This is a genomic window from Soonwooa purpurea, assembly GCF_053891095.1.
Genome location: NZ_JBSSMA010000002.1, coordinates 1 through 57,671 on the forward strand (window position 1 = coordinate 1; position 57,671 = coordinate 57,671).

Consider the following 57,671-nt stretch of genomic DNA (forward strand, 5'->3'; position numbering starts at 1 on the left):
ATGATATTGATAAATTTAATGTAGATTTGAATACAAGAAAGATTTTGGTCAAACAAACCGTAAAGGTCTATAATGAGTTAAGACCGCATTTGTCAAACTATTATTTAACACCGATGCAAATGCACCAGCAACAAGAATTAATACCAAAATCGTACAAAAAGAAAAACAGTACAAATACGAATATATGTACTGTTTAAAATAAAATTTTATTGGTCTAATCCTGTATCATTTTTTCAGGACGTTACACTTACGAAAAGAATCTAAAATTAGCTTCTGGAAGGGTGTTGTTTTTGAGGAAGTGTTCATAGGCTTCTGACATGATTTTTCTGCCATAGGTATTTTCGCCAGTCATGCTTCCAAGACGTATTTTGTCCTTGCCATATTTTCGGTTTAGCTTGTCCATGGCGCGCATTATTGGAAGGTGTTTGTTTTGGACATCATCTTCAAACAGGCTAGTAATCCTAGCGTTTTCAGGAACGAAGTTTGATACGAAAACGCCAGCTTTTTTATAAGAAAAGCCTTCTACGAAAACCTGCTCAAAAAGTTGAGAAGCCGCCCTTGCCAAAACGATAGACGAGTTGGTCGGGTTATCAAGATTGATAGACAAAAAGCCATTGTATGCTGGCAAATCTTTTCGGAATCTGTTGGTGCCAATATAGATGCTTAGACTTTTACAACAAGAATTTTGTTTACGAAGTTTTTCAGCGCAATACAAAGCGAAAGTTTCGATGCGTTCGCGCAAAGCGTCTTTTTCTGTAATCATTTCCATAAAGCTACGAGATACCGTAATTGATTTTTTATCAGATGCTTTTTCGAGGTCAAGTTGTGGAATACCTTTTAATTCATTCAGCATTCTTGCGCCGTGAATGCCCATGATTTTCCGAACCCAGATTTCCGGTTTTTGTAAAAGGTCGTAAGCTTTATAGACGCCAGCATCTTTCATTTTGTTAGCATAACGCCGCCCAATTCCCCAAACATCTTCGATAGAAAGCCACTTCAGCGCTTTTTCTATTTTTTCTTTTGAATCTAAAATATAAACGCCATCTGGAAATTGATTTGGAAATTTTTTAACAATTCGGTTAGCGACCTTACAAAGTGTTTTTGTAGGAGCAATGCCGATACTTACAGGAATGTCCATTTCTCGTTGTACACGATTTCGGATTTCTGTAGCATAAGTTTGAAGCTTAACATATTTAAAACCATGAAAATCCAAAAATAACTCATCGATACTATAGACTTCGTGCTCTGGCGCATAAGATTTAGAAATATCGATAACGCCCTGACTTTTGTAATTGTACAATTCAAATTTTGCGGATAAAACCACAACATTATGCTGACGAAAAAAGGCTTTGAATTGGTAGGCTGGTGCACCCATCGGTATGCCCAAGGCTTTGGCCTCGTTGCTTCTGGAAATAACACATCCATCGTTGTTGGAAAGTACTACAACAGGCTTTTCTTGCAAAGTCGCATCCAAAGAGCGCTCGCAACTAACGAAGAAATTATTACAGTCAATAAGCGCAAACATCACCAAATTTTTATCAAAGCTAGAAAGAATTTTGATCTAAAAAAAGAGAGTCTTCTTAAAGTTTTTAACAAGTTAATCACAAACGAAATTTATGAAGTTGCAATTAGTTTTATCAAATTTTAAATTTCGTGTTATATTAACTTTCGATTCTGTATTTTTACAATATTAGAATTTGTGTGATGTACAAAATTATCTTTTTTGTCGTGTTTTCTTTCAGCGCTTTATTGATGAAAAGTCAGGTAAATCCTGAATTTAGACAAATGAAAGAAAAATTCCAACAACATCGATTGATGCTGGAAACTGAGTTTAATAAAAGACAAAGCGAATTTGCGAAAAATGGTTTGGCTGATTTTGTGGATCAACAAAAAAGCTATTTCATGAAAAAACTAGATAGCGTTGAGAATGCTGCCTTGGTTGGTGTTTTGGTAAAGGTTAAAAATCTTGAAGATCTTTCTAAAGTTTTACCTAGAAATAGTATAGACTCCAAAATAGGTACATCAATAGGTGATGCAGAAGCGAAATATCCTGGTGGAATTACAGCGATTAGAAATTTTATTTCAGAAAACATTTATACTGAAAATATCAATACAGAAGAGTTGGCTAACTTGACAACAAAAGTTAGGTTCGTTGTAGAACGCGATGGAAGTGTTAGTCAAGTCAAAGCCAGTGGCGACAGCGCTAGTCTCAATCGTCAAAGCGAAATTGTTTTGTATCTTCTACCAGAAAAATTTTCTCCAGCGCAGATTAACGGCACGCCCGTTCGATCGTATTATTCCATTCCTATTACAATTGCTAAAAACTAAATATGTTCACAGACGAATATTTTATGAAGATAGCTTATCAAGAGGCGCAAAATGCTCTGGACAGAGATGAGGTGCCTATTGGCTGTATCATTGTTTCCAACGACAGAATTATCGCGCGTTCGCATAATTTGACAGAAGCACTGAATGATGTTACGGCGCATGCCGAGATGCAGGCGATAACATCGTCAGCGAGTTTTCTTGGTGGAAAATACCTTCAAAACTGTACACTTTATGTGACGATAGAGCCTTGTGTGATGTGTGCTGGCGCGTTGACTTGGGCTCAGATTTCCAAAGTTGTTATCGGCGCACGCGATGAGCGTCGCGGTTATATCAACAAAGGTTTATCCTTACATCCCAAAACGGAGGTTGTAACAGGTGTTTTAGAACAAGAGTGTTCGCAGATTGTCAAAGATTTTTTTAAATCGAAACGATGAATTTTAGAAAATTAAATAAAAAACCACTTCAAAAAAGAAGTGGTTTTGTTTTATAAATCTTTTCCGAGGAAATATAAACCTTTAAGTGTATGAAGTCGATCAGCAATATGTATTTTTTCCGTCAGAGGTTTGTAGATGTGGCTCACGCCGCCTGTGGCTACCACAAAACAATCGTCGTTAACTTCGTCATTGATACGGTCAATAAAACCTTCTACCATTCCTAAAAAGCCATACACCATGCCACTTTGCATACAAGTAACTGTATCGAGTCCAAGAACAGATTTTGGTTTTTTAAGTTCTATTTCTGGAAGTTGAGCGGTTTGATTAATTAAAGAATTGAGTGAGGTTATAATGCCGGGCGCAATGATAACACCAATGGTTTCTCCGTTTTCGGCAACGCAACTCGCTGTCAAAGCTGTACCAAAATCCAAAACGATTTTTTTTCTGTTAGGATAAAGATTATGCGCTGCAACAAGGTTGGCGTAGATGTCTGTTCCCATTTGTTTTGATTTTGCCTGCACGCCAGAAGGCGTTTTGCGATCTACCAAAATAGGCTTCTTTCCGTGTATTTTTTCAACAGCACTAGAAATGTCCAAAGTCAATTGTGGAACCACAGAGCCAATGATGATTTTGTCAATCTTTTCAGGTTCAATTTTATAAGTCTGATACAACATCAAAAATTGGGCGTACATCTCATCTCTGGTGCGATAAGGCTTGGTATTAATTACCCAAGAAATATCGCAGTTATCATCATCAAATAATCCAAATCGGATGTTGGTATTTCCAATATTTATTACAATTGAATTCATTTTTTTGGCTATTCGTTTTGTCTTAAATTTTGATTTAAATTATTTAACCTCCAGATAATTGTCTTCTGGATTGATGTCTGCCAAACGTTGACTGAAATCTATACCTAAAGCAGCAATTTGAGATTTTCCAAAAGGAATTGTGAAAGTATATTCCTGCTGTGTCCAAGGCCAATAGTTCAAACTTTGGATAGGTCCGTAGATATCAGCTTTTTTCCAAGTATGCGTCATATTCAACGGAATGTTATAATTAACAATTTTTTTATCCTTTGTTAAAATACTGAAATCGATAGGCATTGGCATCGTCCCTTTGTTAACCAAAGTAATCGTTGTGCTGTTTGTATCGTATTTTACGTTTTTAATGGCGTAATCTATTGTTTTAGTTGTGTTGATCCAATAGTTGTAAAACCATTTAAGATCCATACCAGAAACTTGTTGAGCAATATGCATAAAATCACGCTCTGTAGGATGTTTCATTGCCCACTCGTCATAATAGCGAAGCATCACTTTGTTAAGATTATCTTCTCCCATGATGTATCCTAATTGTACCAAAAATAATTCACCTTTTACATAAGATGCGTAGGAGTAAGCTGTGCCATTGTCATGATGGTCTGCGAACCAAACGGCAGGTTCTTCCTTTCCTGTTTTTACAAAGTCAGCATAACGCGAAATACTTTCAACGAAAGGATTAGGCTGAGGCGATTTTGGAGGGAATAATTGGTTCATTACAAAATTCTCGGCATAACTTGTAAAACCTTCGTCTAGCCAAGGTTTTTCGCTTTCGTTAGTTGCTAACATCTGTTGGAACCAAGAGTGTGCGCCCTCATGAAACATCAGCCCACAAAGACCTTGCAGAGATTTAGCCTCGCCCAAAATCATGGTAGTCATCCCATATTCCATGCCGCCATCGCCGCCTTGTACGAAGGAATAAGAAGGCCATTTGTAGCGACCAAATTTGTTGTTCATAATTTGGAAAAATTTGGTAATGTAAGGTTTTGATTCCTCCCAGTATTTAGTTTTTTCAGATTTTTGATACACCAAATATATTTTTGGACCATCCAAAATCGGGAAACTGTCAACAATATAATCTCTGTCCGCTGCCCACGCGAAATCCAACATGTTTTTCGCAGTCCATCGCCACGTCACTTTGTTGTTGGTATCTGGTTTTAAAGAAGGATTGCTCACATAAGCTTTAACCTCATTAGGGTTTTCTAAGGTTCCTCCCGCGCCGATAATGTAGTCTTTATCAATTTTAATATTAATATCAAAATCAGAAAACGGTGCATGGAATTCTCTTCCTATATAATCAAAAGTTGCCCAACCGTCATAGTCGTATTCTGCGATTTTTGGGTACCATTGTGTCATGGTCATGTCCACACCTTCACGGTTGTTGCGCCCAGCTCTACGAATTTGCATTGGGATATTCGCATCCCATTCCATCGTGAAAGTCGCAGTTGTTTTAGATTTAATCTTTTCAGGAAGATAAACTTTCATAATCGTTTCCTGAATTTCGAATTTCAAATCTTTGCCATTTAGTTTAATCCAATGGATATTTTGACGACCTTCTTCATTTTGCGGAATACCCGCCAAACGGCTTACAACGCCATTAGCCGTTTTTGCAGAAAGTCTGCCATCGGCATTTGATCCTTGATTTTGGACACGTTGGTCCATCATCGATCCAGGTTTGAAGGCATTCCAATATAAGTGAAAATACACCACATCCAGATCATCTGGCGAATTGTTGGTGTATTGTAAAGTTTGTTTTCCTTGGTATGTGAAGTTGGTGACGTCCACATCGATGTCCATTTTGTACTTCGCATATTGCTGATAATAAGCTTCTTTTTGTGCCGAAAGCAGAAGCGAACAAAGGATAAAAAAGAATGTTAGATTCAGTTTTTTCATAACTTAAAGTTTTGGGCGTGTCCCTTCGCTCGGTAACTTCCGCTGGCGCTACAGTTCCTCACTCGGGTCGCTACGTCCGTTTCAATCTTTTTTTGTTGGGCATTTCGGCTCCGCTCAATGCCCAACAAAAAAGGATTTCCACTTCCATCGCTCACGCGAAAATTGTATTAGATCAAATTTTCTCAAAAATACTTAATTAATCCTAAAAATAGGGTATAGGCGATGGCTTTTCTCATAATAAGGCGAGTTTTTGTAAATCCAATCCAATTGCGCACTTCCATCTTCAACGAATTTTGGGTCCTTAGCTTTTTCTAGTTCGAAAGCCGTTTTCAAGGCTTTGTCATTTTTCAAAAGATCTGCGGCGGTGTCTTCAAAAACATAGGCCGAATAATATTCTTTTTGTCCAAGAATCGCATCAAAGAAATTCCAGTTGAAATAGGAATCCACAGCTTCAGGTTCTAAAGTTTCCAACAAAAACTTCATCGCGTCTTGGTTAAGATGTACCAATACATCGCCCGCGCAGAAAAGATGTTGCTCCTGCGCCCGACCGACAACAGTTTCGTAATGCAGATAATGGCCTTCGTAAGGATTTTTTGCCGTTTGAAAATCCAAAATGTGGTAAGATTCTACATTAATTACAGGATCTTTTTTAATACTTGAGATTTTGACGTCGTTTAATTTTAATAATTCAATAACACGGTATTCGGATTGCGGAATAACATACTATGTCGGGATTTTCACAAATTTGCTAGGTTCGTAAGTGTCGTAATATAATATCGATTTTGAAAATCTTTTGCAAGTTGTTGGTAATAAGCTCGCATGGCGTGAAAAGTAGTGGTCTGGTTGCCATTGCCTTGTTCAAAAGGTGTTTTGTAGGATTGGGAAAAATACAAGTTCGATATTAAAAATACAACTGAAAGAATATGTTTCATTGAGGCCTGATTTGGGGTTTTAAAACCGATTAAACATCAAATTTAAAAAGTATTTTAAAACTTTATTTTATTAAATTTCATATTTAAAAATTTAAATAAATTTACGATTGCGAAATAGCATACTTAAATTTGCTTTTCGAAAACACAAATAAACATTAAGAATTATGAGAAGTTTGACATTAATAGGTTTGGTATTATTGGGGCTCGCAATTTTATTATTTTATGCAACCACCAATTTTTCTATGGAAGAAATGAAGCTTTCACACTTTATGGGCATCATGGCTGGCATTGGGATAGGATTGATTATCGGGGGGATTGTTGGCTATGTGAGTAAAGGCAGTGCGATGAAAGATGAAGAACGCCGCAAAGCCTTCAAACAATTACAAAAAGAAAAACTTGAATTTGAAAAACAACAACAAATTTTAGCAAAACAGCAAGAGAATCCACAACAGGCTTCTACAGAAAACAAAGAGCAGAATTTTATGTAATTCTGCTCTTAATATTTTAAAGAAAATGTCTTTCTTAGAAATTGTAACCTAAACCTAGAATAAAGAAGCTAGGTCTGTTATCGTAATTGATTTCTGCCTCGCTACCAGCAACAGTGTTGATGAATTTTCTTTCATCTTTCGAGAAAGCACCTTCGTATCTTGCATTGATAACGAATTTCTTAAGCGTTACATTTGCTCCAAATTGATAACCAACACCGAAATCTTTAGTTTCAGATTCTGTAAAGTTTTGGAACTTGTTGTCTTTTGACATATTGTAAGTGAAAACGGGGCCTACAAAAGCACTCAAAGTTTCGCCCATTAGGTTATAACCTAGCAAAACAGGAATGTCGATTCTTTCGTTTTTCGCTTCTAATTCTACATTTTTTCCAGCATCTGTAAATTCTACCGTATTTTTGATTGTCGTGTAATAGATCTCTGGCATAACATACAAAGATGTTACTGGAAGATTGATTTTTGCTGACAAACCGAAGTTAAAACCAGTATTGCTTTTACCTTTTGATTCTGCTAAGTCTGAAACCGTGTTTTTAAAATCTGACCATTTTGCAGATGATGTGTTGAATAATAGGTTAGCTCTTGCTCCGAATGTGATTTGCGAGAATGCTGCTACACTTGCAAACATTGCCATCGCGGTGATTAATTTTTTCATGTTATATAAATTTACGTTAAGCTTGTTTGGTCACTTTCCAACATAAACTGTCTTAATTGCTTGAATAGTTCTGATGAATAAACGAAGTCAATAAGGTTTTTATTTTTTGCCGTCGAGAGTTGGTCTTTGTTACCTTCCCACTCTTTGACACCTAGGCGAAGATACAATATTTTTTCGCCTATTGTCATTACCGAGTTCATGTCGTGGGTGTTAATGATGGTTGTCGTGTTATATTCTTTTGTAATTTCCATTAAAAGATCATCAATAACATTTGATGTATAAGGATCGAGTCCTGAGTTAGGCTCATCACAAAAAAGATACTTAGGATTGTTAACGATAGCTCTGGCGATGGCAACACGTTTTTGCATACCACCAGAAATTTCGGAAGGGAATTTTCTGTTGGCATTTTGCAAATTAACACGACCAATAACTTCTATTACTTTTCTCTTTTTCTCTCGGAATGTCATGTTGGTAAACATATCCAAAGGAAACTGAATGTTTTCTTCAACCGTCATCGAGTCGAATAGTGCACTTCCCTGGAAAACAGTTCCGATTTCTGCACGCAAAGTTTGTCTGTCGTCGCGTGTCATTTCGGCAATATCTCTACCATCGAATAATATAGATCCGCTTGTTGGTTGATAAACATTGAGCAGACTTTTTAGAAAAACAGTTTTTCCAGAACCACTTTGTCCAATGATTAAGTTAACTTTTCCTGTTTCAAAATTTGCTGAAATGCCTTTCAGAACTTCTGTCCCATCGAAGCTCTTTTTTAAATCTTTAACTTCTATCATTAGCTTAAGAGCATTTGGGTTAATAATAAATCGGCGATAATAATGGATACAATCGTCCAGACTACAGCCTGCGTACTGGCGCGCCCAACTTCCAAAGAGCCGCCTTTTACATTATAGCCAAAGTATGCGGGAATGGTCGCGATAAGGAATGCAAAAACTGCGGTTTTCAGAAAAGCATACCAAATGAAAAATGAAGGCATATACATCTGGATTCCTGTAATATAATCTGCTTCTGTCCAGTTTTTCGTAGCGATACCAGCAATATGACCACCCCAAATACCCACAACTATACTAATTGCAATAAGAAGTGGATTGAAAATAACACTTGCAAAAATTTTTGGAAGAATTAAAAAATTAGGAGAATTAACGCCCATAATATCCAAAGCATCAATTTGTTCGGTAACACGCATGGTTCCTATACTTGATGCGATGTAAGAACCTACTTTTCCGGCAAGGATTACCGAGATAATAGTTGGGGAAAATTCTAAAATTAAAACGACTTTTGTTGCGTATCCAATAAAAGATAAAGGAATAGGAAAGCTGGAAGCCGAGAAGTTGTTGAACATCTGTATAGCAACTACCGCTCCTACAAAGAACGAAGTGAACAGTACCAATCCAAACGAATTAACGCCTAGGTCGTAGATCTCTCTCATGAGTAGCTTCATGAAAACCTGCGTTTTTTGCGGTTTGCTAATTACTTTTCCTAATAAGAGAACATATTCGCCTATTGCCTTAAATAATCTTTTAAACATTTTGTAAAATTAATCTTTTTGTAGAGATTATCGTGCATTTTTATCGCCAACAATTACCAAGTATATGGTTTTGAGAATGATTACAAAATCCAAACTAAAACTCCAATTTTTGACATAAAATGCGTCGGCAAGCGCTCTTTTCTTCATTTGGATATTCATATCGCCGTCGTCACCACGCAGACCATTTACCTGCGCAAGCCCCGTAATACCTGGTTTTACCTGACTTCTTATCGCATAGCGGCTGATTTTTGGTTTATAAAATTCATCGACCAAAAGCATATGTGGACGCGGTCCGATGACAGACATTTCCCCTTTAAAAACATTGATAAACTGAGGCAACTCGTCTATGCTGGATTTTCTTAGAAATTTTCCGAGTTTGGTGATTCTTTTATCCCCAACTTCTGTGGTTTTTGTCGTAGAATCACTATTGTTAACCATGGTTCGGAATTTCCAACAATTGAAAACCTGCTCGTGAAAACCATATCTTTTTTGCTTAAAAAAGACAGGGCCTTTGCTGTCGATTTTAATTAAAATGGCAATGATTGGAAATAACCATGAACAAATTCCAACCAAGATAACAACGGAAAATAACAAGTCAAAAGCGCGTTTTAATATCGCATTTGTGAAATAATCCAGAGGATATTTAGTAGGTGTTAAAACTGGAAGGGTAACAATATAATTAATATCGTATTCGAAAAAATTATTCTGAACGATGTTGGGGACTAAAGAAATGATGACTTTATTAGCTTCTGCTTCATGGAAAATTTTACGCTCCAGCTCTGGATTTATGCAATTTTCTGATGGGATAAAAATAGTATGGATTCCTTCCTTTTTCCAAAAAGTAATCAGTTTTTCAACATCTATCTCTAAGGTTGGATATTCATAAATTTTATAACCATAATCTGGACGTGTTTTGATGATTTCTCTAAGGATTTCTGTTGAAGCATTTTCGCCGATGAACATTATGTTACGGTGGTTTTTTCCTAAGGTTCGGATGTATTTTAAAAGTGAAAAAATCAAACTTTTAAAAGGAATCATCACCAACAACATGAATCCTGCAAGGTAGAATCGTTCGGTTTTTAAGAAATCGTTGTTACTAACTTTTCCCAGAAGTATGACGCCCAAAAAGAAAATGAAAATATGGACAATGATGCGCTCCAGATAATTGGTGAAAGTTAAGCTTCTTGGGACATGGTACAGTTTGGTTCTGCCGCTTAATAAAATCCAAAAAAAGCACAACAAAGCTATTGAAAGCAGATTCTGCTCAATTTCATTAGAGTCGTATTTCCACTCAAAATTCCGATAATAAAAGATTACAAAAATAGATCCTACAAGAATCATATCCAGCAGAATCATTATGCTTTTGAAGTATCGAGAGTATCGAAGTTTTTGCATCTACATTAATTTCAGACAGCTAATATAAATATTTTAAGGAATATTTAAGTATTTATGTGTTTGAATTGATGAGCGCCAATTTGGATTTTTTAGAATAAAGTCTGTGATTTTCTGATAATTAGTATCTCTTTTGCTCCATTCGCTTTGTAAGAATAATTCACAATTATTGTTAACTTTTGCAGCTTGTTCTTCCGCAAATTTGAAATCATTATTATTAAAAATAATCACTTTAAGTTCGTGAGCGACTTTGTAAATTTCGTCTAATGGTAAGCCTGTTTTCTTTGGGGAAAGTGTAATCCAATCCAATTGTCCAGACATTGGATATGCGCCTGATGTTTCGATATGGATTGTGCAGCCTAGCGATTTTAGTTTTGATGTTAAAATTTCTAAATTCCACATAAGCGGTTCGCCACCAGTTAATACAATTGTGTTACAATATTTGGCGGCAGTTTTAGCAATTTCTTCTGTCGACATCAATGGATGCAGCGTCGGGTCCCAACTTTCTTTAACATCGCACCAATGGCAGCCTACGTCGCAACCTCCTAGCCTTATAAAATATGCAGCTTTTCCAGCATGAAATCCTTCACCCTGAATGGTGTAAAAATGCTCCATCACAGGGAGCATTTTTCCTTCTTTTAGTAATAAATCTTCTTGTTCTTTAGTCATTATAAACTGAAGTTTTGTAAGCGATAATCGTGTTTTTCATTAACATCGCTCTTGTCATTGGGCCAACGCCGCCTGGCACGGGAGTTATCCAGCTTGCTTTTTCGGCACAACTTTCAAAATCAACATCACCGGCAAGGTGGTAACCTTTTTCTGAGTTGTCATCCACTCGAGTGATACCTACGTCAATGATAACTGCACCATCTTTGATCATGTCGCCTTTCAAAAAGTTAGGATCTCCCAAAGCGGTGATGACGATGTCTGCTTTTTTTGTATATTCTTCGATATGTTCTGTATAGGAATGTGTTAATGTAACTGTTGAGTTGCCAGGGAAATCCTTGCGCCCCATCAAGATACTCATGGGTTTTCCTACGATACGGCTTCTGCCGATAATTACACAGTTTTTTGCTTTTGTTTCAATATTGTAACGTTCCAACAGAGTCAAAATTCCGAAAGGGGTCGCGGGCAAAAAGGTGTCCATTTCTAAAGCCATTTTGCCGAAGTTTTCAGGATGAAAACCATCTACATCCTTTCTGGGGTCAATCGCCATGATAATTTTTTCTTGGTCGATTTGTTTAGGAAGAGGCAGTTGTACGATGAAGCCATCTACTTTTTTTGATTTGTTAAGCTCGTCTATTTTTTCTAGTAGTTCTGCTTCCGAAACTGTGCTTGGAAATTTGATTAAACCAGAAGTAAAGCCAACTTCCTCACAATCTTTAACTTTGCTGTTAACATAAGCTTTGCTCGCTCCGTTGTTCCCCACAAGAATTGCAACCAAATGTGGTGGACGTCTGTTGTTCGCAAGGATTCTTTCAACTTCCTCACGAATTTCATTTTTGATTTCTTTCGAGACTTTTAGTCCATCTAGGATTTGTGCCATTTTCTTTCTTTTTACTTTTTATTACTATTTGATTTATTTCTTTCTTAAGACAATCACATCTTGGAAGTCTCTTTCTTTTCTATCTAGGTTAAAATCTCTCCAGAAGCCCATAATATAATGTTCTAATTCTAAACCGGCATCTGTAATTATTTTTTCTAAAAAAGAGTATTCTAATGCAATATTCGCCCCTTGTACTTTTTCATCTAAAAGTCTATATCCGTCTTTTTCATATGGGAATTTGAAGCCAGGAAAATTCCTTAAATCATCTTTTTTATCATAAATGAAAAATGTTGCTAAACATCTACCGCCAGAAGTCAAGACACGCTCAATTTCGAAGATGTAGTTTTTAATTTCTTCAACACGCATGTGGGTGAAAACTGAGAATAAAAATGCTTTTTCAAATGAGTTATTATCATAAGGGAAAACAAATTTGTCTGCAGTGTCTTTGTGCTCGTTGTACAAATCATTGTTTAATGGGATGAATTTAAAATTAAAATTCGGGAAATCCGATTTTATTGTTTTATTACACCAATTCACATCTTTTTCGACCACATCAAAACCCTCGTATTTTGCACCCTTTGCAAGAAATTTTGTTAAAGGAACAGCCGTTCGTCCCATACCACTGCCAATGTCCAAAATTCTGTCCGTAGGTTGCAACTGTGCATATTTTTGCAATAAATATAAATGTTGTTCGCCTATTTTTTTAAAATCGCCGGGTCCGGTATAGATATCGCCTTTTTTAGGGATGTATTTTTCACGTTTACCAGAAATACCTTCCAAGAAGTCTATAGGAGCATAATAAAGCTTCCATGCGATAAATCTATATCGTGGCGAAAGTTTGTAAAAAAGATTTCGTTTAATCATTTATTAGTTTTATAGTAATTAATCAAAGCATTCGTTGACGAATCGTGGCTTGTGATGAGCTTGTTGTCTTTAAGTTTTGGTAAAATTTTATTAGCTAAAACTTTTCCTAATTCTACCCCAAACTGGTCAAAACTGAAAATGTTCCAAATAATACCTTGCACAAAAATTTTGTGTTCATAAAGCGCGATAAGCTGGCCAAGAGTTCTTGGGTTTAACTCTTTGATGAGTATAGAATTAGTTGGTGTATTTCCAACGAATATTTTATAATTTAATAACAAATCTATTTCTTCTTCCGATTTGCCTTCTTGTTCTAATTCTGCTAAAACTTCTTCCTCTGTTTTCCCAAAAGCTAAAGCTTCTGTTTGTGCAAAAAAATTCGCCAATAGTTTATCTTGATGGTCTGACATTGGATTACAAGATTTTGCGAATGCAATAAAATCCGAAGGGACTAATTCTGTACCTTGGTGAATAAGTTGATAAAAGGCGTGTTGCCCATTGGTACCTGGTTCTCCCCAAATAATCGGGCCAGTTTCATATTCCACAAAATTGCCGTTTCGGTCAACAGATTTTCCGTTGCTTTCCATGTCGCCTTGTTGCAAATAAGCAGGAAAACGATCTAAATATTGAGAGTAAGGCAAAATGGCATAAGTGCTAGCGGCAAAAAAATTGCGATACCAAATCCCTAAAAGTCCCATCAAAACAGGGATGTTTTCGTTAAAGTTTTTAGTTTTGAAATGGATGTCTGTCGCTTCCGCACCTTTCAATAATTCTTCAAAATTGTCATAACCAACTGCTAAAACAATGCTAAGTCCAATAGCGCTCCATAAAGAATAACGGCCACCAACCCAATCCCAAAATTCAAAAGTATTTTCTTCTAAAATTCCGAAATCTCTAACTTTTTCAGCATTTGTGGACAGCGCGACAAAATGTTTTGCAACGTCGTTTTGATTGGCGCCAGATTTCAAAAACCAATCCTTTGCAGATTCCGCATTGGTCATCGTTTCCTGAGTTGTAAAGGTTTTGGAAGCAATGATAAAAAGCGTTGTTTCAGGATTAAGATTTTTAACAACTTCCGTTAAATGATTGCCATCGACATTCGATACAAAATGAACATCCAGACGTGTTTTGTAATGTTTTAAAGCTGAGCAAACCATAACCGGTCCAAGGTCTGACCCGCCAATGCCAATGTTAACAATATCTGTAATTTCTTGACCTGTAAAACCTTTGTGCTCACCAGAAATAACCGATTCTGAAAAAACTTTCATTTGTTTTAAAGACTCTTGGATATCAGGTTTGATATTCTTGCCATCTAGCCAAATTGGCGTTTCGGAAAAGTCGCGTAACGCGGTATGGAGAACGGCTCTGTTTTCGGTTTCATTAATTTTTTGACCAGAAAACATTTGATGAATAGCTTCTTTTAATTTCGTTTCTTCAGCAAGATTTAATAACAATTCTAAAGTTTTAGAATCAATCAAGTTTTTGGAAAAATCGAAAAGTAAATCGTCAGTTTCAATAGAAAAATCCTTGAAACGATTGGGATTGTACCGAAACAATGTTCTCAGGTCGAAATCATTATTTGCAAAATGCTCATCTAGAGCTTTCCAAGCCAATGTTTGTGACGGATTAATTTTTGGAAGCATAATTCACCAATGTTTAATCTGCAAATTTACTGAAAATTCGTGGGATGGAGGTCTTGGTTTTTCATGTTTATTTTAATTAAAGTATCCATCATAATAGGCGGATATTTTTTAATATTTTTCAGTTTTAGAAAGCTTTGTAAACCAATTTTTTCTTTTATTTAAATAAAATATTGCGGCAATAATTGATAAAAATGACCAAATAGAAACTAAGAATACAATGATCTTTTGTATCCTATAAAAACCCTCTACAAGAGCGTTTTTTAGTTCGAATCCAAAATTGTTTTTGTATTGATTGTCAGTGTTTTTGGCATTAGAAATTGGGATTTGGGCAATGCTAACATTAGGCTATTTAAGATAAATGTTAAGGCTGCTATATTTAAGTTAGTTTGCGATATTTATTTTTGTAATTTAACAATAGAAATCTAATTAGATTGTGTTTTAGGAATAAAATTTGTTCCAATTTTAGCAAAATCATACTTATGTCTTTTAGTTTTTCAAAAATCAAAAATATCATCCAACTTTTTAGTCATTTGGATTTTGATAAGATTGCAGCGATTTCTTCCAAAGTAGATCTTCCAAAATTGGTTGCTGATGTTTCTCAGCTTAATGAAAAACAACTTCAGTCTATGATGAAAATGATGGATTCTAATAGAAAAGAACGTCAACTTCCCGAAATAGATGGTGATTTTTATGACGTCAATCATACTTTGAGTCCAGAGCATCGTGCGATTCAATTGAAAGTTCGAGCTTTTATGAACGAAGAGGTGAAACCCATTGTTAATGATTATTGGCTGCATGACGAATTTCCGTTTCAGTTGATAGAGAAATTTCGACAACTTAATATTTGTGGCGTAACTTATGATGCTTATGGTTGCCCCAATTTGCCGTTTGTGATGGAAGGCGTTTTGGCTATGGAAATGGCGAGAGTAGATGCTTCTATTGCTACATTTTTTGGCGTGCAGTCGGGTTTGTCAATGGGGTCGATCTATATGTGTGGATCCGAAGCTCAAAAAGAAAAATGGCTTCCTGCCATGCAGAATTTTGATAAAATTGGAGCTTTTGGATTGACCGAACCAGAGGTTGGCTCTGGTGCTGCGGGCGGTTTGACGACGACTTGTAAAAAAGTAGAAGGCGGCTGGATTCTTAATGGACAAAAAAAATGGATTGGCAATGCCACTTTTGCGGATGTTATCATCATTTGGGCACGCGATCTTGATGATGATGAGGTCAAAGGTTTTATCGTTGAAAAAGATAATCCTGGATTTTCTGTTGAAAAAATTAAAGGAAAAATGGCACTACGCATCGTTCAGAATGGATTAATCACGATGAAAGATTGTTTTGTTACAGATGATAATAAATTAGAACATGCCAATTCTTTCAAAGACACGGCAAAGGTTTTGCAAATGACAAGAGCGGGCGTTGCCTGGATGGCTGTAGGCTTGTCACGTGGCGCTTACGAAAACGCACTCCAATATACGCGAGAACGAAAACAATTTGGTAAACCCATTGCAAGTTTTCAAATGATACAAGGGCATCTTGTTGAAATGTTATCGAATTTGACCGCAATGCAAACGATGGTTTTTAGACTTTCCGAAATGCAAGATGAAGGAATTTTAAAAGACGAACACGCATCCTTGGCAAAAGTTTTTTGTACGATGAGGATGCGCGATATTGTAAGTCGCGCTCGTGAAGTGATGGGTGGCAACGGTATACTTCTCGAACATAATGTCGCCCGTTTTGTAGCGGATGCCGAAGCGATCTATTCTTATGAAGGAACAAAAGAGATTAATTCGTTAATTGTTGGACGCGCTATTACAGGCTTTAGCGCTTTTGTGTAAATTTGTATTATGAAAAGTCTATTCGTACTTTTGATAATGATGACTTTGGGAAATTGTTCTCAAACGCAACAACCTATAAAAACAACTAAAATGGAACAACATAATCCTTACTTTTCTCGAACCGATCGTGCAAAACTTAATGTTTCTAATGAAGAATGGAAAAACATACTTCCTTCAGATTTGTATGCTGTAGCAAGAGAAGCAGCAACCGAACGTCCTTTCACTGGGAAGTATAACGATTTTGACACGATGGGCGACTATTACTGCGCCGTTTGTGGTAATCATCTGTTTCGTTCGACTTCCAAATTTGCAAGTTCTTGTGGATGGCCAAGTTTTTTTGAAGCCGATAAAGAAGGTGTTGTGTACAAACGCGACTCTTCTCATGGTATGGAGAGAATCGAGGTTTTGTGCAAGCGTTGCGACTCACATCTTGGTCATGTTTTTAACGATGGTCCAGAACCCACGGGAATGCGTTATTGCATGAATTCTATAAGTTTGGATTTTGAAAAAGATTAAAGTTAAAAAATAAAAGCTGCTCCGAAAAGAAGCAGCTTTTTTATTAGGTTTTAATGAAATTAAAATTTAAAATCAACGCCGACATACATGTTGATTCCCATGATTGGTGCATATACCATTCCGCCGTCAAAATTATTTCCAAAAGGATTTTGAGCATCAAGAATAGCATTGTGTTGTTTGTAGTTGGTTAAGTTTTCGCCACCTACATACAGTCTAATTTTGTCCGTGAAATTCTTAGAAATCTGCGCATTTAGCGTAGAGTAAGAATCAGAATAATCACCCAAATGATGTGCTGCATGATTCGTTCTCATATTTGGAAGTCTTTGTTTTCCTACATAATTAAATGTCGCATCAAAATTCCAAAAGTCACCTTTGTCGGTTTTGTTGGTAGAATAGCCCGCATTGAAAAATCCTCTATGTTTGGCCATGAAAGGCACTTTTTTCAAACCACTGAGATAATCTGTCGCCACATCATAATATTTGTATGCTAGACGAAAATCGAGATTTTTGGCTGGGCTAAAATCCCATTGCGTTTGGAAGCTGTTGGCAAACGATTTCCCGTCGAGATTATAAAACAAAATTTTGTTGCTGGATTGGTCAAGGTCGACGACAACTTGGTCTTGAAAATCGGTTTTGAAGAAATCTGCGATGATGGTAGATTTTCTGTTAAACAAACGGAACTCTTGTTGTAAGCTTACGCCATAATTCCAAGCGATCTCAGGTTTTAGACCATAAATTTTTCCGCCGTTGTCAAGAATTTCGATTTGACGGTTTGATGCAAAATATTGTTGGTTTTCTGCAAAGACATTCGCTGTGCGAAAACCTCTTCCTGCCGATAATCTCAAAATAGTTTTTGGTGCGATATCGTATTTAAAATTAAGTCTTGGTGTAAATTGTGTTCCAACCAAATTATGAAAATCCACGCGGGCACCAGCAACCAAAGTATATTTAGCACCAGTCAAAGTGTATTCTGCAAAAAGTCCTGGTACAGACTCTTGACGCTCTATATTTTGGTTTAAATAATCTTCGTTGTAATTATCGAGTAAGAAGCTTGCGCCCACTTTGTATTTATGGTTGGTATTTCCAAGAATACTTTCAAAAATTAAGTTGGAATAAAACGTCGATTGCTTTCCGAAATAGTTTCTAAACCCAAAGAAGCTGTCTTGTTGATGGTAGGTAAACTGATTCATCCAACCCAAACTTTGGTAAGGTTTTCCTTTAAAAACATAACCTGTTTTGTTCCAAACTTGAAATCTGGAAATATCAATCCCAACACCATAAAGATCTTGTTCTTTTTGAGAAAGACGTTTGTTGTAGCCGACCTGTCCTCCCGTTCTGGAATCTTGTAAAAAATTAAGCCCAAAATGAGAAGCAATTCCAGAATGGTCGAGATCGTTGTAATTCAAAAGGTATGTCGTATTAAGCTGGGTGCCTTTTGGGCGATCCAGAAAGCCGTCTTTGTTCATGTCTGTATTTCCCAAAGTGGCGTTGCCATGTAGCAAAATACTTTGTGTCCAATGGTCAGATAATGCCGATGCGTGCGTGATATTGGCTTCTGTTCGGCCTTCAAAATCCGCGAAAAGATTAATTTCTGTTTCGCTTTTTTCATCGTGGGATTTTAGTAACTCGGTGTTAATTTGTCCCGTAATACTTTCGTAGCCATTCACGACGGTGCTTCCTCCTTTTGTCAATTGGATACCGCCAATCCATTTTCCTGGAATAAAATTAAGACCATAAGCAGATGCCAGTCCACGAATTTCGGGAAGGAGTTCCTTGGTAAGGCTCGTGTATTTTTGGTCGAGACCTAACATTTTAAGCTGTTTGGTTCCTGTAACGGCATTGCTGAACGAAACGTCCACAGTCGCATTGGTTTCAAAACTTTCGGATAGATTACAACAAGCTGCTTTTAGTAACTCTTTAGAATCAATGTTGAAGGTAAGTCCAACTTCCTTTTTGCTAAGTGCTGTTGCTTCCTTTGTTTTTGTCACCGTAACACCTTCTATCTGATTTGGGTCTTTTGTGTGATTATGCCCAGCGTGTTCATCTTTTGTATTGGTCTTAGGCGTTTGTTCTTCTTCTTCGTCCATGTGAACTAAAGGATTTTTTTCGCCCCATTTAAAATTACGGTCGTATAGACAACATTTGGGAAGTTTGTCATAGACTTTGTTTTCTGTTGTGTATTTTTCGTTGTCATGACCGACATTCGCAATATGTTTTAAAATTTTATCCGCTGTTGTTTTGGCGGAGTCATAAGTAATATAGATTTTTTGTTCCTCGGCTTTCCAATCTGCGTGGTTGGTTCCCATGTCGTTTGCCGCTTTTTCGATACGGATTTTACAGGACATACAATTCCCTCTAACGTAGAAAGATTCGGTTTTCAGTGTGTCTTGTGCCCAAATTGTTATGGAAATAAAAAGCATAACAAAAGTGAGAAGACTTTTATTTAAAAAATTCATGTTGAAGTAGTTATCGGATTATTTTAATTCACAAACTTGATTAGGATCGCAGTTAGCGCGCATTTTGGACGAATTGTCTGGACGCTTGTATTGGCAACAAGTTTCCAAATTTCTATAAGATTTGTCCGAAGCACGAAAGGCCAGATTGTCGTAACCAACTTTAGCAATGTGTTGCAAAATGTTTTTCGTAGAGGTTAATCCTGCATCATAAGTTACTGTCAACATTTTTGTTTTTTTGTCCCATGTTGCAGATTCAACATGTTTATCAGCTTTTGCAGCGGTTTCGATGTTTTCTTTACACATACCGCAGTTACCTTCTACACGAAGATTTTCTGTTTTGGATTGTGCTGAGAAGTTTGAAAATAAAAATACAGCTAAAAAGAGTAGTCCACTCTTTAAAATAGATTTCATAATAATTGATTCTTAATTATAATTCATTGATTTTGAGAAGTATTTCTCTGGTAAATGTTAAAATAATTAAGAGATTTTAGGCGGTTGCCAGATGTTGAAAAAGCTATTATTGAAAAAGTGGTCAGAATGTGCAAATGCTTTCTGATTTGTGTTGAAATTAGTTAAAGAATTTTTGTTAGATTCAGGGGCATAAAAGATGGGCATAAAGCAACCATGGCATGTATGGCATTGTTGGCAATGATCTTGACAGTCGTCTTTAGAATTTTTAGAATTTTGTTCAGAATTGTGGCAAGATGTAGAATCTGTTTTTTCGCAACAGTCAGCATTGGTGGTTGTCATCTCGCAACAAGCGTCCTGGAAAATAGAAAGCTCTATAACCTGCATTGGGAAAACCATGCTCCCCAAACAAAACAGACTTGTGATAAATAAAAACTTTCTAAACATTTAGTTTTGATTATTGCGCATACAAATTTAGTAAAAATATTTATTTATAAAATTCGTTTTAGTTAAAGATTATTAAAGTTTAGTTAAACTCTAAAACTTTTAATTCGTTGATTATCTTTTAGTTGTAATTTTGCACCGCAAATGTAAAGATGTATTTATGAAGAAACTTCCAATTTTTCTTTGTTCGGTGTTCTTACTAGGAACATCGTTTTATTCCAACAAAATTATTAATATTAAAAAAGAAACAAGTCCAGAAACAAGCAAAATGATCAAGCTAGATCGGGCAGAATCCAAAAGCATGACAGCAGAATCGATTTATAATTCGATTTCGTTTGAAGGTAATGATGTTTTGGATTTTGATGTTTTTGACAAAGCTTTCACAGGTTTTCAAAATTTAAAAAAATCCGGTGCCCTAGATGACGATGCCAAACTTTTGAGTGTTTGTGATTTCAGTTTGTCATCTACCAAGAAAAGACTTTGGGTGATTGATATGGACTCCAAAACTGTGGTGTTTAATACCTTGGTGGCGCACGGCAAAGCTACGGGTGAAGAGTTTGCAACACGTTTTTCTAATACCGAAAGTTCGCACCAATCGAGTTTGGGATTTTATATTACCGAATCAACTTATAATGGAGGAAACGGTTATTCTTTAAGATTAATCGGGATGGACAAAGGTTATAATGATGCCGCGATGAAGCGTGCAATCGTGATGCATGGTGCAGATTATGTAAGTGAGGATTTTATTAAAAACCAAAAAAGATTAGGAAGAAGTTGGGGTTGTCCCGCGGTTTCCAGAAATTTGGCAGCGCCGATTATCGATAAGATTAAAGATAAAACCTGTTTGTTCATTTATTATCCGGATCAGAATTATCTTAGCAGTTCGCAATGGCTAAAGAATTCCGAAACGTCGCCAGCGGAGATTTTTTCCATGAATTAAATATTAAAATAACAAAGGCTATCCAATAGAGATAGCCTTTGTCTTGAAAATATAAGTGGAAAAAAGGTTCAGCTTTTATATTGCACGTCTGTGCTCAATGATGACATGCGAGTCTTCATCGTTTTCGTAATCGCGATAAGAGGTTTTGAAGCCAATAAGTTGAACTTCGATATCTTCCTCATCAGCTCTCACATTGGCGAAATCTTGTATCATTTCTAAAACATCGGTAGTTATATAAGACGTACTTCGGGCATCAATAACTACTTTTGATTTAGGTTTTACATTTTTCAAAGTTTTCTTTATCGCCGCTTTGTTTAGAAATGAAACTTCTTCGGCCAGTTTAATGTTAATTTCGTCAGCATCATTTAAGTTTTCACGACTTAGGTAATACGCACGTTTCATATTTCCTTGCAAAACATAAATAATAGAAATTGCCAAGCCAATACCAACACCTTTTAACAAGTCTGTTGATACAATGGCGATAATGGTCGCAATAAAAGGAATAAACTGATATCTTCCTTTATGCCAAAAATGCATGATGTTTTTCGGACTTGCTAATTTGAATCCAATTAAAATGAGTACTGCTGCCAAAGTTGCCAACGGAATCATATTTAATAAAAACGGAATGCTCAACACACAAATTAATAACATCGCACCATGGATCATGCTCGATATTTTGTTGGTTGCGCCAGCATTAGCATTGGCAGAACTTCTTACAACTACAGATGTCATCGGAAGTCCTCCAATAATAGAACTGAGAATATTACCAATACCTTGCGCCCGTAGTTCTAGATTGGTATCAGTGATTCTTCTTTTAGAATCAAGTCTATCTGAAGCTTCAATACACAAAAGAGTTTCTATAGAAGCCACTATGGCAATCGTTGCGCCAACAATCCAAACTTTGTAATTAAGAAATCCTTCAAAAGCTGGGAAGGTAATCATCGCTTTGAAATCGTCTGCGCTTTTGGGAACTGGTAAACTCACCAAATTCTCTTTTGAAATGGCTAAAGAACTTCCGCTTGCCAAGAAAATTTGATTTAAAATAATACCCGCAATAACAGCTACCAATGCTCCTGGAAGAAGTTTTAGTTTCTTTAAAACTTTTACTTTGTCCCACATTAAAAGAATTGCTATTGATGCCAAAGTTATAACGACTGCGCCTGGATGGATAGCCGATGATAAACTACTGAAAAAGTTGAGATTAAATCCGTTTTCAAATAATGATTCGCTTGCAATATTAGAATTGTAGCCTAACGCCAACGGAATTTGCTTCATGATAATAATTACGCCGATACCAGCCAACATGCCTTCAATCACGTTGTTCGGGAAATAGTTGGAGATACTGCCTGCACGTAAAAATCCTAATGCCAGCTGCAGGATTCCAGCGATAATTCCAGCGGTTAGAAAGAGTTCAAAAGAGCCAAGATCCGCAATAGCTGCTAAGATGATAGCTGTAAGTCCTGCGGCGGGACCAGATACTGAAATGTGTGAATTGCTAAGGTAGCCAACAACCAATCCACCAATAATTCCTGAAATAATTCCAGCTAATGGTGGTGCGCCAGATGCTAGCGCGATACCAAGACATAAGGGCAGCGCAACTAAGAATACGACCAGTCCTGATGGGAAATTCTCCTTGAATATGCCCATGAAATTTTTTGCTTTTTTCATCGTCCGAAAAAGTATAATTATATAGTCCCATAGCATGATTGATGAGACTTAATCGTTGAAATATTTAATTTTAATAGCTATAAAGAATGCGCCTCTTAATATTTTAAGAAGAAACAATGATTAAAATTAAATACGATTCGGAGGTGGCGAAAATATAGGAATATACGGAGAAATGCTTGCGCCATCATTGATAAGGTCGAAAGATTTGTTTTGCAAATCGGATTCGAAAAACTTAACAAAGTCATGAATCGAAAGTGGATTCGAAGTGACTTTCTCGTTGAAAGATGACGAGCCTGTTTTTACTTCTTCCTCAGCAATTGAGACATTAGTAGTAGGCAAATCCCAACCGAAGATCGCAGCCATACTCGGTAAGGCTGTGAAATTCATAAAGATGGCTAATACTAAAATGCTCAAATACTTCATAAGATTGCTTTAAATCCAGTTTCTACAATGGTTATTTTTCCATTTTAGGAACAGACCAAGTAGATTCTGTCAAATCATAAATTTTCTGAATATTGTGAAGGATACCTTCAAAGTCAATATTCAAATCCTTTAGTGTGCCGGTTTTCAAGTCGAAAACCCATCCATGTACAACGGGGTAACCATTTTGGACAAATCCTTTTTGTACGGCTGCAGCTTTTACAACATTGATGCATTGCTCTTGTACATTAAGCTCTACCAATCTGTCGAACTTCTGGTGTTGATCTGTAATAGCGTCTAGTTCTTCTTGGTGCATGCGATATACATCACGAATGCTTCTCAGCCAAGGGTTAAGCAGGCCAAGATCTTTAGCTTGCATCGCTGCATTAATACCTCCGCATCCGTAATGTCCACATACAACAATGTGTTTTACTTGTAGGTGGCTTACTGCATACTCAATTACAGAATTGGCATTCATATCGATATTGTTAACAACGTTAGCAATATTTCTGTGAACGAAAATTTCACCAGGTTTCAATCCCATAAGGTCTTCTGCAGGAACTCTACTGTCGGAACATCCGATGTATAGAAATTCTGGGTTCTGACCTTCGGCTAAGTTTTTGAAAAAATCAGCTTTTGTAGCTTTCATTTCTTCTACCCATTGACGGTTGTTTTCAAAAACTTTGTTGTAAGAATCTTGCATAATAAAAAAATATTTAAGGTTAAAATTACTTTAACTATTAAATGCTAAAATTCGATAGACTGAATCAATAACATTGCAAAAGTAATTTTTTTTGATTAAAAAGTGAAAAATATTAACAAAGTTTAATATTTTACTTTATTATTAATGTAGCCTTCTGTGGCATTTTCTTTTAAAATAATTTGTGCTGGATTGCCGATAACAATAGCATTATCAGGAACATCCATGTTGACATAAGCATTTGGGGCGATAAGAACATTTTTCCCAATTTTAATTCCGCCGACAATAACGGCATTGGGACCAATCCAAACTTCGTCACCGATATTTGGGTAACCTTCATATTTTCCACGATTGGCTTGTGCAATGGTAACGCCTTGTGCAATATTGCAATTTTTGCCAATCACCACTTTTGGGTTGATTACCAAATGTCCCCAATGTCCTAGATAAAGGCCTTCGCCAATCTGGGTTTCTGGATAAATTTGGAAGCCGTATTTAATTTGATAATGCCTTAAAATTAAACGATAAAGCTTGCCGACAAAAGAATTTTTTGGATGTTTTTGTGCATTTCGAAACCAATAGATATAATGCAAATTTGGGCTAAAACATTTTTTAATTATCTGAAAATGAGATAAGTATTGCCCGCTTTCTCTGTAAAAATCTTTTTGAATCGTGGAGTAAGACATATTGCAAAGTTAAAGATTATCGATGATGTCGGTAATAGATTTTACCGAATTTTTTAAATTAAATGGCATTTCGTAGCTGTTGAGTTTTTGCTGATAAAGCTCAAAGCTTTTGGCATCGGTCAAGGCTTGTTTCATGCCAGTATAAATTCCTTTTTCGGAGTTCTCGACAATAAGTCCAAGTTCTCCATTTTTCAGCATTTCTTTAACGCCAGAAACATCTGTTGCGATGATGTTTTTGGTTAAGGTCATAGCTTCAAAAAGAACGGTTGGGAAACCTTCGTAACGGGAGCTCAGCACAAAAAAATCTGCTTTTTTAAAATAGGGATAAGGATTGTCTGTGAAACCAATCATGCTGGCAGTTTTGTCAAGTTTTAATTCTGATTTTAAATTTTTAATATTTTCAAAATCATAGCCATCGCCAATAATAATGACTTTGTGCAGAAAACCTTCGTCCAAAAGTTGTTTGTGAACTTTCAATAATCTGTCGAATCCTTTTTGGGGAAACACTGTTCCGACGGAAACAAAACTCGGGATTTCATCATCAAATAAATCTGAATCTAATGCTTTTTCTGATTTTGATAAAATCTCTTCGGTATCTAGAGGATTATAGATTCTAACAATTTTAGATTTTTGCGCCTCGTTGTTTGCAAGTTTTTCGAAGGTCTTTTGAATGTGTTCTGAGATTACCATGATTTTGTCATAACGGAAAAATCGCTTTATTTTTTCTGTGGTATAGCCTTCGACTTTTGTGAGGTCGTTATGTATCCACATCAATTTTTTTGAGGACTTCAAAGGACTGTTGAGTATCTCATCCATAAAACCATGAATGGCAGCAAACTCGATGTCGTATTTTTTGTTTTTAAGTTTTCTTTTATAAAGTATTTTGGGATATTTTTTTAATAATTGTTGATAAACAACTCTGTATGCCTTTTTAGGAATGTCTTTGGGGCGATTGGTTGTAATCATCTCGCCACGGTTGAGGTACATGACATTGACCCAATCGGGAATTTCGGGAATGTATTTTCCAGAATATAAGTTGAGTAAAAGATCCACTTCGTACTTGTCGGGAGGAAGGTTTTTCAGAAAAGTGATTAATACCTTTTCTGCGCCACCATGACGTAAAGAGCCGATACGAATAAGGATTTTCTTTTTTGTCATCAGTTGTTTAGGTATTATTTAGAAATTAAATTTTCAATAAAAGATGTTTTATCCAGAACCAAAAATTTTGCAGGTTTATGCTGTTAACTTAAATGTTTTTCTATTGGATTTTTATAAAAATTTGATCAAGTAAGTTTAATATTTTTGGCTGATTATTATAATTGATTTTTGCTTTTACTCTGGTGCTTATTTTGGTGTTTTTAGGTTCGAAATAGATCAAGTTTTTTTCTTGTTCATTATCCAAATTACATAATTTATATCTTATATTATTGTCTTGGAGTCTTTGAAGATTGCTTTTGTATCCAAACTCTTGAACGCAATATACAGCATCATGCTTCTTTAGTTCTGAAATCATAAAATGAGTTTTAAGAGAGTATAAAGTGTTGAAGAAAAAACTGACCATAATGAAAAGAACAAAATTTGTTACTAAACAGACTAAAGTTATGTGTTTTAAATAAGATAGCCATATAATTTTCGTATAAGAAGATTCATAATATAATAATATTAAAATGGGAATCAGATAAAACTGAGGGAGAATACGAGCTAACCATGGTTCAGGAAATATTAGTGAATAAAATACGAATGAAGCCAGAATGAGTAAAATGATGGATGCAGTTTTTGTTTTAATCTTTAAAAACAAACAAGCAATTAAAATAATAATACTATTAATAAAAATAGCACTAAAAAAAATCCCAAAGCCACCTAGCACAATTGTAGGGCTACTTAGTTTTTTTACTTCTGATATGTTGAAAGTATAAGGTATTTTTAATCCTGATTTTATGGTTTTTTCTGGAATTCCAGTCTTAGAAAAAAGAGAAATGCCCAGTTTTGTAATTCTATTTTTCTCTTGTATGCTTTTCGTTAAATGTACATTAAGAACATTAGAATTTTTATCAAATGCTGGATAAAAAATAGATTTACCATCTTTTATATTAGTAAAATAAGGATGTACACTTAGTACCAATATAGGTATTACTGTGAGAGAAAAATTTTTGAAAGTGACAATGTTTTTAATCTTATTTTCCATGAAAGCATAACCTAAAACAACGATGAAAAGAACTGCAATAACAGGGATTGACGTAAATTTTAAAGTGCCAAAAATGCATAATGACATTATTAAAATCGCTGCATATTTAGGATTAAAAGATTTAATGTATAAAATTGTTGCAATGATAATGATAACCACTGTGTTGTAGAAGAATCCGTCAATATAATAGGTGAATATTTGCGTGATACTTACGGGGTTGAGTGTAATTAAAACAGCATACAGTGCAGCTTTCTTTTTTGGAAAGTAATCGCCTAATAGTCTATAAGAAAAAAGAAGACAAGCGAAAATGATTAGCAAATTAATAGATTTGCCTAGCTCAATATTATTAGATAGAAAATAGATTGCTGCTGAGATTATTTCGTGTCCTTTCGCATAATGTTGTACATATAATTGGGCATCCAGCAGAGTGTATTTTTCGTAGATAGGATTCCAGCCATTTTTTAATGCAATTATTGTATTTTGATGATACCATGTTCCATCATTGGAAAGGTCATAGAAAAAAGAGGAAAATATTAACGAAATAGCCGCTAATAAAAAGCAAAAAAATATTTCTACAAGTTTTATTCTAAAAAGTTTTAAAATAATAATGCTTAATAAAATTGCGAATACATATAATACTGGATTTTTAATACTGCTCCCCAACAAAAAACCAATATTCATGGTGAACAAAATACTAAAGAGCGATAGTATTATAGTTAATATTACATTATCAATATTAATTTGGTGGTTTTTTAGCATTTTTTTAATTATTGAGTTTTTCTGTAAATTAATGCGAAAGGATACATAACAAGCGATAGTATTTTGAAGTCATTAAGCCCCAGATTAATCTCTTTTAAACTTTTCTTATTAATGATCGAATATACTTGATAACCCACCAAATTTCTCACTAAAGTTTTGGGATAATGCCAAAGTTGTTTTCCATAAGCGTTGAGGAACGACCGATAACCTTCCATCAATCCAAAAGTGTTTTTGCCTGTCCATCGGGTGTTGCTAACCGAGTCTTGATCGCTCTCATCCAAGTGATAGCAACGAACAACTTTGTTAATAAACCTCGTTTTGAAACCAGCCGCATCATAGGTGTTGAAAAATACCGACTGCGGAATATAGCCTTTGCCTTGGTATATAGAATAATCAAAACCTTTTAATAAATTTTGATAAGTTTTAGTAAAGAAAATTCCAAATTTATCACCTCTTACTTTGTATTTATACCGCATCTCGAAAATAGAACCATCAAATTCTGCGGGGAAAATATTACCAACAATTTTTCCATGTTCATCGACAGAATTTCCGATTACTCCAATGTATTCATCTTGGTTTTTAATGTTTTCAGATTCATGAAAAAGTGTGTTAAGCGAATCTTCTGGATAAGAGTCATCCGAATCCATTATCATAAAATAAGGCGAAGTCACTTTTTTAACACCTTCAAAAACAGTAATGAATTTATGCTGATTCTCATTCCAAAAATAGTCGATTTCGAAACAGTTTTCGTTCTGAAATTCAGTAACCAAAGTTTTGGTGTCGTCTGTTGAGCCATCGTCCATGATAATCCATTTGAAATCTTTAAAACTTTGTTTCTTCAAAGATTCGTAAACACGGGAAAGGCTATGGGCACGGTTGTAGGAAGGGGTGATTATCGTAATTTTTTTATCCATTGGTGTTGTTATTGGTAAAGATGTGTTCAATCTTTTTATAAACGGCGTCTATCTCAAATTTCGAATTGGCTTTTTGGGCATTATTGCTCAGCGTTTGTAATAAAGAAGGTGTCGTTATCAACATTTTCATTTTTTGATAAATTGTGTCCTCGTTATATTGTAAAAGCAAGCCATCGTAGCCATCGGTAACAATTTCGTTAACGCCGCCTGTGTCGGTAGCCAAAACAGGAATACCCAGCACCAAAGCTTCTTTAACAGATAATGGATAAGCTTCGCTTTGAGTGGGCAAGATAAAACAATCCGAATTTTTTATATAAGGAAAAGGATTATTTTGGTTTCCTAATAGTAGGAAGCTTTTGTCGTAACCTAGATGTTTTGTACTTTGGCGCAAGTCGTTATAACGGTCGCCATTGCCGATGATGATGATGCGATGCTGCAAGCCTTCCTGCATCAATCGCTGGTGAACTCTGAATAAAAGTGGATAACCTTTTCCATTTTTTATTCTGCCTACCGATGAAAAGCTGACAACATCTGCTGATTTTTCGAAATCAATCTTTTCTAAGCTTTTTTCATAAACTTCTTCTGGATGAACGACGTTGGGAATGATCTCAGAATTCGGAAAAGTCACGCCGTATAAAGTTTTTACTTGTGCTCTTACATTGGCGGAACAAAATATAACTTGGTCAAAATCCTGCAAGGTTTTTATATTTTGCTCAGACTTGTTTAATATCGCTTCATGGCTAAATTCCCAATGCACCCAAGCAATTTTCTTGGATTTTTTCTGTGGCGAATTTTTGACCATATTGAGTTCTGACTTTCCAAAAGCGATTTCTATATCATAATCTTTTTTGTAATAAAATCGCATTAATTTAGGAAGTTGGTCGAGTAGCGTGAGCTTCAAACGTCGTGCTGCTAACTGCAACTTGTGGATCCATTTGTTTTTTGAGAAATCTTCTTTACCTCTCGCGATTTTTATAAGATGGATGTCTTTGGGAATATCGGCACGCAGTTCACCTTGGTATAAGTTCACCATCACTGTAATGTCAAGCTTTTCTTTGGAAATATGATTTAAAATATCAATCAATACCTTGTTGACACCGCCCATTTCTAGTGAACGAATCCGAAACAGAACTTTTGTTTTTCCCATCCTTTGTGTTAGTTTTTACAAAGATAAGAATTCAGTCTTAGCTTGGTTTTAATATTGAAAAAACCTTAAGATCTGAATTGGTTTTAGGCTCTTAAGGTTTTTATAAATTTATTGAGATTCATTTTGATAGCGCTTGCCAAACCGCCATGCTACAATTGCAGTTGTAATTAACAAACCTGTGATGTATTGGTTAATAGGCACATCGGGAGGCGCGGGAGGACCACTTTTCTCATAGATGACGTCGTCTTCAGAATAAGAGGCTTCATTCTGAAAAATATTGGTGTTGTCTTTGGCTTCATTGGTTTTCGAGAAAACGTTGTTGTTTTCCTGCCATGCAGAGTTTCTTAAATAGCTGTCATCGGCTTTAGCGTTAATATTTGCAGTAATTAATATTATTAAAACTAATTTGTAAATATTTTTAAAATTCATATCAGCGTATTAAGGATTGATGATTTTTTTGGTAACGACCTCAACATTATCCGTATGGACTTTTATTAAAGCTGTTTTTTGGTTGACATGACGGTACGGAATTGAGAACGCGGTGGTATTAAGCGCTTTTTTTATCCAAATGAGTTTTCCAGATAAGTCATAAATTTCAATTTTTAAAATCTTGTGTTGTGGTGATAGGATCAGCCAACGTTTTTGTAAATCGTCATATATGATGTTTAACTGTGTTTTTTGTATGTTTTCTGTGGTTAATGTTGCCTTCTCATAGACGATTTCAAAACGATCATTGTAGCGCCCTGTATCGGTCACGAATTCGTAAGGTGCATCGATTAGATTATGTATGATGCCATTGCTTTTATCTTTTAAATAAATAGTCTGAATGCCGTGTGGCGCGAATAGACCTTCGGTTTGGAAAAGTCCAATGCGATAGGCGCCAGTTTGCGGTGCAGTATAGCCCAATGTCACAATATCTTGGCTGTCGAATGGTAAGCTTCGCCCTTGTATAGAAAGATTTTTGCCCATAATGTTGGTGTAGATATCGAGATCGTTGTCCATGGATAAGCCATCATACATGAAGTCTAATCCATTGCTTGCACCATCGACATATCCAATAAGTGTTTGCGCAGATTTGTTATTGTCTTTTTTGGTGAGATCCAGCCAGAATCTATGTTTCTCATTGTTTTTATAATAAGAGTCATTTTCCCCTGTTACACGCATGTTGTTGGTGAAGCTAAAATGACCATCTGCATTTTCTTTCCCTCTTATGAAGAAAGCTTGGGCGGCAGGTATCTTGCCATTCCAGTTTCCAGAAGTACTATTGTTAATTGGTGTTTCTATAGGTGTTGTTCCTGTGAAGTTTTTTACAATATAATGGTTGCTAGGGTCGGAGCTGTAATTGGTGCCATTGTTGTAGAACGGGTTTTGCATAGCGCCTGTCCCATCTTTGTGGTTCCAAAAATATAGAGCACCGTCACTATTGTATGGATTGCTAGGATTGCCAGAATCAAAAAGTAAATCTTTGTTGCTTTGTAAGTTTAACATTTCTAAAGCATCAATGGCAGATGGATAAGGATTGGCCAACAATACCCATTTGTCTTGGTAGGCTTCGTTGACATCGTTTGTAGAAACGACATCCTGTCTGGTTCCTGTTTTAAAAGGAATTGTAATATCACCATTGTTCGGAATGCCTTTGAAATTCATTTTATAAATCGTGGCTGCAGTCCAGTTATTCGGAACTCTAGCTATATAGCCTTGTGCTGCAGTCATTGTGTTGACAGAGTTGCCAGCAATAGCAGAGCTCCATTTTCCAGCTTCGCCAGGTGTTGGGCTTGAAAGCCAATGGTAAAACGCGCCAAAGTTTTTGCCTGGCTCATTACTAATTTGAGAGAACTGAGCGTTGCTAACTGGTGAACCCAGATAGATAAAGTCTTTAGCCCAGGCTTGTGCTGTATTTCTGTTATAGGTTATTGTTCCTGTATTGCTAAGATTTTCTTCCTGCACCAAACTTCCAGTGTCTTCTATCACGAAGTTGCTTTCGTCGCCATGATTTGTGATTTCGTTTTTTATGCTAATACTAGCGCCAGAGAGAATTTTTAAATTGGCAAATTCTTGAAGTTCTAAGCTTTGTGCAAATGCTGTTGCAAGACTAGATACGACAGGCTTGTTAAAAGTGTTTGGAATCTTGACGCAGTTTTTATTTGTTGGGACGCCAATTGGTAACCAGTTGTTTGGCGTATGCCAATCTGTTGACGTTGCACCTGTCCAAGTTTTGTCGCATGGCAATTCTTTAACGAAAGCTACAGCCCAGTCGTGCATTTTTACATTTTGTCCATCTAGCGTGCCAACAAGGCGAAGGTGTGGCGGAGCTGGTGTAAGCCCAGATAGATCGAAGAATTTTTCGCCATCACCACTTTCTGTAATATTGGTATAACCAGCAATATCGGAAAAGTTAACGCCATCTGTAGAACTTTGAACTTTGAGTGCTAAAGTGCCACCGCCCAAGCTTTGGTTCCATGTAATGCCTTGGTAAGCCGTTGCTTCCTGAACCGAGGCCAAATGTATCGGCGTGGAAGTGATGGTGCCAGCGGATGCTGCTTCTGCTTTGACATTATTTACATAAAAACTAACTAAAGATGATTGGTTACCTCCTGTAAATTTAACGACAAATTTAATTATATGAACTCCAGAATAACTTGAAGTATTTATAATAATATTAGCATCATTATTACTATGTGACTGATAATTTCCAGCCGCAAATGCTTGTTCAGTTGTGTGAAGCACATCACCAATTTCATTATTAGTACCACCGCCTATTATAAATTGTAAATTTGAAATTTTTGCCGAAGGTGCATTATTGCCCGAATTATAATAAGAAGAAGCATTATAAGTAATCTGATCAACTGCTGTTAAGTCTATTGCTTGTGATACCACTAATAAATTACCAGTTGAGGTATTAGCATTCCAAGTAGTGAACTTTAAATTTCGAGTAGTTCCTGATGGACAATTCGCACAATCATTACTATAAGGATCTATTGTTAAATTATTATTAGACTTATAAGAAGTCCATCCAGTACCAGAGGCATCAGAAAAACTCCCATTCACCACTCGATTTCCTCCTGATGCGGTAATTACATCATGACTTGCATCGGCTATAACTCCAGAAAGGCTATTGCTTTGGAATTGTGCTTGTGTGGTTTGGAACCAATCTGGATTGGTTTTTGGCGTTTGATAAGTGAAACTGTAGGTTTCGGTTGTCCAGTTGCTCCATTCGTTATTAACTGAAGCTTTAGCTCTTGCCCTTACATAATAGCTTGTATTATTAGAGGGCGAAAATGCATTCGTGATTGTGAAGTTATTCTCTGTATTGGTATTGAATGTTCCTGTAAAATTTTGCACCCAATTTGTCCCACCAGCGAATGTTGGATTGGTATTGATTTCTATTTGATACTCGTTGGCTTCTTCTGCTTGATGGCTTAATCTAAACTTTGGTGTATTGGTGTCTATTCTACTGTTGTTGAAAGCCAGTTGTTCTGTTCCGCCGTAGTTGTGGAATTGTAGATTTTTAACCGCTAATTGCTCCCAAATCCAAGAAATGCTAGAGTTTTGAGTAATGGTAAAGTTTGCTGTGTCGCCTGTTCCTGTGGCAGGTACACTTCCAGTTCCAGTCCATCCGGTAACATTATAGCCTGGTCTTGTTCCTGAAGTTGCGGTTACAGAGGTGTTGTTGGCAATGGTGTGTGAGCCATTTGCGTGACTCGCTCCTATATAAGCGTTGGAAACGTTGAGGGTTTTGTCTGATGAAATCGGAGTTCCTCTAATTATAATATCATCTATGATAAATCCACCACCTGTACCATATGCGTCATCAACAACCATACGAAAAGCTAACCTAAAATTTGCTTGATTACTTCTAGTTGCATCTAAAGCCAAAGTCGTGGTTTGCACATTTGAATTTCCATAGTAAAGTCCACTAGCAAATATCCCATGCTCGCTAGTTTGTCCACTTTGTCCCCCCGTTTGATCCATAGCCCAATTGACTCCTCCATTTATAGAAGTATTGACTGTACCGTAATCATAAATAATTCCTCCATCAACTTCTCCCGTACATCGCCATTTGAATTCTACCGTAATATTTTCATAGCCAACTGTAGATACACCAACGTGAGCCCACCTTGTTGTCAAGGCGTTTATATTAGTAGTTCCATTCCAAGTCCTAAATGGCGTATTGGTATAATTTAAACTGTTTCCATTGTAAAATCCTATTCCAAGAGATCTACCATTAATTGGTGCAAAATTCCCAGTTCCTAATGTTGAGAAGTTCCAAAGGTGTCGGTAGTTCCCATATTGAGTTGATGTTGAACTGGCCAGCCAGCCATTAATTGGTGTTGATTGTGATACTATTGTATTTGTAAAATTTCCATTATTACCATCAAAGTTTTGTTGATAGATAATTGTTTGCCCCCAACTAGAAAGTGAGAGTAACAAAACAAAAGCAATAAGTGTTTTTTTAGGATTTTAGAAGATAGAATGTTCGACATGGCCTAAGGATTTGTGTTTTTAGAGTACGTGGATTGTGATGGTGTCTTAAAATGGCATCATCAATAGAAAAGAAAGAATCCCGAAAATTTGTATTCAGGGATTCTTTCATATAGAAAAGTATAGTTAGTTTTTAATTTTTTGGCTTAGTTCTTCGCCGTTTTCTAATTTGGCTTTTAAGATATAAATGCCTTTTGCTAAAGGATTGGCGTTGATGCGAACTTCTTTGTTGTTGTTATCAGAAAGATTTGTGACAAGTTTGCCACTCATGTCATACAGATTGATTTCTTTAATGTTAGAAGCATTGGTTTTTACCACAAAGTTTTCACCGTCTTTGTAAGCATTTAGCTTGTTCTTATTCACTTCTAATGTTCCGGCAGTTGGGATTTTTGTACCTCTTATAATGATATCATCTATGATAAATCCGCCACCACTTCCGTATCCTTCATCCACCACCATACGAAATGCTAGTCGGAAGTTAGGTTGATCTGCTCGGTTAGCGGGTAGTGTAAGGGTGGTGGTCTTTACTTCTGCGTTTCCATAGTATAGTCCGCTAGCGAATGTACCATGCTCGCTGGTCTGTCCGCCTTGTCCTCCAGACTCGTCCATCAGCCAAGTTGATCCACCATTGATAGACGTGTTGATGGTGCCATAATCGTACACAATATCGTCTTCAACTTCTCCTACGCATCGCCATTTGAATTCTACTGTTATATTTTCGTAACCAGCAGTGGATACGCCAACATGTGCCCAACGTGTTGTATAGAAAGCGCCTGCTGATGGCTCTTCGCCATCCCAAGTTCTGAATGCCTGATGAGCTACATTAGGACTGTTGGCATTGAAGAAGCCCATGCCCAGAGATTTTCCAGAAATAGGCATTACAATATCGTTGCCTCCACTCGCGTCGTCTGACCAATTCCAAAGGTGTCGGTAATTGCCATATTGGGTTGCTGTTGAGCTAGCCAGCCAACCGTTGATAGGCGTTGTTGCGGATACGATTGTATTTGTAAAGTTTCCATTGTTACCATCAAAATTTTGTTGGTAGATAACCTCTTGCGAAAATGCATAGCTGCTTGTCAATAGTGCGGAGCAAATAGCAAGTGTTTTTAAATAGGAATTTTTTCTCATTGTTTATTTAGAGTATTAGAGTTGTATATCGTTTTTGATTTTTTTAAGCTGTTATTTATTATTTAGAACAGATTGTTTTTGTTGATTTGGTTGTAAATTGTGATAAAAATATTGTGATTTTAATTTTTAGTTCAATAATTATCGGCAATTAATGAAAATTACATAAGAATAAAAAGTTTTCACCTATCCGTTTTCTGTAATTTAAAAATGATTTTTCGATTTATGTACTGATAATCAAGATGTTGTTTTCTTTGTTAAATGTTTTTTATGAGTGCGATGTATGAAGTATATACAGCCTGAAATGATTCTTTTGTATTAAAAAGAGCTTGTTTTTGACTTAATTTCATACGGGATTCGACTTTTTTTTGAAGAATATCAAGGTATATCTTGACTTTTACATTTGTTTTATCTATTTTTAGACTAGCTTTATGAGATTGTTATATCAGGATTTAATATTTAATTTTTTGATATTTTTTTTAATAAAGAATGAAAATTTTTGGTGTTTTGTTAATTGTAATAGGTCGTAAGTGGGTGTTATTCTAAATAAGAATTCAATTGTGTATCATTTATATAAACTTTGTTTTATGTTTTGCTTTGTTGTGGTGTCTGGGCAACAAAGTATTGGTATGGAAAAAATCAATAAAGATTTTGAAAAGGCGCTTCATTATGTGACTTCTGATAATCCAGAGAAAGCGATTCCGATTCTGAATCAAATCCATAAAGAAGGTAAAGCTATTGGCTATCAGCATGCTGTGACGCGGGTGGGGCATACGCTTGCTATTATTTATTTTAATAGTTCGGATTATGATAAAGTTATCAATCTGGATGACGGCTTTCTAAAAGTTGGCGAAGAGATCAAAGATTATGAAAAAATGTCGCACATATACAGGCTTAAAGCTTGCGCATATTCGGAGTTGGGCGTCTTAAAAAAAGCCAAAGATGTATATGCTTCAGCTTTAGAATATGCGAATAAAATAGAACCAGGCAATGGCAAGCAACATGCTCTAGGCGTTATTTATGGTAACCTGGCGAGTCTTTTTATAAAAAGTGGTGCTCCTCAAGATTCGATTTTTGCGAGTATAGAAAAAAGTATAGCGGCAGCAGATAAAATAACAGAAACAGATAATCTTTATATTTCTAAAAAATACAGTCTGATAGCTTATTCTTACATGATTTTGGCTAATGAGTATCTGAAGTCTGGCAATCAACAATTGGCGGGAACCTATTATCAAAAAGCTTACAAAATTCATAATACCCAACCAGTACCCTTGGTAGAAAAAGTGGTTTTACTAAATGAGTTAGGTTATTTTTATAGTGAACAAAAAGATTATGAAAAAGCCGTAGAATATGCAGAACTTGGACTTGCTATGGAGAAAAAAGCAAGTTTTCCGCAGCTTAGGAAAGTTCTTTTTGAAAGCCTCTCAAAATCCTATTTGGAATTGCAAAAGACAGAAGACTCCAAAAAATACTTTGAACTGTTCACCGCTCTAAATGACAGCATCAACAAAAATGATAGAAGCGCGTTAAGTAGTACCATCATAAAACAAGAGAAACAATATAAGGATAAAGCGGAAAAACAAAGTCTTATCTACGCCTTGTTGTCTGTGGGTTTAATTGTTTTGGTAGTTGTTTTTTTCTTGTATTACAAAAAGAAAAAGCAAAAACAGATTCAGAAAATAAAAAGCATTTTAAAACAACTCGAAGAGCAACATCATGACAATAAAAATGACGTTTCCGTTAGCACGATAATAGAAAAAATAGCCGACAAAGAAGAAGAAATTGCACTAATGCCTCCTGAAGCCGAAGAGAAACTTTTGGAAAAACTTAGCGATTTCGAAAAAGAAAAACATTATCTCGAGCGAAAAGTGTCTTTACCTTATGTAGCAGCAGCTATAGAAACTAATACCAAGTATCTGTCTTATATTATTAAAAAACATAAAGGCAAGGATTTTAATAAGTACATCAATGATTTGAGAATAGATTATATCGTTAGAAAGCTGAATGACAACCCAACTTATAGACATTACAAAATAAACGTCTTGGCCGAAGAAGCTGGTTTTTCGTCACATTCGAAATTTGCCACGGTTTTTAAAGCTTATGTCGGGAGCTCGCCTTCGGAGTTTATAAAATACTTGCAATAGATTTTATGATTAAAGGCTTTGGATGTTTGGAAATCAGTATCTTGACTTTTAGAATCTATATTTTTATAAATGGGATATTGTGCAAAGCTGTTAACAAGTATAATAAAAATTTTATATTTGCCTCTAAATAAACATTAATGAAAAGAAAAAGATTAAATTATTGTCTTTTAGCAGGTTTGTTTCTGGTGTTATTGGCAATTTATTTATTCCTAAACATAAAAACCAATTCTTATCCTTGGCATAATAATATACAGATTACGCGACATAGTGTTGATTATGCATTGGGTTTTGCCTCTTTTAGTTTTTTCCTAGCGCTATTAATAAAAAAAAGTAAATATCTAAAATATGTTGCTTATATTTTTGTCGTGTTAATGTTTGTTAACGTGTTGATTTCCACAAGTGTATTTTATGTTTATAAAGAAATATTTAATAGGGAAATGGCATATAGCATAATGTCAACATCATATAAGGAAGCTAGTAATATCTCTTCTACTTTTTATATTCCTATTTTTTTCAGTTTAATATATATTGTTTTTTTTAGTGTTTTTATAGAGAAACTAAGTCAGGTTATTAAAATCAATACTTTAGCTTATGTTGTTTCGATACTTTGGATTGTAATTCCAATATGTTGGGCTTTTAAAGAAAAGAGGGATATAGAGGCGTATAGAATTACCCATCCTGGTTATGGCGTTCATTATATAGAGCCAAAATTTGTTTTTCAAACATTTCCTTCATTTTATCAAGGGATTAACTATTTGAATGATATACAGGCTGTTAAAAAATATAAGCCTGATTTTTCCTTAATATCTAAAACGATAAATTATGATGCAATTGATAAAGTTGTTGTTGTCGTTGGAGAATCTGCTCGAAAGCAAAATATGTCGCTCTATGGCTATGGGAGAAAAACAACGCCATTTGAAGATAAAGAAAAATCAAATATGTTTCTTTATACGGATGCGGTTTCGCCTGCTTTTGTCACATTTCAAGCTGTACCTCTCAGCTTAAGCAGTATTAGTATGGATACTTATGCACAAAACAATTTTGGGGATATAGCAGATAATATCATTAATGTAGGAAGACATTTTAATCGAAAAACTTATTGGATAACTGGATCCAAGTCCGAGCCCGAGCATATATTAGCCTACAATGCCCATCAGCTAATAAAGACCGAAGATAGCCATGATGGCTACCTGCTTCCTGAATTTAAAAAATTAATAAAAAATAAAGAAAAACAGCTTATTGTTCTACATTTGTTAGGATCGCACGCCGATGCAAAACATAATTATCCAAAAACACATACTATTTTTAAAAATCAAAATAGCTTGGACGAATATGATAATTCCATTGCTTATACCGACTATTTGCTTGGACAAGTTTTTGAAGATCTTAGAGATACTAATAGTGCAGTACTTTATTATTCGGATCATGGACAAGCCTATACGAACGAAAAGTTTTTCCATGCACCATCGCAAGAAGCGAACATGATTCCTCTTTTTGTTTGGTATGGCAGTAAGGTTCCAGAAGCATTGCGAAAACCAGGGGTTGAGACTAGACAGACATCATCAACGATTGTTTATGATTTGGTTTTAGGATTAATGGGATTGCAGAATAGCAAGTCAAATAAAAATGATCAAGCAAAATTTCTTAAAAACGGGAAAGTAATTCCTTTTAACGAACTCAAAAAATAATATGCAAGGTTTATTTAGTAAAATTGAAACCAACTTCTTTAAAGGTATTGGGATTTTAATGATTGTTTTTCACAATTATTTTCATTCATTACCAGAATTTGCTTTGGAAAATGAAGCTGGTTTTTCTGCTGTTAATGTTAAATTGTTTATTAAACATTTGGTGAGTTTTGATTTTTATAATTGGATAGGTTCAGTATTCGGATTCCTTGGGCATTATGGCGTGCAGATTTTCATTCTCTTTAGCGCTTATGGATTAAGTATTCAGTTTAGTAAGAATAGTCAAAGTGTTACACAATTTGTTTTGCGCAGGCTAAAGAAGATTTATTTTTTAATGTTTTTTGGTATCGCTTTTTGCATTGTTCTTTCGTGGCTGTAGGCAATCCAATGTCGCTTTATGATATCGCTAAGAAAAGCTTTCTACTAGGCTCTACGATTAGTAGTTTTTCAGATTGGTATTTGTATGGGATGTTTACGGGTCCGTTTTGGTTTTTTGCTTTAGTTATACAACTTTATACTATATTTCCGGTATGTTATAAAATCATAACTCGTTTCCAAAAAGAAAAAGTTTGGCTGGTTTTTCTAGGATCTTATGTCATTATCTACCCCATTTATTATTTTACTTTAGGAACACATTTTACTATATTGGGAAGTGTTTTTGGGCATTTGCCCGAAGTGTTTTTGGGTATTGCTATGGCACATTTTAAAATTAAAACATTTGATAAATGGATCGTTCTTGCCGCAGGAATTGTTTTCATATTTTCTCAGTTTTTTGAAATCATCTTTCCGTTAAGCTTTTTAGCAATCAGCATATTGTTAATCCAAGCTTTTAATTGGTTGGAAAAAGCAAGTCCAACAGTATTAAAAAAGATTATAATTTTTACTGGAGAAATTTCGATGATTTTATTTGTGGTGAACGGCCGTTTTAGATTTTTGCCAATTTTCTCAGACTTTTCGATGTCTCAGTTTATGTATTATATTCCGCTATTATTTGGACTAAGCTATATTCTTTTCGTACTGTATAATGCTCTACAAAAGCAACTGAAAATATAAAAATTAATCCACTTCCGCACCGATATCTCGATATTGTTGTTTAAATTGATTTGCCCATTTTTTCCATTCTGTAGACTGTGCGGCAGGATGATTGGCTTTATCTAAAAAATACATTATATAATCATCAGAAAAATCTTTCGGATAGTTCTCCATGGCATCAAAATCATTATTTAACCAAGCTTCATTAAGTATAAAATTCATTCGGTTAACATCAAATTGATCTGCGTATTTATGATAAGATCCTGTGGCTGACGATTTGAAAGTTGTTTTTAAAACTTCTTGATTGGTTCTTGCAAAAACTGCTTTTTTATTATGATGATACCAACTGGCTGCATTTCGCAATTGTTGCTTTTCATCAACTTTTCCGTGGGCATCTTTCCAGATGGCCAGCCAATAATCTTTTCGATACAATCCCATCAATATGGAATTAATACTCCAATATTTTTGTTTGGCGTAATTATCAGTTAAACCAAGTTTATAAAGTATTGTGAAAAATTTAAAACGATTATAAAAGAACAAATCCATGATGAATTTATTCGATGTAAAGAGTTTTTTTGGGATTACAGATGTAATATTTGCGGCCAAAGCTTTGATTTCGCAATATTGATTTTCAGTATAGTTTCCAAGCCAGCCAAGTCTTAAAAGGGGAATTTGATACGTCTTCATATCATCGACCAACACATCAATATCGACGTCAGATGAAAACCAAACATCATCTTCTATGACCAAAACATAATCTGAGGAGGACTTTACGCTGTTATACCAAAGTTCAGTAGGAATAGCAAAGCCATCTATTGTTGCGCCTGTTTCTAAATTTTGCTGAATAGCGTCAACTTTAGACTTGTATTGAGAGGATTTAAGAAGCTTTATTTCTGGAAATTTTTGCTGTATTTTCTGTAAATAAACATCTGGCGTCCCGTCATCCAAAACATTGATAATGTATTTTCCCGTAACATTTTGTTGGATAGAAGACAAACAACGATCGAGATAATGTGGTCTGTTAAAGGATTTTATGATAATGTCCATCATTTTAGCCTATTAGTTTTATCAAATGCTTTTTAATTTTAAAAGCTAATTTGTCAATTATATGATAGCCTAGCAAATTGGTTTTAGGATATTGTAAACCTATCTTTTTATACAAAATCTCAGTTTCTTCTTTGGTGTTAAATGAAATGGAACATCTTAATGCAAAAAGCAAATCCGCTTTATCATTTTTAAAATCCAGATCCAAAACTTTCAAAAAATTATCCGGATCAAATTGTTGATACGTGTCAGCGCCCGTTCTAACATGTTCTTTGTAAAAGCTTCTTATTTTTTCAACAAATAACCATCTCGTAAACTTTGATTTTTTTCGTGAAATAGAGGTTTTTAAAATGCGATATTTCAACAAAACTTCAGGAAGATTGGCAAGCTTTTTTCCAGCGACAATCATATTGAAATACAAGTCATAATCTTCACAAAAAAAAGCTTTTTCGCGGTAACTTTCGACGGATTCTTTGCGAAACATAATCACAGGATGATACAACGAAATTTTCTTCGGCATCCGTTTTACAATATCAACATGATGTTCTATCGCATGCCAGGTTTCTATAGATTTTGTATTTTCGTCAACCAGTTCTATGCTTGCGCCAACAATGTCTATCTCAGGATTATTTTCTAAAAAATTAACTTGTTTTTCAAACCGTGTTAGAAACGAAATATCATCGGCATCCATTCGGGCAATATATTTTCCTTTGGCCGTTTTCAAGCCAATATTGAGATTTTCTATAAAACCGGCTGTGCCTTTATTTTGTTCTTTTTTAATGATTTTTATTCGAGGGTCATGCTTGGCAAAATGTTCCAAAATTTCTAAAGTCTTGTCCGTAGAGCAATCTTCGATGATAATAAATTCAAAATCAGAAAATGTTTGATTGAGAATTGACGTTATTGCTTCCTCAAGATATTCTTCTGCGTTGTAAGCCGACATCACTACAGAAATAGTTGGGGTAGTGTCTATGTTGTTCATTTTAAGTTGGTTAAACTTTAAGATTGTTGGAGGTTATACATTTAACAAAAATCTTGTCGACGTGCTGAAATTTGAAAATTCAAAAATTAAATTTTTAAAGAAAATCATCATTATGGTTTCGTGTTAAGCAAAGATACAGATTTCCAAAAATAAAATGATAATTTTGCAAATATTGAAAAACATGACTGAAAAAAAAGTAACCATTTCTATCCCGATTTTTAAATGTGAAGATTTTATTATCAAAACCTTAGAGTCGGTAATTTCCCAAACTTATCCAAATGTTGAAGTGCTTCTTATCAACGATTGTACGCCCGATAACAGCGCTATTTTAGTTAAAGATTTTATAAAAGAAAACAGCTTAGCTGGCTGGAAGTTAATCGATTTAGAAGAAAACTCTGGACTGTCTGTTGTTCGCAACAAAGGTATAGATGAAGCATCTGGCCAATATATATTTTTCCTTGATAGCGATGATACTTTGGAAGCTACCGCGATTGCTGATTTGGTGGAAAAAGCTGAGGCTACTAATGCTGAAATGGTCATGGGAGAAGTGAGAGTCATTAAGCTTCCAGAAAATACAGAAGTCGATATTTTTAATCTAAAAGAAAAACAAGACGCATTGGTTGGGAACAAAATAATTCTTAAAAGTCTAGTCGATGGTGGATTTTTGGTCTCCAGCTGGAACAAATTAATTCGCTTGGATTTTCTTAAAGACCATCAACTATATTTTACCAAGGGACTTTATGCGCAAGATGCTTTGCATACTTTTGAAATGGCGCTAAAACTACAACATGTCGCTTTTTTGAGAAAGAAAACTTATAATTATTTTCTACATTCCAATTCGGTGATTCATAATCGGAAAAAAGTTCATTTTGACAATTGGATTACGATAGCCAACAAAATAAATTCGTATTATTTAAAAGAAAAAGATAAAGAAAGAAAAGAACAGATTCTTAAGTATTTGCTTAATTTTAAAACGATGACTTTGTTGATGAATTGGAAAGCTCAAAAAAATGAAGAACTTTGGAAACGCAGTTATTCAGCCTATTCGAAGCTTAAAGGTTTGGGGATAGGCGATTATTTTTCCTCAACATTTTCCAAAAAAGAGAAGAAAGAAAGCCTCTTAATGTCTTTACCGACAAATTTAGGTTACAAAATATTCCGTAAGAGATTCGGAAGTTAAAACAAAAAACAGACTCAATATTGAGTCTGTTTTGTTTATAGTCTTTTAATATTTTCTGCTGGCTCTAGTTTGCCTTTAACATCATATATCACAGCGTTTGGCTTTAATAAGGTGTTGAGGTTTAGCGCTTCGAATTCATTATGAGAAACAGCCAATACCACAGCATCATATTTCTGATTGGGAAGTGTTGAAAATGTCTCAATACCATATTCGTGTTTGACTTCTTCGGGATTTGCCCAAGGATCGTAGGTGTTGACTTTAATGTTATAATCTTCAAGATTTTTGATCACATCCACTACTTTCGTATTACGAACATCGGGACAGTTTTCTTTAAAAGTAAATCCTAAAACCAATACGTTGGACTGATTAACTTTGATATCTTTTTTAAGCATTTGCTTTACGACTTCACTTGCCACATAATGTCCCATAGAGTCGTTCATACGGCGGCCTGCCAATATAATCTCTGGGTGATAACCAAATTCTTGTGCTTTTTGTGCCAAATAGTAAGGGTCAACACCGATGCAGTGTCCACCAACCAATCCCGGTTTGAAAGGAAGGAAATTCCATTTTGTACCCGCAGCATCCAAAACATCGTGCGTGTCGATGTCCATCAAATTAAATATTTTTGCTAACTCGTTGACAAATGCAATGTTAATGTCACGTTGTGAATTTTCGATAACCTTTGCCGCTTCAGCTACTTTAATCGTTGGTGCCAAGTGGGTTCCAGCAGTGATCACTGATTTATAAAGTTCATCGACCGTTTTTCCAATTTCGGGTGTAGAACCAGAAGTCACTTTTAGTATTTTTTCAACCGTATGTTCTTTATCACCAGGATTAATGCGTTCTGGAGAATAGCCCGCATAGAAATCTTGGTTAAATTTTAATCCAGAATTTTTCTCTAAAACAGGAATGCATTCTTCCTCGGTCACGCCGGGATATACGGTAGATTCATAGATGACGATGTCGCCTTTTTTCAAAGCTTTTGCGACGGTTTCGCTGGCTTTGTAAAGCGGTGTTAAATCTGGGCGGTTGTTTTTGTCAACAGGCGTTGGCACTGTGACGATGTAGATGTTAGAGTCTGCAATGTCATTTAATTCGTTAGAACAGTACAAACCTTTTTCTGCGGAAGTAGGCTTGTGGTCTATGCTCGCATTTTTTAGGACGTCGTTATCTACTTCTAAAGTCGAATCAATACCTTGGCGAAGTTCCGAAATTCTTGCTTGGTTGATGTCGAATCCGACAACAGGAAACTTGGTTGCAAATAATCTTGCTAAAGGTAACCCCACATAACCGAGTCCGATAATACTTATTTTGTGATTCATTGTTTTATTTTAAATTTTCCCAATACCATTTCACAGCTTCTTTCAGCCCGTCTTTCATAGAAAATTGAGGGTGGTAATTTAGTAAATTTTTAGCTTTGTCGATGCTTGCTAGCGAGTGCGGAACGTCGCCTTTTCTATAGTCACCGTGGATGACTTCTACTTCTCCAATTTTAGAATCGAATTCAGACAAATAATCTTTAAGATATTTTACTAAATCGTTAAGTGTTGTTCGTTCTCCAAAAGCAACATTATAAACTTGATTGTAAGCTTCTTGATTGTCGGAAGTTACGGCCAGCAAATTCATTTGGATAACATTGTCGATGTAGGTGAAGTCGCGAGAATATTCGCCGCCGCCATTGATAGTTGGCGACTCGTGATTCATAAACTGCATCACAAATTTCGGAATAACCGCTGCGTATGCGCCTCCTGGATTTTGTTTTCTCCCGAATACATTGAAATATCGTAAGCCAATGGTGTCAAAATCGTAAGTTTTTTTGAAAACGTCCGCGTACAATTCGTTCACATATTTGGTAATGGCATAAGGTGAAAGTGGTTTTCCGATGCGTTCTTCAATTTTTGGAAGTGCCTCCGAATCGCCATAAGTTGAAGAACTCGCGGCATATACCATACGTTTAACGCCAGCGTCTCTTGCAGCAACCAACATATTAAGAAAGCCACCAACATTGACATCGTTGCTTGTAATAGGATCGTTGATTGATCGAGGAACCGATCCCAACGCCGCCTGATGCAAAACGAATTCTTGACCTTCACAGGCTTTTTTACAGGTTTCTAAATCGCGGATATCACCTTCAATCAGTTTGAAATTGGGATGGTTTTTTATGGCTTCCAAATTTTCGCGACGACCCGTAGAAAAATTGTCAAGGCAAGTAACATACACGTCATTTTCTAACAAGACTTCGCATAAGTTGGAACCTATAAATCCTGCACCTCCAGTTATGAGGATGTTTTTATGTTGTAGTTGAGGTTTAAAATTCATTAATACTTTCTTTTAGCTTATATTGTGTTGCAAATTTACATTCTGCTTTTTAGAAAGAGATAAAAATGGATTAATATTTTAATTTATTTTTTAAGTTTTAAACGCTTTAATAACTTATTTTTAACATATTCAACAATATAAGTGAGCGGTATTTGATCTAAAATCTGGTCAGGTGTATATATTTTGTGATGGTGAATTAAGTGCTTTATAGTTTCTTTAGCATTTTTGTTTTCAACAAATTGTTTGACAATACTATAAGAGTTAACAAATTGTGAGTAGAAGTGCTTGTGCTCTTTAATCCAGTTGCCTTCGTAGTGATGCACCACAAAATTAACAGGAATATTTGCCGAAAAATAGTTGGAAGGGTATAATGTAATGCCTTCTTTTAGATGCTGTATTTCGTCTAAGTTAGGCTTAGCTCCATATTTTTCGATAAGAAACTTATTAAAAGTTTCTGTACTGATTACTAATTTATATTCATCTTGTTGGTCATAAAATACTTGCATATCATTAACAAAAGGATGATTAGCTTCTGCACCAAAAAATGCAGAAAAAGGCTTCCTGATCATTTCAAAACCACAAATACAACGAGAATCTAAAACTTCATCTAAAGATTTTCGCACTTCCATATCTGTGTCTAGATTGATGCCTCCGTATTTGTTAATAGCCCATACTCTGGCGTAATCGGCAACAAATACCCAATCCTTTTTTTCAAACGCTCCCTTTACAAATGGGTTTATATTAACATCAAAAGTTTCCTCATTCCATTCCATAAATTGGTAATCAGGAAGATATTTTTTCCAGGTTGCTATACAGTTGTTTGCAAGTTCTGATTTTGGTTTACCACCAAACCAGCAATAATGAATAATTTTTGGAATCATTGTGTTTTATTAATTAAGGATTTGAATAAATTGTCCCATTGTTCTAAAATAGGTTTTACTTGATAATTGAAAGATTTCTCACGGCTTGCTTCTCCCATTTGTTTTCGTAAACTAGGATTTTCGATTAAATGATTGATATGGTCTGCAAGTGTAGAAGTATCACCAACTTGGCTCAAGTAGCCATTAATACCATCTTCGATAAGATCACTTGGGCCACACTCGCAGTCGAAAGACACCAAAGGCAACCCAAAATGCATGGCTTCTATAAGGACCAAAGGCAAACCTTCGAATCGGGAAGTCATTACATAAATACTGCTGTTGAGATATTCTAAATCGACTTGTAGAGAAGGTGAAATAATTGTGACGGAATCTTCTAAATTGTACTTTTTTATCAGATTTCTAACTTTGTTTTCTTCTTCACCATTGCCTACAATTCTTAGTTGCCAGTCTGGATGTTTTTGTGAAACTTGGCGCCAAACGTCTATGAGATAATCGAATCCTTTTTGATAATGAAATCGTCCAACAGCCAACACGGTTTTCGACGTACAATAACTTGTCTTATCGGTTGACAAAGAAATAGGATTGGAAATATAGCTGGTGTTTGGAAATAATTTTTGCCAAGATTGAAGATCTCTTTTGGTTAACAACACAAAATGATCAAGACCACGAATGCTTTTAATATAAGATCGACGCGCCATAACATCCAGAATATCTTTCGGGTGTTTGACGTCTTTTAATGTTTTAAGTGTTGAAAGTGGCGATTTGTTAAAAGCGAAATGAAACTCACCAATTTTTTTGCTTTTATCTTTTAGTTTGTACAGAAACTTATATTCTGAACCAAAAGTTGTTGTAATAAGAATATCTTGAGGATTCTGTTTTAAAAATAATTCCAGACTGGATTTGTACTGTTTTAAAAATTGTCTTTCTTGGATTTTTTTTGATAGAAAATTTCCATTAAAAACAGTATTGCGTCTTATGTCGAGATGTAATTGTTTAACATTCTCCGAAAGTTGAAAAAAGAAACCTTTGTCAAATTGTGAATAGGTAACGATGCTAACCTCATGTCCAAGTACATCTGCAAGATAATTCATCTTGAGGGTAAGGATGCGGGAAATGCCACCTGGATAATGCAAAGAAGGATAGAGATAGGTGATTTTCAATGTTGTGTGTTTTTTTGATCTTGGTTTTTACAGTTTTAGTCTTTAATAATGTTTAAAAATATTAAAACAATTTATAATTTATAAAATTTTAATTTTTTATTGATTAAAACAAGTATGGATAACGGAATCGAAATGCCTTTTAATTTCTCAGTCCAAGGTGATTTGATGTCATTGATTTGGAAATCCCAATACGCGTTAAGAGCACTCAATTTAGCTATGAAAGGGATTTTTTCCTTGCTTAATGCTTTGAAAAATAATGAGGCGCCTTTCGGTGATTTCTTTAATAACTGCCAAGATTTTGCAGTTAAGCCGTCTTCAAGATAATCCGCAAAATAGATGGGATCATCAATATATAGGGTTTTATATTTTTCACCAATTTGACGATAGACGTAGGATTCTCTGAAAAATTTTTCTCCTTCAAAATGTGGATAAGGATATTGTTTCTGAATCTCGGTTTTGAAAGCTGTAGCAAAATCTCCTTTTATTCCTAACTGGTAAACGAGTTCGTTATGGGTTAAAAGAATCTCGTGCTGCGGAAGGTTTTTTGAGTAGATAATTTTGCTTTTGTCTTTTATAGAACGACAGCCAATGGCAATTCCGGCGACGTTTTTGTTGTCTTTTATATGGCCATATTTAGCAGTAAGTCTATCAATGGCATCATTTGATAAGAAATCGTCGCTGTCTACAATGAAGAATAAATCGCCTTTGGCTTTTTCTAATCCATGATTAATCGCAATATGCTTTCCACTGTTTTCCTGCAAAAAATAACGTATTTCAAAATCTGCCTTTTCTTGAAATTGTTGTACCAATTGCGCCGTATTATCTGTACTTCCGTCATCGACAATTAACCACTCAAAATCTTTGTGTGACTGCTCCAACAAGGATTGATACAATGTCGGAAGAATGTAAGCGCGGTTGTAGGTTGGCGTGAAGATGGTAATCATATTATAAAAATACGTAATCTAAGTTTGAAATACTTTTTTTATAATTATCATTGTTCTTTACTTCATTTTCACTCAAAAATGTATAGATTTCGTTAGCTTTTCGGTATTCTATTTTATCGTTAAGAATCCAATATTTCAATTTTTTATTATAAAATTGTTTTTTTAAATTCTTAATGCTGATTTTTTTTAATGGATTAGATGACCAAAGTAAAAGCTGTCTTTTTTGATGTTCTAAGGGTGTGTCATATTTTGATGATTGTCGATATTCTCTATCATGATTAATAAATGAGTTGGGTACAACGCCTATTTTTCCATTATAATATTGAACTCTGTGACAATAGTTGTCGTCTTCTGCATAATGAAAGAAAGTAGGGCTGAATCCTCCTACACGTTTTATACAATCATAGGTTAACAGCCAAGCTGCAGCACATATGAATTCTGCTTCGTAAATGTCCTTTTTTTTCTGATTTAATACGTAATCTGAGTAAAAATCTTCACATAAATGAGGCGCCACAGACTTTGAAAAACTGAAGTCAAGTCTATCCCCTTGTCCATTTCTGTGTATTGGACTTAATATGTAAAAATCTAAATTATTTCTACTAATATTTATTAAATTCTCGATGGTGTTCTTGTCAACAGTAGTATCTTGATTTAGTAAAAAAAAATATTTAGCTCCAAGTTCTAATGCTAGTTTTATACCCTGATTATTAGCTCCACCAAAGCCTTTATTTTCTTTGTTTTCTATCAAATAAACGTCTGAGTAGTTTTTTTTGATATAAGCAACTGAATTGTCATTTGAATTATTATCAATTGCTATGATTTCTGAATGTATGCTACTTTTCATAATTGAATCAAAACATTTTTGAATCCAATTATTTTTTAAACCATTATATATAACTACAATTGTAAAAACTTTCATTTTAGTTCAATAATTTTAATTTTATCAAAATTCTGAATAATAAATTTTTGTATAAACCTCGCAATTTAGTTGATTCTTTTTTTAAGTTTTCAATCTTTTTTAAGTTTTCATGATAGGTTCCTTTTTCTTTTAAAAAGAAGTCAATATGCTTCTTGAATATAAGATTTTGCATTAATATTAAACGCTCGTTTTGAAGATCTTTCAACATTGAAGTTTTTTTTATTCTATAGTAAAATCCCAAATAATTTAATTTATATGTAGCTTCTCCTCTTTTTAAAAGCGAAATCCAAAAATCCCAATCTTCTAATCCATATATTAAATTTTCATCATATCCATTAGCTTTTATAAAATCTTTTTTTCTGAAAAAGGCACTACAAAATATGATGTTACTATAAGCTAATCTATTAAGAGAATAGACACTCAACTCCCATTCTGCATTAACTTCTCCAAAATATCTGGCTTCACAATAAATAACAGTATAATCTTTATCAAATTGAGCAGATGCTAATTCTAAATACTGAGAACCTATTTTATCATCACAATCTAATGGTAAAATCCACTCGCCTTTTGCTACTTCTATACCTGCGTTACGAGCAGATGACAAACCTCCGTTTTCCTTTTTTAAATAAATAAAACGACTATCTTTTTTTGTCCATTTCAAAGCAAATTTTTCTGTATCATCAGGAGACCCGTCATTGACAATGATACATTCCCAATTGTGATAGGTTTGATCTAAAACAGATTGCAGACATTCGTCCATATATTGTGCTTGATTGTAGCATGGAACAATAACCGATATTAATGGTGTATTCATTACAAATATTTATAGACTTTAAATAATCTTAATTTATTCAACAGCTTAAGTAATCTTGATTTTATAAAATAGATTTATTACATCTCTATCAAATACCATTAGAAGAGGAGAACGAAAAATAGACCGAATAACAGCTTGATGAATTGGTTAGTTTTTTAAAAAACTGTACTAAATATTTATATACCTAAAAAACAAGAATAATTAATCTACATTATTTTAGAAACAAATTTATATAAAAAAGTAGGAATATTATATTTAAGAGCTAATTTTAAACGCTTAATATTATTTGGATAATTTTTATACAATTCGATTAAATCTTTATCTAATTTTATATTATTGATATATTTTGAAAAGATTTTCATATTTATTTCATCCTTCATATTTCCTTCTTCATCAAACATTAGTCTAAGCATTAAATCTTCTTGATTAATTTTTTCTGCTTTTAATTTAGAAATATTATTCTCGTGTTGTCTATAATAAGCTAACTTTTCAGGAATATAAGCTATTAGATATTTTTGATTTATTTTTAACCATCGATAATAATCTTCTACAATAAATTTGGAATCATAAGAACCTGTTTCTTTGACAACATCTAATCTCATTAAAACAGTTAGTGCTGCAATACGATTTCCTCTTACCAATTCTTTTCTAAATAATTCTGGAGACACATTTCCGAATTTATTATAATCTGTTATATCAGCAATTATTTTCGAGTTTTCATTAATTGCAAATGTATCAGAGAATACCATCCCAAACTCCTCACCTAACTCTTCTAATTTTCTTACACATTTCTCAATAGATTTTGGATGTAAAAAATCATCGGCAGCAATAATCTTTATATATTTCGCTGTCGCCAAATCTATACATTCATTAAGAACTGTCGCTAAACCTGTATTTTTAGTATGAAAATTTTTCTTTACAGAATAATTATTTTCTTGTATCCAAGATTCAAAAACTTCAATAGAATCATCTGTAGATGCATCATCTGCAACAATCAACTCTATTTCAGAATAAGTTTGAGATTTTATACTATCTAAATTTTCTCGTATGTATTTTCCTTGATTATAAGATACAACGATGATAGTAACTAATGGATTTATTGTCTCCATTAAAATTCATTTACAACTTTAATAATTTCATTTACCTCATTATCTGTCAAAATAGATGAAATTGGTAAACTTAATACTTCTTTGTGCATCTTTTCTGTGATTGGAAATGACAAATTCTTCAATTCATGATATGCTTGCTGCTGATGAGGCGGGATAGGATAATGAATAATGGTTTGAATTCCTTTCCCTGTTAAGTAAGTTTGTAAATCATCTCTGTTCTTACAACGTATGACGAAAACATGCCATACATGTTCTTTCTCATAAGATGGATTTTCAGGTAAAATGATTTTCGGATTCTTAATTTCAGAAATAAAACGTTTTGCAATTTTTCGGCGCGCTTCATTTTCTTCGTCAATATATTTTAATTTCACATCCAAAACAGCTGCCTGTAATTCATCCAAACGAGAATTTAACCCTTTATAAATGTTGACATACTTTTGGTTCGACCCATAATTCGCAATCGCACGAATAACTTTTGCTAAGTTATCATCGTTTGTCGTCACAGCACCAGCATCGCCCAATGCACCCAAATTTTTCCCAGGATAAAAACTAAATCCTGCAGCATCGCCTAAATTTCCCGATTTTTTTTCGTTCCATTCGGCACCAATTGCTTGGGCATTATCTTCGACAATTTTAAGATGATGTTGACTTGCAATATTTTTTAAATCTTCATTAAATACGACCCGTCCTTGCAAGTGTACAATCAAAATAGCTTTTGTTTTAGTTGTAATTACCGCTTCTATTTTACCAATATCGAGATTGAATGTTTTGTCATCAGGTTCTACCAAAACAGGAATTAAGCCATTATCTGACAAGGCTAAGATAGACGCAATATATGTATTTGCAGGAACAATGACTTCGTCGCCTGCTTTCATGAAACCAAGTTCGATATAGGCACGAAAAATCAGACGCAAAGCATCCAAACCATTTGCTACACCTATAGTATGTTTTGCTCCTATATAGTGAGCTAAATTATTTTCAAAGTTTTTTACTTCTTCGCCCATTAAATACCAACCCGAACGAAAAACATTGATTAATTTTTCTTCTATTTCTTGTTGATACAATAGGTTTATTTTTTGTAGGTCGAGGAATTTAATCATTTGCTTAGATTTTTTTATAAAATTTTGCAGGATTCCCAATCCATAATTCATTCGCAGGAACATCTTTTGTCACTACACTACCAGCTCCTATCATTGCATTTTCACCAATAATAATACCAGGAAGTATAGTAGAGTTAGCACCCAATGATGCTCCTTTTTTTATTGTTGTTTTTAAAAATTCATCTGGATAAATTTTAGAACGAGGTTTTAAATCATTTGTAAAAGTAACATTAGGACCAATGAACACATTATCTTCGATAGTAATACCATCCCAAACTTGTACACCAGGTTTTATTGTTACATCATTTCCAATGTTCACATCATTTTCAATAAATACTTGACAATTAATATTGCAGTTATTCCCAATAATCGCATCTTTGAGAACTACACAAAATTGCCAAATTGTTGTACCATCTCCTATTGAAGAAGACTGCACATCTGCTAAAGAATGAATTTTAACCATGATAAAAATTCTTAAACTCTTCAAAATCTCTAAAGTAGTCATCTTCTGTATAGTGCTCAGAAGCTAAACATAAAAGTACCGCGTTGTGCGTAAAATGAATATCACGCCATATCAAATTAGGTAAGTATAAACCTTTGCTTGGATGATCTAATACAAAGGTTTCTTTAACTCCTTTTTGATCTTCTGTATTAAAAGTAATGGTTCCTGAAACTGCAAAAATTACTTGCTCTAAATCTTTATGAGCGTGTCCTCCACGGACGACATCTTGTGGTGTATAATATGTCCAATAAACTCTTTTTATTTCAAAAGGTATATTTTGTTGAGCCTCAGCAATCGTGATATAGCCTAATTGTGAAGAACCTATTTTATCTAGTGTGATAATTTGAGGTTGATTATACATTTTTTAAATCTTCTTTTATTTTTGTAGTTGAAATATTTTCTGTTCTTGACAAATAGACAACTTGACATAACTCTTTTAACTCGTCAAATTTTCCTTCCCAATCATTTCCCATTACAAATATATTAATATCATATTTTATTATATCATCTGGTTTTTGTTCCCAATTATTCTCTGGAATTACTAAATCTACGTATTTTATAGCTTCTAATATGTATTTTCTTTCTTCATAGGTATAATAACTAGACTTATTTTTTAATTCATTAAACTCATCCGATGATATTCCTACAATAAGATAATCTCCCATTTCTTTTGCTCTTCTAAGAATATTTATGTGTCCTCTATGGATTAAATCAAAGGTTCCATAAGTCAATATTTTTTTCATTTTAAAGAGTTTTTTATAAAATTATAGATATTTTCACTTGCTGTATTGTTGCTAGGAGGAACTAAGTATTTTTCATAAAAACTCAGCCTTTCTTTCTTCATTACGTCATCTCCTTTCAATAGAACATTTTTTATAAAATCTTCAATATCTTGAGTGTTTTTAGCAATATAATGTTGTTTATACGCCATTTTACCGAAACTATTCAACCTTTCAGTTATGGTGTCATCTTTATCAGTTCTTAAAACTGGTTTTTTGACATAGAGATACTCAATCAAAAAAGAACCTGAATCATGAATCATTGCATTTGAAGTTTTAAATAAATCTATATAATCCCCTTCATTCAAGCTACCATAAGAATGGTTTCCCCACAAATTGTAATAATTATCAGTTTTTTCTTTTCCCCAATCTTTGTGATTATAAAGCTTGATTTTCAACAATGGATGGGGTTTGAATATAATTTCGATTTGATTATCAAATTTATTTAATAACTCAAGCATAAATTCATTATAAACTAAAAAAGATGAAAAACTAATAAAAGATTTGTCATCATCAATAGTATGATGTGGTGCCCAAATTATTTTTTTTGTATTTTCATGCTTCCAAATCCCTTTATAGTTAGTACTGTTCTCGGTATTAAGAAATTTATCCGTTCCTGGAAATCCTGTTACCTCTACATTTTTCCCCTTGTTTCGGGCTGTTTCTATCGAGTATTTTTTATGAATTTCTGTTTCTGCAAATAATTTCCAAATTAGATTATGAAAATCTTGATTATGAAACATTTCTAACATATGTGAATTTCCAAAATTATATGGAACGTAACATGTCAAATTACCTCTAAAATTACGAATGTAATACTGGGGCTTTGTAAGTTCATGTGGATTAGTGAAAAATATAAAATCAGGTTTTAATTCATTTTTTACATTAATCCAATTTCCATCAGATTTAAGAGATTTTATAACATTATAATTTTTCTTTTTAAAAGATAGATAAGCTTTTTCCATATCATCCAACATATTTTCTTCTCCATATGGAGTGTACGGACAAACTAAAATTAATGGATTAAATCTTTCATCTTCATTAAAAAGTTTATATAATTCTTCGTACTTCCATACAGATTCATGTATAAGGAAAAAACAAATATTGATGGTTTCTTTTTTCTTTACTCTATTTAAGGCTTTTTTGTGTAGAAACTTAACCTTGAATAGTTGATACTTGAAATACTTTTCTTCTCCTATATTTTTTTTTATAAGATTAACGGTTTTTCTGATAGCTTTTGTTAGCATAATGATTATTATAAATAAGTTACACTATACTCAAGATTAGGCAATACTACACCTGGTAATCTATCGGGATTTACACCTTGTTCAGTCATTTTCGGCATTACCTCAAACTGAAACATGTTATCATCAAAAGAAGCAACTGATGATCCTCTTTCTCCGAACCAAACTTTCACCTTATACATTCCTTGATTAAGAAATGAGTAAGGGACTTTAGCTTCAAAATTATATATTCCTTCTTTAGAATCACCGCTCGCTATTGGGTAGGCAATTGTAAAAATAATAGAATCGAATTGATCTAAAATTTGGGCATTGAATCCTAAATATCTACCTTCTCTATAATTTTTAATTTTAAAGCCAAGTTTAAGGCTTGATTCTGTATCAATAATATTTGGTGTGAGTTGATTGTCACTTTTTGCTGTAAATTCTAATATTTTGATTTTATCATTTCCTGGAGCTGTTTTCTCATCTTTCCATATTCTATTTCCAATAATATCTCCAAGCCCTGTATTCATATATCTATCAATAACATCTCCTATTCGTCCAACAAAATCAACAGTACCATTTTTCAAGTAAACTCCAGACTCACAAAGCTTTTCGACACTTGCCATATTATGACTCACAAAAAGCACCGTTCGTCCTTCACCTTTACTTACATCACCCATTTTTCCCAAACATTTCTTCTGAAACTCGGCATCGCCCACTGCTAAAACCTCATCAACGATTAAGATTTCCGATTCTAGATGTGCTGCAACTGCAAATGCTAAACGAACATACATACCAGAAGAATAACGTTTGACAGGTGTGTCGATATAACGTTCTACTCCTGCGAAATCTACGATTTCATCAAACTTACGTGTGATTTCTTTACGTGTCATTCCAAGAATAGCACCGTTCAAATATATATTTTCGCGACCTGTCATTTCGGGATGAAAACCAGTGCCAACTTCTAACAACGAAGCAATACGTCCTTTGTATTTGATAGAACCTGTTGTTGGTTTTGTTACACGAGAAAGCAATTTCAATAAGGTTGATTTTCCTGCTCCATTACGCCCAATAATCCCAACAGCCTGCCCTTGTTCTACTTGGAAATTAATATCTTTAAGTGCCCAGACATAATCTGATACGCCTTTTTGAGTTCTATCATTGGTTTCTCCAATTTTAAGAAATGGGTCTTCTTGTCCTCTTACATTTGCCCACCAACGTTTGATGTCGTGTTGCAATGAACCTGTTCCTACTTCACCAAGACGATACTGTTTCGAAACATTTTCGACATCTAAAACTATATTTTTTGACATAATAAATTCTTAAAAAATTAAACAGTATCCATGAACGATTTTTCAACTTTATTGAAAATGAATGTGCCAATCAATAATACAATAAATATGAAAATAGTGGAGTAGAGCAACATACCAATGTTAAAATCACCCACACCAAGGTAAGCATATTTGAAACACTCAAAAATTCCAGTTAATGGGTTGTAGTCCGCAATCCATCTGTAATTTTCGGGTATTGAAGATACGGGATAGACAACAGGTGTTATATACATATACAAAGAGACGCCAAAACCTAATAACATCGATAAATCTTTATATTTTGTTGTCATAGACGAAAAGATCATACCTGTTCCCATAGCAAATGCTGCCATTAAAATAATTAAAAAAGGTGTTGCTAATATCCATAAATTAGGATGCACATTTTTGTCTACTATAAAATAATACAAAAGAAAGCCAACAAATAAAAGGAATTGTACCGCAAATTGCATCAAGTTGGATGTTACAATAGCCAAAGGCATAACCAATCTTGGAAAATAGACCTTTCCAAAAATAGAGGCGTTACCTCGGAATACATTGGACGTGTTATTAAGACAAGACGAAAAATAATTCCAAAGGATAACTCCAGATAGATAAAAAGGGATTTTCGGAGCACCATCTGTAGATAAATTAGCAATGTTACCAAAAACAATCACATACATGATGGTTGTGAAGATAGGGTTTATAAAAAACCACAAAGGGCCTAAAATAGTTTGTTTAAAAGAGGTTACAAAATCTCTCTTGACCAACATATAGACCAAGTCTCGATAATTCCAAACTTCTTTTAAGTTTAAAGAAAATAGAGAATGTTTGGCTTCAATTACTTGAGACCATTTTTTATTATCATCAATTGTGTTGTTCATGTGTTTTATTTGACTAAGTTTTTCAAATAGCTACCATAGCCACTTTTACCATATTTTTCTGCGGATTTTAAAAGTTGTTCTTCGTTAATGAATCCTTTGCGGTAAGCAATTTCTTCGATACAAGATATTTTGAAACCTTGTCTTTTTTCAAGAACACGTACAAATTCTGATGCTTCGTGTAAAGAGTCAAAAGTTCCTGTATCAAGCCACGCTGTTCCGCGACTCATCACGCCAACTTCTAGCTCCCCTTTTTCCAGGTATATTTTATTAATATCGGTAATTTCTAATTCGCCTCTTGAGGATGGTTTTAGATTTTTTGCATATTCTACAACAGAGTTGTCATAAAAATATAAACCAGGCACCGCAAAATTAGATTTAGGTGTTGTGGGTTTTTCTTCAATGGAAAGCGCATTGTTATTTTTGTCAAATTCTA

At 34.6% G+C, this 57,671-nt stretch carries 56 protein-coding genes (1 of these 56 running past the window's edge); 12 read left to right on the forward strand and 44 right to left on the reverse strand.

Annotated elements, in window-relative coordinates:
* The coding region (locus ACVFVN_RS01855; protein ID WP_456233938.1) for a hypothetical protein at positions 1–197 on the forward strand (197 nt) is incomplete at its 5' end.
* Between the two features lie 50 nt (positions 198–247).
* Here ACVFVN_RS01855 and ACVFVN_RS01860 read toward each other — a convergent pair.
* Positions 248–1,525, reverse strand: coding sequence for a Y-family DNA polymerase (locus ACVFVN_RS01860; protein WP_456233939.1), 1,278 nt, complete (start codon positions 1,523–1,525; stop codon positions 248–250).
* Positions 1,526–1,752: 227 nt separating this feature from the next.
* On the opposite strand from ACVFVN_RS01860, the gene ACVFVN_RS01865 reads away from it, so the two are divergent.
* Complete coding sequence (locus ACVFVN_RS01865) at positions 1,753–2,328, forward strand: energy transducer TonB (RefSeq protein WP_456233940.1); 576 nt, start codon at positions 1,753–1,755, stop codon at positions 2,326–2,328.
* Positions 2,329–2,330: 2 nt separating this feature from the next.
* Positions 2,331–2,762, forward strand: a complete 432-nt coding sequence (locus ACVFVN_RS01870) for a nucleoside deaminase (protein WP_456233941.1) — start codon at positions 2,331–2,333, stop codon at positions 2,760–2,762.
* A 50-nt stretch (positions 2,763–2,812) separates the two neighbouring features.
* Here ACVFVN_RS01870 and ACVFVN_RS01875 read toward each other — a convergent pair whose 3' ends face one another.
* From ACVFVN_RS01875 to ACVFVN_RS01885, 3 genes are all read right to left on the reverse strand, one after another.
* A complete protein-coding gene (locus tag ACVFVN_RS01875) occupies positions 2,813–3,571 on the reverse strand; it encodes a type III pantothenate kinase (RefSeq protein ID WP_456233942.1) in 759 nt (252 codons plus the stop codon).
* Positions 3,572–3,610: 39 nt separating this feature from the next.
* Positions 3,611–5,470, reverse strand: coding sequence for a M1 family metallopeptidase (locus tag ACVFVN_RS01880; protein WP_456233943.1), 1,860 nt, complete (start codon positions 5,468–5,470; stop codon positions 3,611–3,613).
* Between the two features lie 192 nt (positions 5,471–5,662).
* On the reverse strand, positions 5,663–6,082 hold the full coding sequence (locus ACVFVN_RS01885; RefSeq protein ID WP_456233944.1) for a hypothetical protein: 420 nt from the start codon (positions 6,080–6,082) through the stop codon (positions 5,663–5,665).
* Positions 6,083–6,566: 484 nt separating this feature from the next.
* Between ACVFVN_RS01885 and ACVFVN_RS01890 the strand changes: the two genes are divergently transcribed.
* The gene (locus tag ACVFVN_RS01890; protein ID WP_456233945.1) at positions 6,567–6,890 is read left to right on the forward strand and encodes a hypothetical protein; all 324 of its coding nucleotides are present in this window, start codon (positions 6,567–6,569) and stop codon (positions 6,888–6,890) included.
* Positions 6,891–6,924: 34 nt separating this feature from the next.
* Here ACVFVN_RS01890 and ACVFVN_RS01895 read toward each other — a convergent pair whose 3' ends face one another.
* From ACVFVN_RS01895 to pgi, 8 genes are read right to left on the reverse strand one after another with little or no spacing between them, the layout of a single operon-like run.
* Positions 6,925–7,557 (reverse strand): outer membrane beta-barrel protein, encoded by a 633-nt coding sequence (locus ACVFVN_RS01895; RefSeq protein WP_456233946.1) that lies wholly within the window; start codon positions 7,555–7,557, stop codon positions 6,925–6,927.
* Between the two features lie 11 nt (positions 7,558–7,568).
* Positions 7,569–8,348, reverse strand: a complete 780-nt coding sequence (locus ACVFVN_RS01900; protein ID WP_165135269.1) for an ABC transporter ATP-binding protein — start codon at positions 8,346–8,348, stop codon at positions 7,569–7,571.
* Positions 8,348–9,100 (reverse strand): MlaE family ABC transporter permease, encoded by a 753-nt coding sequence (locus tag ACVFVN_RS01905; protein ID WP_165135272.1) that lies wholly within the window; start codon positions 9,098–9,100, stop codon positions 8,348–8,350. Before ACVFVN_RS01905 ends, ACVFVN_RS01900 begins: the two co-directional genes overlap by 1 nt.
* Positions 9,101–9,127: 27 nt before the next feature.
* Positions 9,128–10,495 (reverse strand): exopolysaccharide biosynthesis polyprenyl glycosylphosphotransferase, encoded by a 1,368-nt coding sequence (locus ACVFVN_RS01910; protein ID WP_456233947.1) that lies wholly within the window; start codon positions 10,493–10,495, stop codon positions 9,128–9,130.
* A gap of 33 nt (positions 10,496–10,528) precedes the next feature.
* Positions 10,529–11,161 carry a 7-carboxy-7-deazaguanine synthase QueE gene (locus tag ACVFVN_RS01915; RefSeq protein WP_165135277.1) on the reverse strand — a complete coding sequence of 211 codons (633 nt, stop codon included), beginning with the start codon at positions 11,159–11,161 and terminating at the stop codon, positions 10,529–10,531.
* Positions 11,154–12,038, reverse strand: a complete 885-nt coding sequence (locus tag ACVFVN_RS01920) for a bifunctional 5,10-methylenetetrahydrofolate dehydrogenase/5,10-methenyltetrahydrofolate cyclohydrolase (protein WP_165135280.1) — start codon at positions 12,036–12,038, stop codon at positions 11,154–11,156. Before ACVFVN_RS01920 ends, ACVFVN_RS01915 begins: the two co-directional genes overlap by 8 nt.
* A 33-nt stretch (positions 12,039–12,071) precedes the next feature.
* Positions 12,072–12,902: a class I SAM-dependent methyltransferase gene (locus ACVFVN_RS01925; RefSeq protein WP_456233948.1), complete on the reverse strand. Its 831-nt coding sequence runs from the start codon at positions 12,900–12,902 to the stop codon at positions 12,072–12,074.
* Positions 12,899–14,542, reverse strand: coding sequence for a glucose-6-phosphate isomerase (gene pgi, locus ACVFVN_RS01930; protein WP_456233949.1), 1,644 nt, complete (start codon positions 14,540–14,542; stop codon positions 12,899–12,901). Before pgi ends, ACVFVN_RS01925 begins: the two co-directional genes overlap by 4 nt.
* 479 nt (positions 14,543–15,021) lie before the next feature.
* Here pgi and ACVFVN_RS01935 point away from each other — a divergent pair, with 479 nt between their 5' ends.
* Both ACVFVN_RS01935 and msrB read left to right on the forward strand, forming a co-directional pair.
* Positions 15,022–16,380 carry an acyl-CoA dehydrogenase family protein gene (locus ACVFVN_RS01935; protein ID WP_456233950.1) on the forward strand — a complete coding sequence of 453 codons (1,359 nt, stop codon included), beginning with the start codon at positions 15,022–15,024 and terminating at the stop codon, positions 16,378–16,380.
* 39 nt (positions 16,381–16,419) lie between these two features.
* Positions 16,420–16,896, forward strand: coding sequence for a peptide-methionine (R)-S-oxide reductase MsrB (gene msrB / locus ACVFVN_RS01940; RefSeq protein ID WP_456234185.1), 477 nt, complete (start codon positions 16,420–16,422; stop codon positions 16,894–16,896).
* A gap of 59 nt (positions 16,897–16,955) precedes the next feature.
* On the opposite strand, the gene ACVFVN_RS01945 is transcribed toward msrB, so the two are convergent.
* From ACVFVN_RS01945 to ACVFVN_RS01955, 3 genes are all read right to left on the reverse strand, one after another.
* Positions 16,956–19,352 carry a TonB-dependent receptor domain-containing protein gene (locus ACVFVN_RS01945; RefSeq protein ID WP_456233951.1) on the reverse strand — a complete coding sequence of 799 codons (2,397 nt, stop codon included), beginning with the start codon at positions 19,350–19,352 and terminating at the stop codon, positions 16,956–16,958.
* 18 nt (positions 19,353–19,370) lie between these two features.
* Complete coding sequence (locus ACVFVN_RS01950; protein ID WP_456233952.1) at positions 19,371–19,763, reverse strand: heavy-metal-associated domain-containing protein; 393 nt, start codon at positions 19,761–19,763, stop codon at positions 19,371–19,373.
* A 66-nt stretch (positions 19,764–19,829) separates the two neighbouring features.
* Positions 19,830–20,207: a hypothetical protein gene (locus tag ACVFVN_RS01955; protein ID WP_165135295.1), complete on the reverse strand. Its 378-nt coding sequence runs from the start codon at positions 20,205–20,207 to the stop codon at positions 19,830–19,832.
* Between the two features lie 157 nt (positions 20,208–20,364).
* Here ACVFVN_RS01955 and ACVFVN_RS01960 point away from each other — a divergent pair, with 157 nt between their 5' ends.
* Positions 20,365–21,144, forward strand: coding sequence for a murein L,D-transpeptidase catalytic domain family protein (locus tag ACVFVN_RS01960; protein ID WP_456233953.1), 780 nt, complete (start codon positions 20,365–20,367; stop codon positions 21,142–21,144).
* 75 nt (positions 21,145–21,219) lie between these two features.
* On the opposite strand, the gene ACVFVN_RS01965 is transcribed toward ACVFVN_RS01960, so the two are convergent.
* The 11 genes from ACVFVN_RS01965 to ACVFVN_RS02015 form a co-directional block, all read right to left on the reverse strand.
* Positions 21,220–22,812, reverse strand: coding sequence for a SulP family inorganic anion transporter (locus ACVFVN_RS01965; protein ID WP_456233954.1), 1,593 nt, complete (start codon positions 22,810–22,812; stop codon positions 21,220–21,222).
* Positions 22,813–22,938: 126 nt separating this feature from the next.
* Positions 22,939–23,235: a hypothetical protein gene (locus tag ACVFVN_RS01970; protein WP_165135304.1), complete on the reverse strand. Its 297-nt coding sequence runs from the start codon at positions 23,233–23,235 to the stop codon at positions 22,939–22,941.
* Between the two features lie 31 nt (positions 23,236–23,266).
* Positions 23,267–23,935, reverse strand: a complete 669-nt coding sequence (locus ACVFVN_RS01975; protein ID WP_456233955.1) for a carbonic anhydrase — start codon at positions 23,933–23,935, stop codon at positions 23,267–23,269.
* Between the two features lie 122 nt (positions 23,936–24,057).
* On the reverse strand, positions 24,058–24,615 hold the full coding sequence (locus tag ACVFVN_RS01980) for a serine O-acetyltransferase (protein ID WP_165135309.1): 558 nt from the start codon (positions 24,613–24,615) through the stop codon (positions 24,058–24,060).
* Positions 24,616–24,624: 9 nt separating this feature from the next.
* Positions 24,625–25,773 carry a glycosyltransferase gene (locus tag ACVFVN_RS01985; protein ID WP_456233956.1) on the reverse strand — a complete coding sequence of 383 codons (1,149 nt, stop codon included), beginning with the start codon at positions 25,771–25,773 and terminating at the stop codon, positions 24,625–24,627.
* Positions 25,774–25,873: 100 nt separating this feature from the next.
* Positions 25,874–27,559 carry a hypothetical protein gene (locus ACVFVN_RS01990; RefSeq protein WP_456233957.1) on the reverse strand — a complete coding sequence of 562 codons (1,686 nt, stop codon included), beginning with the start codon at positions 27,557–27,559 and terminating at the stop codon, positions 25,874–25,876.
* Positions 27,560–27,567: 8 nt separating this feature from the next.
* A complete protein-coding gene (locus ACVFVN_RS01995; RefSeq protein ID WP_456233958.1) occupies positions 27,568–28,473 on the reverse strand; it encodes a glycosyltransferase family A protein in 906 nt (301 codons plus the stop codon).
* A complete protein-coding gene (locus ACVFVN_RS02000) occupies positions 28,466–29,620 on the reverse strand; it encodes a glycosyltransferase (protein ID WP_456233959.1) in 1,155 nt (384 codons plus the stop codon). The genes ACVFVN_RS01995 and ACVFVN_RS02000 overlap by 8 nt, the downstream gene beginning before the upstream one ends.
* A gap of 108 nt (positions 29,621–29,728) precedes the next feature.
* Entirely contained in the window at positions 29,729–30,049 is a 321-nt protein-coding gene (locus ACVFVN_RS02005) for a hypothetical protein (protein ID WP_456233960.1), read from the reverse strand.
* A gap of 9 nt (positions 30,050–30,058) precedes the next feature.
* Positions 30,059–34,051 (reverse strand): hypothetical protein, encoded by a 3,993-nt coding sequence (locus ACVFVN_RS02010; protein ID WP_456233961.1) that lies wholly within the window; start codon positions 34,049–34,051, stop codon positions 30,059–30,061.
* A 177-nt stretch (positions 34,052–34,228) separates the two neighbouring features.
* Positions 34,229–35,230 carry a T9SS sorting signal type C domain-containing protein gene (locus ACVFVN_RS02015; protein WP_456233962.1) on the reverse strand — a complete coding sequence of 334 codons (1,002 nt, stop codon included), beginning with the start codon at positions 35,228–35,230 and terminating at the stop codon, positions 34,229–34,231.
* 626 nt (positions 35,231–35,856) lie between these two features.
* Between ACVFVN_RS02015 and ACVFVN_RS02020 the strand changes: the two genes are divergently transcribed.
* The 4 genes from ACVFVN_RS02020 to ACVFVN_RS02035 all read left to right on the forward strand — a co-directional run bounded on the left by ACVFVN_RS02020 (position 35,857) and on the right by ACVFVN_RS02035 (position 40,109).
* Positions 35,857–37,371, forward strand: coding sequence for a helix-turn-helix domain-containing protein (locus ACVFVN_RS02020; RefSeq protein WP_456233963.1), 1,515 nt, complete (start codon positions 35,857–35,859; stop codon positions 37,369–37,371).
* 437 nt (positions 37,372–37,808) lie between these two features.
* Complete coding sequence (locus ACVFVN_RS02025) at positions 37,809–39,059, forward strand: phosphoethanolamine transferase (protein WP_456233964.1); 1,251 nt, start codon at positions 37,809–37,811, stop codon at positions 39,057–39,059.
* 1 nt (position 39,060) lies between these two features.
* The gene (locus ACVFVN_RS02030) at positions 39,061–39,435 is read left to right on the forward strand and encodes a hypothetical protein (RefSeq protein ID WP_456233965.1); all 375 of its coding nucleotides are present in this window, start codon (positions 39,061–39,063) and stop codon (positions 39,433–39,435) included.
* Positions 39,426–40,109, forward strand: a complete 684-nt coding sequence (locus tag ACVFVN_RS02035) for a hypothetical protein (RefSeq protein WP_456233966.1) — start codon at positions 39,426–39,428, stop codon at positions 40,107–40,109. The genes ACVFVN_RS02030 and ACVFVN_RS02035 overlap by 10 nt, the downstream gene beginning before the upstream one ends.
* Positions 40,110–40,112: 3 nt before the next feature.
* Here the strand turns inward: ACVFVN_RS02035 and ACVFVN_RS02040 are convergent, their stop codons facing one another.
* Both ACVFVN_RS02040 and ACVFVN_RS02045 read right to left on the reverse strand, forming a co-directional pair.
* Positions 40,113–41,138: a glycosyltransferase family 2 protein gene (locus ACVFVN_RS02040; protein ID WP_456233967.1), complete on the reverse strand. Its 1,026-nt coding sequence runs from the start codon at positions 41,136–41,138 to the stop codon at positions 40,113–40,115.
* A gap of 1 nt (position 41,139) precedes the next feature.
* A complete protein-coding gene (locus ACVFVN_RS02045; RefSeq protein ID WP_456233968.1) occupies positions 41,140–42,114 on the reverse strand; it encodes a glycosyltransferase in 975 nt (324 codons plus the stop codon).
* Positions 42,115–42,295: 181 nt separating this feature from the next.
* On the opposite strand from ACVFVN_RS02045, the gene ACVFVN_RS02050 reads away from it, so the two are divergent.
* Positions 42,296–43,294, forward strand: coding sequence for a glycosyltransferase family 2 protein (locus tag ACVFVN_RS02050; RefSeq protein ID WP_456233969.1), 999 nt, complete (start codon positions 42,296–42,298; stop codon positions 43,292–43,294).
* Between the two features lie 35 nt (positions 43,295–43,329).
* On the opposite strand, the gene ACVFVN_RS02055 is transcribed toward ACVFVN_RS02050, so the two are convergent.
* The 16 genes from ACVFVN_RS02055 to rfbA all read right to left on the reverse strand — a co-directional run.
* A complete protein-coding gene (locus ACVFVN_RS02055; protein ID WP_456233970.1) occupies positions 43,330–44,616 on the reverse strand; it encodes a nucleotide sugar dehydrogenase in 1,287 nt (428 codons plus the stop codon).
* Positions 44,617–44,620: 4 nt separating this feature from the next.
* On the reverse strand, positions 44,621–45,613 hold the full coding sequence (locus ACVFVN_RS02060) for an SDR family oxidoreductase (RefSeq protein ID WP_456233971.1): 993 nt from the start codon (positions 45,611–45,613) through the stop codon (positions 44,621–44,623).
* Positions 45,614–45,696: 83 nt separating this feature from the next.
* A complete protein-coding gene (locus tag ACVFVN_RS02065; RefSeq protein ID WP_456233972.1) occupies positions 45,697–46,494 on the reverse strand; it encodes a glycosyltransferase family 32 protein in 798 nt (265 codons plus the stop codon).
* Positions 46,491–47,654, reverse strand: coding sequence for a glycosyltransferase family 4 protein (locus tag ACVFVN_RS02070; RefSeq protein WP_456233973.1), 1,164 nt, complete (start codon positions 47,652–47,654; stop codon positions 46,491–46,493). The genes ACVFVN_RS02065 and ACVFVN_RS02070 overlap by 4 nt, the downstream gene beginning before the upstream one ends.
* 71 nt (positions 47,655–47,725) lie before the next feature.
* Positions 47,726–48,598: a glycosyltransferase family 2 protein gene (locus ACVFVN_RS02075; RefSeq protein ID WP_456233974.1), complete on the reverse strand. Its 873-nt coding sequence runs from the start codon at positions 48,596–48,598 to the stop codon at positions 47,726–47,728.
* Position 48,599: 1 nt separating this feature from the next.
* Positions 48,600–49,517 carry a glycosyltransferase gene (locus tag ACVFVN_RS02080; protein WP_456233975.1) on the reverse strand — a complete coding sequence of 306 codons (918 nt, stop codon included), beginning with the start codon at positions 49,515–49,517 and terminating at the stop codon, positions 48,600–48,602.
* A gap of 1 nt (position 49,518) precedes the next feature.
* On the reverse strand, positions 49,519–50,331 hold the full coding sequence (locus tag ACVFVN_RS02085) for a glycosyltransferase family 2 protein (RefSeq protein ID WP_456233976.1): 813 nt from the start codon (positions 50,329–50,331) through the stop codon (positions 49,519–49,521).
* A 206-nt stretch (positions 50,332–50,537) separates the two neighbouring features.
* Positions 50,538–51,440: a glycosyltransferase family 2 protein gene (locus ACVFVN_RS02090; protein ID WP_456233977.1), complete on the reverse strand. Its 903-nt coding sequence runs from the start codon at positions 51,438–51,440 to the stop codon at positions 50,538–50,540.
* Positions 51,440–52,540, reverse strand: coding sequence for a DegT/DnrJ/EryC1/StrS family aminotransferase (locus ACVFVN_RS02095; protein WP_456233978.1), 1,101 nt, complete (start codon positions 52,538–52,540; stop codon positions 51,440–51,442). Before ACVFVN_RS02095 ends, ACVFVN_RS02090 begins: the two co-directional genes overlap by 1 nt.
* Before the next feature lie 4 nt (positions 52,541–52,544).
* Complete coding sequence (locus ACVFVN_RS02100) at positions 52,545–53,003, reverse strand: acyltransferase (protein WP_456233979.1); 459 nt, start codon at positions 53,001–53,003, stop codon at positions 52,545–52,547.
* Entirely contained in the window at positions 52,996–53,403 is a 408-nt protein-coding gene (locus ACVFVN_RS02105) for a sugar 3,4-ketoisomerase (RefSeq protein WP_456233980.1), read from the reverse strand. The genes ACVFVN_RS02100 and ACVFVN_RS02105 overlap by 8 nt, the downstream gene beginning before the upstream one ends.
* Positions 53,396–53,785 carry a glycerol-3-phosphate cytidylyltransferase gene (gene tagD, locus ACVFVN_RS02110; RefSeq protein WP_456233981.1) on the reverse strand — a complete coding sequence of 130 codons (390 nt, stop codon included), beginning with the start codon at positions 53,783–53,785 and terminating at the stop codon, positions 53,396–53,398. Before tagD ends, ACVFVN_RS02105 begins: the two co-directional genes overlap by 8 nt.
* Complete coding sequence (locus ACVFVN_RS02115; protein ID WP_456233982.1) at positions 53,782–55,068, reverse strand: CDP-glycerol glycerophosphotransferase family protein; 1,287 nt, start codon at positions 55,066–55,068, stop codon at positions 53,782–53,784. The genes tagD and ACVFVN_RS02115 overlap by 4 nt, the downstream gene beginning before the upstream one ends.
* An 8-nt stretch (positions 55,069–55,076) precedes the next feature.
* A complete protein-coding gene (locus tag ACVFVN_RS02120; RefSeq protein WP_456233983.1) occupies positions 55,077–56,360 on the reverse strand; it encodes an ABC transporter ATP-binding protein in 1,284 nt (427 codons plus the stop codon).
* Between the two features lie 17 nt (positions 56,361–56,377).
* Complete coding sequence (locus tag ACVFVN_RS02125) at positions 56,378–57,238, reverse strand: ABC transporter permease (RefSeq protein ID WP_165135377.1); 861 nt, start codon at positions 57,236–57,238, stop codon at positions 56,378–56,380.
* A gap of 5 nt (positions 57,239–57,243) precedes the next feature.
* Positions 57,244–57,671, reverse strand: the 3' end of a protein-coding gene (gene rfbA / locus ACVFVN_RS02130; RefSeq protein ID WP_456233984.1) for a glucose-1-phosphate thymidylyltransferase RfbA. The gene runs 433 nt beyond the window's last position; only the last 428 of its 861 coding nucleotides appear in the window; the start codon falls outside the window, past its right edge — the gene reads right to left on this strand; it ends in the stop codon at positions 57,244–57,246.

What these genes read in the sequence shown, in the direction of transcription:
- ACVFVN_RS01895 (WP_456233946.1), bottom strand. Translation starts at nt 7,557, where the DNA reads ATGAAAAAATTAATCACCGCGATGGCAATGTTTGCAAGTGTAGCAGCA.
- ACVFVN_RS01925 (WP_456233948.1), bottom strand. Translation starts at nt 12,902, where the DNA reads ATGATTAAACGAAATCTTTTTTACAAACTTTCGCCACGATATAGATTT.
- ACVFVN_RS02005 (WP_456233960.1), bottom strand. Translation starts at nt 30,049, where the DNA reads ATGAATTTTAAAAATATTTACAAATTAGTTTTAATAATATTAATTACT.
- msrB (WP_456234185.1), top strand. Translation starts at nt 16,420, where the DNA reads ATGACTTTGGGAAATTGTTCTCAAACGCAACAACCTATAAAAACAACT.
- ACVFVN_RS01920 (WP_165135280.1), bottom strand. Translation starts at nt 12,038, where the DNA reads ATGGCACAAATCCTAGATGGACTAAAAGTCTCGAAAGAAATCAAAAAT.
- ACVFVN_RS02065 (WP_456233972.1), bottom strand. Translation starts at nt 46,494, where the DNA reads ATGATTCCAAAAATTATTCATTATTGCTGGTTTGGTGGTAAACCAAAA.
- ACVFVN_RS01865 (WP_456233940.1), top strand. Translation starts at nt 1,753, where the DNA reads ATGAAAAGTCAGGTAAATCCTGAATTTAGACAAATGAAAGAAAAATTC.
- ACVFVN_RS01980 (WP_165135309.1), bottom strand. Translation starts at nt 24,615, where the DNA reads ATGTCTTACTCCACGATTCAAAAAGATTTTTACAGAGAAAGCGGGCAA.
- ACVFVN_RS01870 (WP_456233941.1), top strand. Translation starts at nt 2,331, where the DNA reads ATGTTCACAGACGAATATTTTATGAAGATAGCTTATCAAGAGGCGCAA.
- tagD (WP_456233981.1), bottom strand. Translation starts at nt 53,785, where the DNA reads ATGAAAAAAATATTGACTTATGGAACCTTTGATTTAATCCATAGAGGA.
- ACVFVN_RS01935 (WP_456233950.1), top strand. Translation starts at nt 15,022, where the DNA reads ATGTCTTTTAGTTTTTCAAAAATCAAAAATATCATCCAACTTTTTAGT.
- ACVFVN_RS02075 (WP_456233974.1), bottom strand. Translation starts at nt 48,598, where the DNA reads ATGATTACCATCTTCACGCCAACCTACAACCGCGCTTACATTCTTCCG.
- ACVFVN_RS01905 (WP_165135272.1), bottom strand. Translation starts at nt 9,100, where the DNA reads ATGTTTAAAAGATTATTTAAGGCAATAGGCGAATATGTTCTCTTATTA.
- ACVFVN_RS01875 (WP_456233942.1), bottom strand. Translation starts at nt 3,571, where the DNA reads ATGAATTCAATTGTAATAAATATTGGAAATACCAACATCCGATTTGGA.
- ACVFVN_RS02085 (WP_456233976.1), bottom strand. Translation starts at nt 50,331, where the DNA reads ATGAATACACCATTAATATCGGTTATTGTTCCATGCTACAATCAAGCA.
- ACVFVN_RS01995 (WP_456233958.1), bottom strand. Translation starts at nt 28,473, where the DNA reads ATGGATAAAAAAATTACGATAATCACCCCTTCCTACAACCGTGCCCAT.
- ACVFVN_RS02090 (WP_456233977.1), bottom strand. Translation starts at nt 51,440, where the DNA reads ATGGAGACAATAAATCCATTAGTTACTATCATCGTTGTATCTTATAAT.
- ACVFVN_RS01880 (WP_456233943.1), bottom strand. Translation starts at nt 5,470, where the DNA reads ATGAAAAAACTGAATCTAACATTCTTTTTTATCCTTTGTTCGCTTCTG.
- ACVFVN_RS02020 (WP_456233963.1), top strand. Translation starts at nt 35,857, where the DNA reads ATGGAAAAAATCAATAAAGATTTTGAAAAGGCGCTTCATTATGTGACT.
- ACVFVN_RS02105 (WP_456233980.1), bottom strand. Translation starts at nt 53,403, where the DNA reads ATGTATAATCAACCTCAAATTATCACACTAGATAAAATAGGTTCTTCA.
- ACVFVN_RS01950 (WP_456233952.1), bottom strand. Translation starts at nt 19,763, where the DNA reads ATGAAATCTATTTTAAAGAGTGGACTACTCTTTTTAGCTGTATTTTTA.
- ACVFVN_RS02100 (WP_456233979.1), bottom strand. Translation starts at nt 53,003, where the DNA reads ATGGTTAAAATTCATTCTTTAGCAGATGTGCAGTCTTCTTCAATAGGA.
- ACVFVN_RS02060 (WP_456233971.1), bottom strand. Translation starts at nt 45,613, where the DNA reads ATGAATTTTAAACCTCAACTACAACATAAAAACATCCTCATAACTGGA.
- ACVFVN_RS02050 (WP_456233969.1), top strand. Translation starts at nt 42,296, where the DNA reads ATGACTGAAAAAAAAGTAACCATTTCTATCCCGATTTTTAAATGTGAA.
- ACVFVN_RS02045 (WP_456233968.1), bottom strand. Translation starts at nt 42,114, where the DNA reads ATGAACAACATAGACACTACCCCAACTATTTCTGTAGTGATGTCGGCT.
- ACVFVN_RS01975 (WP_456233955.1), bottom strand. Translation starts at nt 23,935, where the DNA reads ATGCAAGATTCTTACAACAAAGTTTTTGAAAACAACCGTCAATGGGTA.
- ACVFVN_RS02015 (WP_456233962.1), bottom strand. Translation starts at nt 35,230, where the DNA reads ATGAGAAAAAATTCCTATTTAAAAACACTTGCTATTTGCTCCGCACTA.
- ACVFVN_RS02115 (WP_456233982.1), bottom strand. Translation starts at nt 55,068, where the DNA reads ATGCTAACAAAAGCTATCAGAAAAACCGTTAATCTTATAAAAAAAAAT.
- pgi (WP_456233949.1), bottom strand. Translation starts at nt 14,542, where the DNA reads ATGCTTCCAAAAATTAATCCGTCACAAACATTGGCTTGGAAAGCTCTA.
- ACVFVN_RS02095 (WP_456233978.1), bottom strand. Translation starts at nt 52,540, where the DNA reads ATGATTAAATTCCTCGACCTACAAAAAATAAACCTATTGTATCAACAA.
- ACVFVN_RS02125 (WP_165135377.1), bottom strand. Translation starts at nt 57,238, where the DNA reads ATGAACAACACAATTGATGATAATAAAAAATGGTCTCAAGTAATTGAA.
- ACVFVN_RS01960 (WP_456233953.1), top strand. Translation starts at nt 20,365, where the DNA reads ATGAAGAAACTTCCAATTTTTCTTTGTTCGGTGTTCTTACTAGGAACA.
- ACVFVN_RS01985 (WP_456233956.1), bottom strand. Translation starts at nt 25,773, where the DNA reads ATGACAAAAAAGAAAATCCTTATTCGTATCGGCTCTTTACGTCATGGT.
- ACVFVN_RS01900 (WP_165135269.1), bottom strand. Translation starts at nt 8,348, where the DNA reads ATGATAGAAGTTAAAGATTTAAAAAAGAGCTTCGATGGGACAGAAGTT.
- ACVFVN_RS01965 (WP_456233954.1), bottom strand. Translation starts at nt 22,812, where the DNA reads ATGAAAAAAGCAAAAAATTTCATGGGCATATTCAAGGAGAATTTCCCA.
- ACVFVN_RS02055 (WP_456233970.1), bottom strand. Translation starts at nt 44,616, where the DNA reads ATGAATCACAAAATAAGTATTATCGGACTCGGTTATGTGGGGTTACCT.
- ACVFVN_RS01860 (WP_456233939.1), bottom strand. Translation starts at nt 1,525, where the DNA reads ATGTTTGCGCTTATTGACTGTAATAATTTCTTCGTTAGTTGCGAGCGC.
- ACVFVN_RS01910 (WP_456233947.1), bottom strand. Translation starts at nt 10,495, where the DNA reads ATGCAAAAACTTCGATACTCTCGATACTTCAAAAGCATAATGATTCTG.
- ACVFVN_RS01970 (WP_165135304.1), bottom strand. Translation starts at nt 23,235, where the DNA reads ATGAAGTATTTGAGCATTTTAGTATTAGCCATCTTTATGAATTTCACA.
- ACVFVN_RS02000 (WP_456233959.1), bottom strand. Translation starts at nt 29,620, where the DNA reads ATGGGAAAAACAAAAGTTCTGTTTCGGATTCGTTCACTAGAAATGGGC.
- ACVFVN_RS01915 (WP_165135277.1), bottom strand. Translation starts at nt 11,161, where the DNA reads ATGACTAAAGAACAAGAAGATTTATTACTAAAAGAAGGAAAAATGCTC.
- ACVFVN_RS01955 (WP_165135295.1), bottom strand. Translation starts at nt 20,207, where the DNA reads ATGTTTAGAAAGTTTTTATTTATCACAAGTCTGTTTTGTTTGGGGAGC.
- ACVFVN_RS01945 (WP_456233951.1), bottom strand. Translation starts at nt 19,352, where the DNA reads ATGAATTTTTTAAATAAAAGTCTTCTCACTTTTGTTATGCTTTTTATT.
- ACVFVN_RS02030 (WP_456233965.1), top strand. Translation starts at nt 39,061, where the DNA reads ATGCAAGGTTTATTTAGTAAAATTGAAACCAACTTCTTTAAAGGTATT.
- ACVFVN_RS01890 (WP_456233945.1), top strand. Translation starts at nt 6,567, where the DNA reads ATGAGAAGTTTGACATTAATAGGTTTGGTATTATTGGGGCTCGCAATT.
- ACVFVN_RS01990 (WP_456233957.1), bottom strand. Translation starts at nt 27,559, where the DNA reads ATGCTAAAAAACCACCAAATTAATATTGATAATGTAATATTAACTATA.
- ACVFVN_RS02040 (WP_456233967.1), bottom strand. Translation starts at nt 41,138, where the DNA reads ATGATGGACATTATCATAAAATCCTTTAACAGACCACATTATCTCGAT.
- ACVFVN_RS02025 (WP_456233964.1), top strand. Translation starts at nt 37,809, where the DNA reads ATGGCATATAGCATAATGTCAACATCATATAAGGAAGCTAGTAATATC.
- ACVFVN_RS02120 (WP_456233983.1), bottom strand. Translation starts at nt 56,360, where the DNA reads ATGTCAAAAAATATAGTTTTAGATGTCGAAAATGTTTCGAAACAGTAT.
- ACVFVN_RS02080 (WP_456233975.1), bottom strand. Translation starts at nt 49,517, where the DNA reads ATGAAAGTTTTTACAATTGTAGTTATATATAATGGTTTAAAAAATAAT.